This is a genomic window from Mesorhizobium sp. CA7, assembly GCF_020165015.1.
Taxonomy (GTDB): Bacteria; Pseudomonadota; Alphaproteobacteria; order Rhizobiales; family Rhizobiaceae; genus Mesorhizobium.
The window spans coordinates 1-56,726 of sequence record NZ_JAIUHH010000011.1; the positions used below are offsets into that span (position 1 = coordinate 1).

Genomic DNA, 56,726 nt, shown 5'->3' on the forward strand with positions numbered 1-56,726 from the left:
TGCTTCACAGCCATCGCGATTCCCTCCGAGCTTCCTCTCAGAGAATCACAACCAGCCAATTACGCAACAGGCCCCCTGTGGGAGAAGGTGGCCGCGCAGCGGCCGGATGAGGGGTGTTCCAGCGGAGTGAGACGTTCGCATTCCCTGGAACACCCCTCATCCGTCTCGGCGCTGCGCGCCGATCCACCGCCCTGGGCGAGCCACGCGTCTCGCCCGTCCTTCGGACCCCACAAGGGGAGAAGGGGAAGCTCTTGGCATTTGCACCGCCCGGTCATCTTGCCTAAGTTGACGGTTCGCCCGGACGAAACCTGTCGTCCCGCCCATCTCCGATTTGAATGGCTTCCCTGATGACCGATACCGACCTGATCCCCGTTTTCGACGGACATAACGACACGCTGCTTCGGCTCTACCAGTCGAAGGAAGCCGACGTCGAAAAGCTGTTCATCGAGGGGACGCCGGGCGGGCATATCGACCTGCCGCGCGCCAGGAAGGGCGGCTTTGCCGGCGGCATGTTCGCGATCTTTCCGCCTCCGGTCGAAAAGTCGAAACGCAGCGCCGTGCCGCCGGCACCGAGCGACAATGAACCGCTGCCGCCGGAACTGCCGCAGGCCGAGGCGATCACCTCGACCATCGGCATGGCTTCGATCCTGTTCCGGCTGGAGCGCGCCGGCGCATTGACCGTCTGCCGCAGCGCCGGCGATGTGCGGGACGCGATGGCCAAGGGCTCGATCGCGGCGGTGTTCCACATCGAAGGCGTCGAGGCGATCGATCCTGGGCTTGCCATGCTCGATGTGCTTCACGCCGCAGGGCTGCGCTCGCTGGGCATCGTCTGGAGCCGCCCCAACGCCTTCGGCAACGGCGTGCCGTTCCGCTTTCCGTCCTCGCCCGACACCGGGCCAGGTCTCACCGATGCCGGCAAGGCGCTGGTCAAGGCGTGCAACCAGCTCAGGATCATGATCGACCTCTCGCATCTCAACGAGAAGGGTTTTCGCGACGTGGCCGAGCTTAGCGATGCGCCGTTGGTCGCGACCCATTCCAATGTGCATGCGATCTGCGGCCATTCGCGCAACCTGACCGACTGGCAGCTCGGCGCGATCCGCGAATCCGGCGGCATGGTGGGCCTGAACTTCGCCACCGGCTTCCTGCGCGAGGACGGCCGCATGAACGCCGACACCAGCATTGATATCATGGTGCGCCACATCGATTCGCTGTTGCAGGCGCTGGGTGAAGACGGGGTCGGGCTGGGCTCGGATTTCGACGGCGCCATGATCCCGGCCCCCATCGGCGACGTCGCCGGTCTGCCGAAGCTCATCGACGCGCTCGCCGCGCGCGGTTTCGGGCGCGCGCTGATCGAGAAGATCGCTTACCGGAATTGGTTGAGCGTGCTTGAGCGCACCATAGGCTAAGGCGGGTCTATCCGTCGTAGCCGATACGCTTCAGCCATTCCTTGCCGACGCCACGGTCGCGGATGATCGCCGAGGGGTTTTCCGCGTCGAGCCGGGCGCAAATGCGGTAGACCTCGAGCGTCTCGGCGTTCATTTCGCCGCGCTTGAAGAAATACATCGCCGCCGCGTAGCGAGTGCGGCCGGACCACATCTCGCCGAGTGGCGTGTTGACCAGTTGCCACTGCTCGGCGGCTTCCGCCTCCAGGTCTTCCGCTTCGCTTGCCATGTCAAAAGTCCGCGGGCGGGTTGGCGGTGCGGCGGTCGAGCTTGATGAAGGGCCTCGGCACCACCTTCGCCTTCTTCTGGTACTGCAACTCGCGCATGGCGTAAATCTCGACCCAGAGGTCGTCGACGATTGTTTCGCCATAGGGCCGCCGCCGCGAGGCGAGCGCGATGTTGCGCTTGGCCATGGGCGACCATATCGCCGCGCTGACCAGCCCAACCTCCTGGCTTTTCTTGTAGTAGACGATCGCATGCTCGGCCGGGATGTTGCCTTCGATCTCCAGGCCGACCAGCACATGGCGCAGCTTCTTCTTCGTCCGGGCTTCGAGGATGGCGCGGCGGCCGTTGAAATGGCCTTTGTCCGGATCGATCATGAAGCCGAGGCCGATCTCGTCCGGCATGCGAAGGCGGTCGGCGCGGATGGCGTGCTCGGCAGCCGTGAAATCGGCATTGGCGACGATCAGTCCCGCCTCCAGCCGAGCGCGGTTCAGCGCCGTATAGCCGATGGCGCGGATGCCGCGCAGCTCGCCCGCCGTCATCAGCCGGTCCCACAGGCTCAGCGCCTTGTCGGCCGGCACGAACAATTCGTAGCCGAGATCGCCGGTGAAGCCGGTGCGCGAGATGGTCACGGCAGCGCCGTCATGCGCGAACTCGGCGAGGTCGAAGATTTTCAACCGCTCGACGCCGGCAAAGCCCGCCTCGCGCAGGATGGCGAAGGAGGTCGGGCCCTGCAGCGCAAGTCCGGCGACCGCTTCGGTCTCTTCCTCGACACTGATCTCATAGCCGATCGCGCTGTCGAGCAGCCAGGGCAGATGGCGCTCTTGCGAGCAGAGACGGAAGCGTGTCGGCGAGAGCCGGAACAAAGTGCCATCATCAAGGACAAAGCCATCGTCGTCGCACCAGGCGGTGTAGTGGACGCGGTCGGGTTTCAGTTTGGTCACGTCTCGCAGCGTGACGCGGTCGAGATAGGCTTCGGCGTCCGGGCCCTCGATGCGGTACTTGGTCATCGGCGAGATGTCGAAGAGCGCCGCCTGGCTGCGGATGGCGAAATATTCGAGCTCCTCGTCCCACAGCGAATGCGGCGCGCGGTAGCCGGCCCAGTTGTACCAGTCGTTCGTCAGCGCCAGCGCGTCGATGCGCGGCTGGAAGGGGGTGCCGAGCCGCAGCGTGCGGAAGTGGGATTGGGCGAGGGTGCGGGCGGCGTCGGTTTTCACATGACGATTCATGACGGCGTTCCTTCGCGCCCCCCTCTGTCCTGCCGGACATCTCCCCCACAAGGGGGGAGATTGGACGTCACGCTGACTTTCGCCAATCTCCAACGTCGCAAGAAAGGCGCCGACAGATCGAGCTGCTGATCTCCCCCCAAGAGGGGGAGATGGCCGGCAGGCCAGAGGGGGGCGCCATGGAGCGCGACTTCAGCGATTTGCAAAAACATATTCACCCCCTCATCGCGATGATGCGGCGCGCGGCGTTGAGGCCGGGCGCGCCGGAGATGCCGCCGCCCGGATGCGAGCCGGCGCCGGCAAGGAACAGGCCTTCGAGCGGCGTGTCGTAGCCCGACCAGCCGGAGACCGGCCGCGACATCAGCATCTGGTCGGCCTGCAACTCGCCATGGTGCCAGTGGCCGCCAGGCATGCGATAGCGCGCCTCGATGTCGGCGGGAGTCAGAAGCTCGGCGTGGTGGACCGTTGCGCCGATCCCCGGCGCATAGATTTCGAGCTGCGCCATGATCGCCTTGAGGAAGCGCGGCTTGCCGGCGGCCCAACCCTCTCTCAACGCATAGGGCGCGTATTGCACCACAGCCGAAATCACGCAGGCGCCGGACGGTGCGAGCGATGGGTCGGCCAGGCTGGGCAGCGTGATCTCCATCACCGGCTCGGGCGAGAACTCGCCATATTTCGACGGATTGAAGGCGCGCTCGACATGGTCGGGCGAAGGCGCGACGACAAGGCGGCCCTTGTGGCCGGCGGCGTCGACGCCTGCAAATTGCGGCGGCCGGTCGAGCGCCAGATGGAGCTTGGCCGCATCGCCCTTCATGCGGATGTTCTTCACCTTGCGCATGAAGCCGGTGTCAACCTCGCGCGGGCCGACAAGATCGAGGATCGTCGTCGTCGGGTTGACGGCGGAAACGACGGTCTTGGCCTGCAGCGTTTCGCCGCCCTGCGTGACGACGCCGACGGCGCGGCCCTTCTCGACGATCACCTTGGCGACTGGCGAAGCCGGGCGGATCGAAACGCCCGCCTTTTCCGCCGCCGCGCGGATGACGGCGACGACGGCGCCCATGCCGCCTTTCGGCTGGACCTGCGCGCCGGCAAGGCCGCCAATTTCGCTGGCCAGCCTGTAGTAGAGGCCGAGCAGCGAAGTCGGCGAGCGCGGCCCAAGATGCGAGCCGAGCGTCGCGTCGAAAGCAAGCAGGCCCTTCAGACGGTCGTCGGAAAGCTGCTCGTCGAGCAGGTCGTAGACATTCATCAGGAGCACGCGCAGGAAGTCGCGCATGTCTTCCTTGCCGAGCCGCTTCAGCGCCAGCGCAGTCTGGCCGAGCCCGGCCATCTCAGCGAGCGACATGCCGCCAAAATCAGGCGGTCGGCGCGACAGGAAACGCTTCAGCACGCCGGCATAGCGCAGCAATTGCGCGCGCAGATCTTTCCAGGCGGACTGTTCCGAAGCGCTGGCGCCCGTCAGCACCTCGCCATAGGCGCCGTGCAGCACCAGCGGGCCGTCCTTCGACAGCGCAACCGACGGCACGAAGTCGCCGCGCTCTACCGTCAGTCCGTGGCGTTCCAGCTCCAGCGTCTTCACGACATCGGGATGCAGGCGATTGAGCAGATGCGCGACCGTGGAGACGCGGAAGCCCGGCGCAAATTCCTCAGTGCGCGCGGCGCCGCCGAGCTCGTTGCCGGCCTCGAGCAGCAGCACCTTGCGGCCGGATTTCGCCAGCGTGGCGGCGGCGACCAGGCCGTTATGGCCGCCGCCGATGACGATGGCGTCCCAGTTCAAATCAGATGACGTCATGGGCCGGGCTCATATGCAGGGTTGGCTTGGCCAGATCACGCAGGATCTCGGCGGCGGCATTGCGCCCGGGCGCACCCATGACGCCGCCGCCCGGATGGGTGGAAGAGCCGCACATATAGAGCCCACCGACCGGCGAGCGGTATTGCGCGTAGCCCGGCACCGGGCGATTGAAGAGCAGCTGATCGAAGGTGAGCTCGCCCTGAAAGATGTTGCCTTCGGTGAGGCCGACCTCGGCCTCGATCTCGCGTGGCGTGCGCACCTCCATATGGACGATACGGTCGCGGAAGCCGGGCGAATATTGCGCGATCTGCGCAATCACGCTTTCGGCGAAGCCGTCGCGGTCGGCATCGGTCCAGTCCGCCCCCCTTATCTTCGGCGGCGCGTATTGCACGAAGCAGCTCATGAAATGCTTGCCCGGCGGCGCCATGGTCGGGTCGAGCGTGGTCGGGATCATCATGTCGAGGAAGGGATCGGCCGACCATCGTCCGGCCTTCCAGTCGTCATAGGCGCGCTCCATGCGCTCGATGGAATCGGTGAAATGCAAGTCGGCGCGGTAGACCGGCGAATCCTTCGGCAAAGCCGGGAACTCGGGCAGGGAATCGAGCGCGATGTTGACCTTGCCGGACGAACCGCGGATTTTGAAATTGCGGACGCGGCGCAGGAAGATGTCGGGCAGCTCCTTCTCCTCGACCAGCTTCAGGAAGGTGCGCTTGACATCGGCATTGGAGATGACGAGCTTGCCGTAAATCTCCTCGCCGCCGGCAAGCACCACGCCCTTGGCCTTGCCTTTCCTGATCAGCACATGATCGACCTCGGCGCCGGTGCGGATGGTGCCGCCTGAAGCCTTGAAGGAAGCGGCCAGGGCCCTGGTGACGGCACCCATGCCGCCGCGCGCGTAGCCCCAGGCGCCGACCGAGCCGTCGACCTCGCCCATATAATGATGAAGCAGCACATAAGCCGTGCCGGGCGACATCGGGCCCAGCGCCGTGCCGATGATGCCGGACAGCGCGAAGTTCGCCTTGATGACGTCGGTCTCGAAATACTCGTCGAGGAAGTCCGAGATCGACATCGTCCAGAAGCGCAAGGTCAGCGCCATCTCCTCGGTCGAGAGGCCGGCGAATTTCTTGCCGAGATAAAGCAGCTCGCCAAGGTCGCGCGGCCTGAAGCTCGTCGGGTCGGGCGCGGTGCGCATCAACAGCGGCTGGATGAAGCGGCACTGCCTCGTGACGTCGCGCGAATAGCGGTCATAGCCCTCGGCGTCGCGCTTCGAAAAGCGGGCGAACTCGCGGCGATGCGCGTCGTGGTCGCGGTAGTTGGCGAGGTAGTCGCCGTCGCGCGTGAATACCGCGCCACCCTCGTAGGAGATAACCTGCAGGCCGAAGCGCGGCAACTCCAGGTCGCGCATGATCTCGGGCCGAAACAGTGAGCAGACATAGGAACAGTTGGAATAGAGGAAGCCCGGCGTCAGCTCGCGGCTGGTGGCGGCGCCGCCGACCCAGTCGTTCTTCTCGACCACCAGCACGTCCAGCCCGGCGCGCTGCAGATAGCAGGCGGTGACCAGCCCGTTATGGCCGCCGCCGATGACGATCGCGTCCCATGCCTTCATGCGCGCTCACCCTCCATCCGGCAGCCCTTCTTTTCGGCGCGCTTTGTTCCCCGATTGCCCGAATTTGACACGGATCACAGTTTTTTGTCCAGCCATTTTGAATGAATGTTCAACAAATGATGTTGCGTTTTCCTGTTGATGCGCTAGGCTTTGGCAGCATTCTGGACTGATCCACATCGGCATTTGGGCTAAGGATCCGATGATCGAAACGGCTGACGCCGAGCCGGAATATGACGACACCGCCATCCGCTTCCTCGAAGCGCTGTGGGGCGAGGGTTACCTGTCGCCGGGCGGCCCGGACGAGGTCGACCGTGTGGTCGAAGGTCTTTCCCTCAAGGATAAGACGGTCCTCGATATCGGCTGCGGCGCCGGCGGCATCACGCTGCATCTGGTTGCGACGCACGGCGCGGCTCAAGCCACCGGCTTCGATGTCGAGAAGCCGGTGATCGAGACGGCGAGGCGAGGGGCGATCAGTCAGGGCCTCGAAGACCGTGTCAGCTTCGTCCAGGCGCCGCCGGGGCCGCTGCCTTTCACGGACGCCTCCTTCGACGTCGTCTTCTCCAAGGATGCGCTTTTGCATGTGCCGGACAAGTACGCGCTGTTCGCCGAGATCTTTCGCGTGCTGAAGCCCGGCGGGGTGTTTGCGGCGTCGAACTGGATGATTTCGCATGACGGCGAGCCGTCGCCTCAGATGAAGGCCTATATCGCGGCCGAAGGGCTCTCCTTCGCCATGGCCTCGCCGGCGCGCTATGCCGAGGCGATGCGGCGCGCCGGCTTTACCGACATTACGGTCCGCGACCGCAATCCATGGTACCGCGAGGTCGCGCGCGAAGAGCTTTCGCGGCTCAAGGGACCGCTCTACGCGCGGCCGCGGCAGCGGTCGGCGCGGCCTATGTCGACAAGAACATCAAGACCTGGGAGGCGATGCAGAAGGTGCTTGACAGTGGCGAGCACCGCCCCACTCATCTGCGCGGTTGGAAGCCGGTCGGATAGCCGGCAATGCTGGAGACCGTCACACCCATGAAGACTGCAGAGGCGAGCGATGCTCTCCCCGAAACGGCGCGGAAAGGCGATGCCGAAAAGCGTGGCCGCAAGGCCTCGAAAGAGGTCCGGAGGCTGCAGCTGATCGAGGCGACGATCGATTCCCTGGCCAAGCGCGGCTATGCCGAAACGACGATGGCGGACGTGGCCGACGGCGCGGGCCTGTCGCGCGGCATCGTCAACTTCCATTTCGAGAGCAAGGAGAAGCTGCTGATCGCCACGCTGCAGCACATGTATGACGAATATTCGGCGCATTGGCGCACTTCGCTGCAGAAGGCAGGCGACGATCCGGCGAGACAGCTGCAGCATCTGGTATGGGCCGATTTCGACCGCTCGATCTGCAACAAGCGCAAGCTTGCCGCATGGCTCGCCTTCTGGGGCGAAGCCAAGTCACGGCCGACCTACCAGGCGCTGAGCAGTTCGCGCGACGCCTATTACCAGCAGGTCTTCATCGATCTCTGCACGACGCTCAAAGAGAGCGGCAACTACACCTATGACCCGCAGGTCATCGCCCTGGCGCTTAGCGCCATGCTCGAGGGCCTGTGGCTGCGGCTGATGATGGGGACTGAGGACACCACGCGCGAGACCGCATTGCAGGCGGCGAATGCGTTTTTGGCCGCCGCCTTCCCGAAACACTATGGCTAGCGAGAACTGGGGCTAGCGAGAACTGGGGCTAGCAAAAGCCGGGGTCAGCAACAGCCGGCCAGTAAGACCGGCAAACCAAAAGAGGATGGAACAGCATGAAGAAACTCAGCCGACGCCTGGCATTGACCCTGGCGCTTGGGAGCGCGCTCGCCGCTTCGGCGGCGGCATTCGCGGTCGCCGCCGACAAGGATCTGATCGTCTTCGACTGGTCCGGCTATGAGGATCCGAGCTTCCACGGCAAGTATGTCCAGAAGAACGGCGATTCGCCGACCTTCGCCTTCTTCGGCGACGAGGACGAGGCGTTCGAAAAAATCCGCTCCGGCTTCAAGTCCGATCTCGGCCACCCGTGCTCGCAGAGCGTGGTGAAGTGGCGCGAGGCGGGGCTGCTGCAGCCGCTCGACACGTCCAAGATCGCAGGCTGGAAGGATCTCAACCCCGGCATCATGGCGATGAAGGACCTTGCCACGACGTCCGACGGCAAGGCCTGGTTCATGCCGTGGGACTGGGGCAATACCCGACTCACCTACAATTCCGACAAGATCGCCGAAAAGGACGTGCAGTCGCTGAAGGCGTTCGCCGATCCGAAATACAAGGGCAGGGTTTCGATCGGCGATAATGTCGACGACGCCTACGCGCTGGCCAGCCTCGCCATCGGGCTCAAGGACTGGACCAAGATGACGGACGACCAGTTCAAGCAGGCATCCGATTTCCTGCGCCAGGTGCACAAGAATGTGCGCTCCTACTGGACCGACACCACCGACATCGTGCAGCTGCTTTCCGGCGGCGAGGTCGACCTCGCCTGGGCCTGGAATGATGCGACCGTGCAGTCGGTCAAGGCCGGCGTGCCGATCAAATCCAAGAAGGACACCGACGAGGGCATCTCGACCTGGGTCTGCGGCTACGTGCTGTTCAAGGACGCGCCCGGCAACGTCGACAAAGCCTATGACTACCTCAACGCCGTCAACGATCCGGAAGTCGCCAAGGTGCTGGTCAAGGATTGGGGCTACGGCCAAGCCAATGCCAAGGGCATGGCCGGCGTCGATCCGGCGGTTCTGAAGGAAAAGGGCTACGACGACGTGGAAAAATGGGTCGACAAGACGCTGTTCCAGCAGCCGCTGCCCTCGGAGCTCAAGCTCAAGATGATCGCCGAATTCGAGAAAATCAAGGCCGGCTATTGAGTTTGGCCCAAGGGCCGCCTGCTTCCCTTCGAACCGAAGCAGGCGGGCTCGCCAAAGCTTTTGAATTCTCCTAACTTCCCCCAAACGCATCCGCGATGGGGGAGTTTCGCGCCATGACATCCATGCTTCGCCGTCTTGCCCTTGCCGCCGTCGTCGCTGTCGGCGCGGGCACCGCCTATGCGTTTGCCGAAGGCGGCGGCGACCTCGTCATCAAGGCCGGCTATTGAAGAGCAGCATCGAAAGGACCGACGTTGTCATCGTCGGTGCCGGCTTCACCGGCCTGTCCGCCGCGCTCGAATTGAAGCGCGCCGGCATCGATTTCCTTGTGCTCGAGGCGCGCGACCGCGTCGGCGGCAGGGTAGAGGCTGTGCGCAATGGGCTCGGCGAATTGGTCGACAGCGGCGGCCAGTTCTTGTGCGTGGACATGCCCGAAGTGATGGCGTTGGCGAGGGCCTACGGCAAGAGCTTCGTCGAGACCTATGTCGAGGGCGAATTCATCACCTACCCGTCGATGACGCCGGCGCGGGCGGAGCGGACCTATCATGTCGCGATGGCAATCCGCGAGCGCATGAACGGGATCGAGCCGGACGATCCGTCGATCGCCGGGTTGACCGTGGCGACATGGCTCGAGCACCAGGCCGACACGGCCGACGCCAAGGCAGCCTTCCGTTCGATGATCGAGGGCCTGTGGTGCCTGCCGCTGGACAAGGTGCCGTTGTGGTACCTGATCGACAATGATCGCCGCATCACCAACGAAGTCTTCGAGCTGCAGTATTTCCTGCGCGAGACGATGCAGTCGCTGGCCGATGATCTGGCAGCAGATCTCGGCAACCGCCTGCGGCTGGGAGAAGCCGCAACGCGGATCGAGCGCGGGCGGCAAGGCATTCGCGTCGTCTCGACCGGCGGCGTTGTCGAAGCGGGCGCAGCGCTGGTCGCCTTGCCGCCGGCGACGGCCGCGAAGCTCGACTTCGCGCCGCCTTTGCCGACTGAACTGGCCAGCGCGCTCGGCGTCTGGGAAAGCGGCGCGGTGATCAAGATCCTGGTGCGTTACGCAAAGCCGTTTTGGCGCGAGCGCGACCTGTGCGGCATGGTCATGTGGCGCGACCAGCCGGGGCTGTTTGCCTGCGACGCCAGCAAGGATACCGATCACGCCGCGCTTGTCGTCTTTGTCGGCGGGCCGCTGGCGCTGCGCTGGCACCCGCTCGGCGAGGCGGCCTTGCAGGCGGAAATCACCGCGAGGCTTGTCCAGGCGCTCGGCCCGCGGGCCGCCGACATCGTCGATTTCAGCTCGCGCGACTGGACGCATGACCGCTGGAGCGGCGGCGCTTATAGCGATCTCATCACCGATGTGACTGCACGCGATGCCGAGCGCGTGATCCTTGCCGGCGCGCCGCTGGTCCATTTCGCATGTTCGGAACTGTCGCCGTCATTTCCGGGCTATGTCGAGGGTGCGATCGTGGCGGGACGCATCGCTGCTGCAAAGATTCAGTCCGCCATCGCCACCAGCGCCTCGGGGTCGTAGGCGAGACGGATCGGCGCGCCGACCGGAATGTCGTCGGCGCCGAAATCGTTGGTCTCGGTCACCGAGAGCGGCTTTTCCAGTCCGGGGATCTCGACGATCAGATGCGTGATCTCGCCGAAATAGTGGCGCTCGACGACCTTGCCTGAGACCTCGAACTTCGCCGTTGCGTTGTCCCACAAAACACGCAGCCGCTCGGGCCGGATGCCAAGCGTCGCCGCGCCGCCATTGCGCACGAAAGCCCTTGGCTTGTCGGTCCTGACGCGGCCGAAGCCCAGCGTGTCGAGCACCAGCGAAGCGCCGTTTTCCTCGACGATCTCGGCCTTGACGAAATTCATGCCGCCGAGGAAGTCGGCGACCTGGCGGTTGACCGGGCGCTGGTAGATTTCCTTCGGCGAAGCGACCTGCGCGATCTTGCCGCCGAACATCACGGCGATGCGGTCGGACATTGCCAGGGCCTCGTACTGGTCGTGCGTGACCAGCACGAAAGTGATGCCGACCGCCTGCTGCAAGCGGCGCAGTTCGACCTGCATCTGCTCGCGCAGCTTCTTGTCCAACGCCGAGAGCGGCTCATCGAGCAGCAGCACCTTGGGCCGCATGACCAGCGCGCGGGCCAAAGCGACGCGCTGGCGCTGGCCGCCGGAAAGCTCGGTGGCGCGGCGCTTGCCGAGACCGGTAAGCGAGACCTGCGCCAGCGCTTCCTCGACGCGGCGCTTCTCCGCGCCGGCGTCGAGCTTCAGCCGCTTCAGGCCGTAGGCGACATTCTGCTCGACATTGAGATGCGGGAAGATCGCATAGCTCTGGAAGACCATGTTGGTCGGCCGGCGGTTGGCGGGAATGCCGTCCATCGGCTGGCCGTCGACGGCGATGGAGCCGCTGGTCGGCGTGTCGAAACCGGCGATCATGCGCAACAGCGTGGTCTTGCCGCAGCCGGAAGGCCCGAGCAGCGAGAAGAACTCGCCCTCCCTGATCGCCAGCGAGGCGTTGTCCAGCGCCTTGAACGATCCGTAGCTGCGGGTAACGTCGCGGATCTCGATCATGGTGCGATCGGTTTGGGTGCGCTCGGACTGGACCCGCTCAAGCATAGAGGCCTCCCTCGTTCTGGGTGCGTCTCGCCGCACGGCGGCGCAGGATTTCGGCAATCGTCATCAGCAGGAAGGACGCGAAGAGCAGCAAGCTGCCGAGCGCCAGCACGCCGGGAAGCTTGGCCGCAAACCGCAACTGGCCCCAGATGTAGATCGGCAGCGTCGCCTCGGTGCCGGTGAGGAAGAAGGCGATGATGAATTCGTCGAGCGAGATGGTGAAGCAGACGAGCAGGCTGGAGATGATCGCCGGTGCGACCATCGGCAACGTCACGCGCCGGAAGGTGCCGAACGCGCTCTCGCCTAGATCGGCGGAAGCTTCTTCCAGGCTGCGATCGAAACCCTCGAAACCGGAGGTCAGCACGGTCATGAATGCAGACCAGCACATGGCCAAGCACCACGGTGAACAGCGACAGGCTCAGGCCGAGCTGCAGCATGACCAGCAGCATCGAGATGGCGACGATCACTTCGGGAAGCACCAGCGGCGCCATGATCAGTCCGTTGATGGCGCGGCGGCCGGGATAGCGGTAACGGGTGATCGAACGCGCCGCGAGGATGCCGAGCACGGTGGAGAGGATCGAAGCGGAGACTCCGACGATGAGGCTGTTCCAGGTGGCGTCGATCAGCGCCGGCGTGCGCGGCAGGTCTTCGTACCAGTGCAGGGTGACGCCCGAGAGCGGGAATTTTGGCGTCGCTGCCGTGTTGATGGAGAAGATCGGCAGGAAGATCACCGGCAGGTAAAGGAACAGCAGATAGAGGACGGCATAGCTCGACAGCCAGCCGGGCAGGTAACGTCTGATCGCCGTCATCGTGCCAGCCTCTGCAGGGCGCGGAAGACCAGCACAGTGGCGCCGGCCATCAGCGAGACGATAATCATCGTGGTGACGGAAAGTGCTGCACCCAGCGGCCAGTTCGACGCCTTGCCGAATTGCGCCTGGATGGCGTTGGCGATCATGACGCCGTCCTTGCCGCCGACGAGCTTCGGCGTGACGTAGTCGCCGACTGTCGGGATCATGACGATCAGCACCGCCGAGATGACGCCGGGCGCCGACAGCGGCAGGGTGACGCGCAGGAAGGAGCGCAGCGGCCCGTCGCCGAGGTCGGTCGCCGCTTCGACCAGGGTCCGGTCGACCTTCTCCAGCGAAACGAAGATCGGCAGGATCGCGAAGGTCGCCCAGGCATGGGTCAGCGTGATGATGACGGCGGTGGAATTATAGAGCAGCGCCGTCGACGGCTCGTCGATGATGCCGAGGCCCATAAGGCCGGAGTTGAGCACGCCGTTATAGCCGAGGATCACCTTCCACGACATCACGCGCAGCAAGTAGCTGGTCCAGAACGGGATGGTGATGAGGAACAGCCACAGGCTCTTGTGGCGGCCGCCATGGAAGGAAATGAAATAGGCAATCGGATAGGCCAGAGCCACGGTCAACAGGCTGACGGTCAGCGAGATGTAGAGCGAGCGCCAGAGCAGGTCGCGGTAGATCGGCTCGGTCAGTGCGATCCGGTAATTCTCCAGCGTGAATGTGTGATCGATGGTGAGATAGTTCTGCGTCCAGAAAGAATGGGCGATGACCACCAGGATCGGCAGGACGAGGAGAATGAGGGCATAGACGAAGGTAGGACTGATCAGGGCAAAGCCCTGGATGGCTTCCGATTGCAGCAGGGGACGTCGTCTCGATCCCGCCATGCGCAACGGGGACGACCCTTCCGCGGCAACCGTCATTGCAACGCTCCGGGCGTGATTTCGGTAGCTGGCTCGGACTGTCCCGCCATGCGCCTTCCCATTCGTGGCGCCGGCTGCCTGTTCCCGAATTTTGATTGGAGCGCGATCGCTTCCTGGCTTGCCGGCTTTCTTTCATCATGTGCGCATCCGCCGATTGAAATCAAGCGCTATTTCTGCGATATTGATTGAACGGATATTCAAAATGAAGTGATGAAAAGCTGAATTTCCATGGTTTTCCGCGCAATTTGATATCCGGTGGAAATTCAAAAACCTGACAGTGCGAGGCGAAAATGGCGGCTCAAAGCAAGATCAAGGCAAGCGAACTCATCGATGCCGGCGATGACGACGCGGTCGAGCTCGCCAAGCGCCATCTCTTGCAGCCCTGGCCCTACGCCGGCTCGGTCGGCAACGAGGCGCGCGCGCTGATCGGCGAGGGTGACGGCATCTATATCACCGACGCTTCCGGCAAGCGCCTCATCGACGGCCCGGCCGGCATGTGGTGCATCAATGTCGGCCATCGCCGCGAGGAGCTGGCCAAGATCATGTACGACCAGGCGATGGCGCTCTCCTACAACACGCCTTGGTATACGATGAACGCGCCCTCGGCCGAGCTTGCCCGCCGCATCGCCGATGCGGCACCTGGCGATCTCAGCCACACCTTCTTCACCACCGGCGGCTCTTCGGCGGTGGAGACGGCGCTGCGCTTCATGCAGTTCTACAACAATGTGCGCGGACGGCCGGAGAAGAAGCTGATCCTCAGCCGTGGCGGCGCCTATCACGGCTCGACCTATCTGTCGGCCTCGCTCAACGGCCGGCCGCGTGACCGCGACTGGATGGACGGCGCCGACGATCTGGTGGTCAAATTGTCCTCGCCCGACTCGTTCCGGCGGCCGAAGGAGACGAGCATCGCCGCCTTCACCGATTTCCTGGTCGACCAGTTCCGCGACACCGTCGCGCGCGTCGGCGCGGAGCGCATCGGCGCCTTTGTCGGCGAACCGGTGCAGGCTTCCGGAGGCGTCGTCGTGCCGCCGGACGGGTACCTGAAGCGTATCCGCGAGATCTGCCGCGAGAATGACATCCTCTATGTCTCGGACGAGGTGGTGACCGGCTTCGGACGGCTCGGCCATGTCTTTGCCTCAGGCGACGTGTTCGGCATCGATCCGGACATGATCACGTTCGCCAAGGGCGTCACATCGGGCTATTTCCCGCTCGGCGGCGTCATCATCTCCGAGCGCCTGCTCGAAGAGCTGCGCCGCTCCAACTATCCCGATGCGCTGTTCGGCCATGGGCTCACCTACACCAGCCATCCGATCGGCTGCGCCGTCGCGCTGAAGAATCTCGATCTTCTGGAAGAGGGCGTGCTCGCCCACACGCGCGAGATCGCGGCCTATTTCCAGGCGCGACTGAAGACGCTGGAAGAGCTGCCGCTGGTCGGCGAGGTGCGTGGCATCGGGCTGATGGCTTGCGTCGAATGCGTCGCCGACCGCGACAGCAAGGATCCGCTGCAGCTCGACAAGAATGTGGGCAAACGCATCGATGTGCATTGCCACGAGCTAGGGCTTCTGGTGCGGCCGCTGATCAACATGTGCGTGATGTCGCCGCCGCTGATCATCAGCCGCGAGCAGGTCGACGACATGGTGGCGATCCTGCGCGAAGGCATTTCACGCACCATGGATGATTTAAGGAAGGAAGGGGTCTGGCGGGGGTGACGGCCCTTCTCCTTCTCCCCGTGGAACGGGGAGAAGGAAAAGGCTCTACCCCCTCGACCGCAGCGCGTCGTTCAACCCCCACATGTCCTTTTCATCGGGCGCCGTCTCCAGGTTCAGGACCGGGATCTGCCTGCGCAAATGGTCGTGGTGGGTGCGCACGCCGTATTCGAGGTCGGAGAGGTAAAAGCCCTCGAAGGCTTCCGACAGCATGGATTCGTTCGACCACACCGAGAGCTGCACGTCTTCGTTCATGGTGTCGCGGTCGATGCGATAGGCGAGGTAGCGTGCCGCCGCCTGTTCGCGCGTCTCGTCCTTGTAGCGGTAGATGGCGCCGCGCAGCAGCGTCTCGCCGGTCGACAGCGGGAACTCCTGATAGAACTGGACGGATTCCGGCATGATCGACAGCGCGTTGTTGGGGAAGATGCCGTAATAGATCCAGGCCTTGCGCAGATGTTCCGGCAGATGCGTGGCCTCGGGCGCGAGCTTGATGTACTCGCGAACGCTCCAGCGCCGCCCGGCATGCGGATTGTAGGTGGCGAGGGACCGCGACACGCCGTTGATGAAGGGCTCGTCAAAATAGGTCGCGCCATAGAGGTCCTGCAACGCGGGATGCGCCATGGCGACGTGGTAGCCTTCATTGTCGACGTCGCGCACCGACTTCCAGTTGACCGGCGATTTCTGGGTCCAGATGCCCCAGGACGGAACCATGTCGGCGACATTGTAATTCGCCATCTCGGCCTCGATCGGCTTCAGCAGCTCGGCCACCGAAGGCTGCGGGCCGCCCTTGCGGAAGCGGATGAAAATGAAGCCCATCCAGATTTCGAGGTCGAGCGGCATCAGGCCGAACTCGGCCTTGTCGAGCTCGGGGAACGAGCCCGGACGGGCAGCACCGCGCAACGTGCCGTCGAGATTGTAAACCCAGCCATGGAACGGGCACACCAGCGCGTTCTTACAGGTGCCCTGGCTGTCGGCGACGACGCGGCTGCCGCGGTGGCGGCACATGTTGTTGAAGGCGCGCACGATGCCGTCGTTGCCGCGCACGATCAGGGCGCGCTCGCCGATGACATCCATGGTCAGATAGTCGCCGGAATTGGGCACGTCGGAAACATGGCCGGCAATCTGCCAGTGGTTGCGGAAGACGTACTCCTTCTCGAGCTCGAGAAGGGCGTTGGAATGGTAGCTCCACCCCGGCAAACCCCGCCGGTCCCAATCGTTGGGAATCGCCACGTCACGGAAGTGCGGGTTCATGGATATATTCTGTTTTTTTGTTGAATACTCATTCAATATGAGCATATTTTGCGTTGAAATGCAATAGCTTGTGGAAATGGAAAAATTCCATGGCGGCAAATCCGGCCCTGCCCGGGCTGGAAAAATCCCGGAAAATCCGGGTCTTAATTGAGGAAGCGGAACGGCAATTTAGAAGGCGGATACCCGTCTCGGAGAAGGCCTGTTTCGACGGTCACGGGCGTGCGTAGACAGCGGCGGAGCGCTCGATTCAGGCGTTGCTGTGTGAGGCTGTTTACAGTTGGGCCGGCACGGCGGGCGCATATCTGAGCTGACCATTTCGATGGCCGCTCGAATGGTTGCCTCGGATTGGGAAGGCTGGCGCGCCCGGCATCTGTTTCAATCCTGTTACACAGGCAATCATCGCCGACCATCCGGCAGTTACCTGGTGCGATTATGTTCGTTTCATAGCAAAAAAGAAAGACAACGAAGGGAACAACCGATGTTTGCGAAAGTTCGCACCACCGATGCCAATCGCCGCCTGAGTGGCCCGGAACGCAATGACCGCCGGCCGAAGCTTGCGCTGCGGCAGCGCGCCAGCGACCATCCGATGGCGATGTTCATGTTGATCGGCGCCTGCGCCTTTGTCGGCATGCTGGCCGCGCCTGCCTCAGGGCCGGCTTTCGCCTCGATCAATCCGCCGGCCAATGTCGTCGAGGGCGCGCAGACCACGCTCAAGACCGCCCGCCTGCCGGAATCCACGATCGACTTTGCCTGCAAGGGTCAGAACTGGGGCGCCGAGAGCCTTGAGTGCCTGCGCGCCATCGTCGAGCAATCCGGCCAGCACAGGGAGCGCGCGGTGCGCATGATCGCCAACGCCGCGCCGCTCACCAACACGCCGAACGTTTTTTAAGACCTTCCCTGAGCGCGCCCTCCTGCGCTCCAGTCAGGCTCCCGCCGTGGAAATCGGTCGGGAGCCTCTTTTTTGGGGCCTGTCGATATTCAGGTGAGGCCGACCTGCGAAGGGCAGCTTCCTGCGTTTCCGGTGCTCACGTACTGAAGTACGCTCCGCTCCGGTTCTCGGAAGTCACCATTTTCGACTCAGCCTGACCTGAATCTCGACGAAGCCGGCGACGGCGAGTTTAGGTTTAGATTCCGCCTACCTGGTGGTCCCAGGCTAACCTGCTCAGATATGGGCGCCGTTGTCGGCGGCGGCTTCGTCGGCAATGGTCGAGAGGATGCCGCGGACGTCGAGCGTCGAGAATGGCTTTTCCAGGATGTGCGGGCGCTGCTGCGGCGGCAGCGCTTCGATTTCCGCCTTGGCGCCGATCAGATCGCCGGTGACCAGCACGAAGCGCTGCGCCAGCGCGGGCCGCTGAGCAAGCAGTTCGCGGTAGATCGCAATGCCGCTGATGCCCGGCATGCGCAGATCGGAAAAAACGATGTCCGGCGGCATGTAGCCGTTCAACACGTCCGCCGCCGATGTCCAGCTTGCCACGACGCGCGACTTCACGCCCATCAGTTCGAGTATGTCGGACAACGAGCCGGCGACGTCCGGCTCGTCGTCGATCACCAGCGCGTGGCGCAGCCCGCTCGAACGCGCCGGACTTTCGCCGGGCGCGGCGCTGCCGCCCGCGATCGCCGGCAACTCCACGACGAAGCGCGCACCTTGCGGCTCGACCTCCTCGAACCAGATGTTGCCTTTGTGGCGCTCGACGATCGATTTCGAGATCGACAGGCCGATGCCGGTGCCGACGCCGACCGGCTTGGTGGTGAAATAAGATTCGAAGATGCGCGAGCGGATCGCCGCGGGGATGCCCGGGCCGTTGTCCTCGACGGAGAAGCCCGGATTGCCGTGCTCGTTGCGGAACGTCCGCACCTTGATGCGCCGCTCGCCGGCGATGCCGGCAAGCGCATGCTGGCTGTTGATGAGGAAGTTGGCCGCCACTTGGGTGATATGGTCGGCATCGGCCATGGCAAGCAGCGGCCCGTTGGCAAAGTCGGTGTCGATGATGATGCCGCTGGAGCGCGCCCCATAGGCGGTGACTTCGAGCGCCGAGCGCATCACCTGGTTGAGATCCGTCTCGGCCTGCTCGGTCGGATGCAGCCGCACCATCGACAGGAAGCTCTTGACGATGCGGCCGCATCGCTCGGCGGCGGCGCGCACTTTCTCGGCGCGGACCTTGGTCTGCGGATCGCCGGCGAATTCGTGCAGCAGCGTCGACTGCGCCACAACCACCGCAAGCGGGTTGTTGAGCTCATGCGAGACGCCGGCAAGCAGCGAGCCCATCGCCGCCATCTTTTCGTTCTGGTGCAGCTTCTCGCGCTGACGATTGATCTCTTCCTCGGCCTGCAGCTTTTCGCGCAAGTCGCGGATCGAGCCGAAGATCAGGCGGCGGTCGGCAACCCGCATCTCGGTCGCCGTCAGCTCGATCGGGAAAATCTCGCCGGCAGCGTTCTGCGTGACGGTCTCCAGCCGCTGGCCGACCATCGGCGCGCCGCGGCCAGCCATGTATTCGGCGCCAGAGGCATAGCCTTTGCGGTAGTATAGCGGAACGATGGTATCGAGCAGGTCCTTGCCGAGGATTGCGCTGCGCTGGAAGCCGAACATCTTCTCGGCGGCCGGATTGAATTCGATGATCGAACCCGTCTCGTCGATGACGATGATGGCGTCCAGTGAGGCCTGCAGCATGGTGCGGCGGATCACTTCACTGGCATGCGCTTCCGATGGCGAGCGCTCGATGGCGTCGCCGATCGCCAAAGCGATGATGTGCAGCGTCGCTTCTTCCTCATCCGTCCATTCGCGCTCAGCGATGCAGTCATTGATGGCCAGCGTGCCCCAAAGGTGGCCATGCGCGAACACGGAGACGGACAGGAACGACTTGATGTTCTGCTTCTCGAAATCGGCCCGCAGGAAACCCTCGAGGTCGCGCGTGTGGCCGGAGAAAATCTTGCCTTGCCGCTCGTCCTCCTGCAACTGCTCCAGCAGCGAGTCCGAGTTGATGATCGACTGCATGATCACCGTGGGCGAGGCCAGCTCGCCGCCGAAGTCAGGGTCGATCCAATAAGCGGCGACGGACTGGGCGAAGCCTTCGCCCGGCAATTCACGCAGGCGGAAAAGGATGCCGCGCTGGCAATCCATCTTGCGGCACATCGTCGCCAATATGTCGTCCATCTCGCGCTGCCAGTCGCCTGCCTCGCGCAGGCGGCGCACGACATGGACAGCCGCCATGGCGGCGCCGCCCGGACGCGAGCCATTCGTATCGGTGCGTGCTGCATCAGCAGTCATGGTCATCCAAGGCCCGGACGTCGGTCGTTCAGAGCGTCCCTCCGTTCCACGGAAACGGCGAACCGCTCTACCGCTTTGTTTTGACGCAATTCCGGACGGAAGGCTACGGCCAAGGCGCCGAGCCTAGCCGGTTCATGCCATTCCCGGAATGCTCTAGTTGGCGTCGCCGCTCGGCAGCGAGAAGATATAGCCTTCGCCGCGCACCGTGCGCAGGAATTTCGGATTGGCGGGGTCGGCCTCGATCTTCTTTCGCAACCGCATGATGCGGATGTCGACCGCGCGCGAGGATTCCGGATCCTCGACGAAGCCGATCGCTTCCGAAATCGCCGCTCGCGTCAGAAGCCGGTTGGCGCGGGTGAGAAAAACCTCGAGCACGTCGAACTCGCTTTTGGCCATCTCGATCACCGCGCCATTGGCGCCGATGACCAGACGGCCGTCGAAATCGGCCTGGAAGCCGCCGAAATTCACGAAACGGCGATTTGCGGTTTCGGCCTTCGCCGGCTGCGGCTCGGCCGGCTGCGGCACGCGGCGCAGCACGCTGCGCACCCGCGCCAGCACCTCGCGCAATTCGTACGGCTTAACGATATAATCGTCGGCGCCGAGCTCCAGCCCGACGATGCGGTCGAGCGCCGTGCCGGCGGCCGTGGCGTAGATGACGCCGATCTGCGTTTTCGAGCGCAGCCAGCGGCCGAGCGACAGCCCGTCCTCGCCAGGCATGGCGATGTCGAGGATGGCGAGGTGGAAGGACTGCGCCTCGAACAGTGCGCGAGCGGCGGCCGCATTCTCGGCCGTGACGACGTCATAGCCGCTGGCGCCGAGATATTCGGCCACAGCCTCCCTCAGATCCGGTTCGTCCTCGACGACGATGATACGTGCCTTCACGACGCGCTCGCTCCCGCTTTCAGGAGAAAGTAGATTGGGTATAAACATGATGTCCAGCACTCATCTCGAGTTGTCTGTGGCGGGGTGAAGAAAATGGCCGCACGATCCGTCATTGCGCTTGTGTCCGTCGCCGAGGTGGTGGCCAAAAATCTCGCCGACCATCTCGAACGGCGCGGGCACGATGTGCGCCAGGCGCGCCAGCCCTGGGAGGCGGAGACGCTGCTTTCGGCCGGCGGCATCGATGTCGTGGTCGTCGGCGACGACGTCACCCAGGCCGAGGGCCGCGAACTGCTCAGGCGTTACAGCAGCCAGGGCGGGGGTGGCGAGGGCGGTCCCGACTTCATCCTGATCTGCCGGCCGCGCGACCTCGTCGACAAGGTGCTGGCGCTTGAGCTGGGTGCCGCCGACGTCATCGAAAGCCCGCTCAACGTGCGCGAGCTTGCCGCGCGCATCGGCGGTCTGCTGATGAGACGCGGCAGGGCCGGCGGCGAGCTGATCGTGCTGGAAAACGCCACCGTCGACCTGCGGTCGGCCATGGTGATGCATCGCTCGGGCGCGGAGGAGCAGCTTTCCCCGGGCCAGGTCGCGCTGCTCAAGCTGTTCCTGGCCAGCCCGCGCAAGGTGCTGACGCGCGACGATATCATTGCCGCGGCGCCGGCGGAGAATGCAGATGCTTTCGACCGTTCGATCGATTCGCGCATCGTGCGGCTGCGCCGCAAGCTCGACACCGAGACCATCACCACCATCAGGGGTGCCGGCTATCGTTTCGATCCGCCGGTTCCACGCAACGAGTAAGCTTTGATCAGCGAGGCTTTTGAGCATCGGATTCCCCAAAGCGGTGGTCATTTTGGGTCCGACAACGCCTGGCGTTCAGCGCACGACGATGACAGAGGGTCCAGTTGGAACGTTCGCGCTGACGGTTATCCCGGCCTGGGCGCGCTCCTTTAGCAACACCGTCGCAAGAGCGGCAAAGCCCAGCAAACCCTGCGCGTAAAGCAGCGCTGAAAGCACCGAGGCGGCAAGTTTCGTCTTCATCTCTTCAAATCCTCGATCTCGAAATCGGGCTTCAGGAAACTCCCGAAGCGCCCGCGCCGCTGACGGAGCCCCCCGCTGCGGCGCGGGCCTTCGGTCCTCTCGGCAGCAAGTAGCCGGAGGGGCCGCGCGTCCTCATCAACCGGAGGCCGACCCGCCAGAAGGCCTTCAGCCGGTGGACGCGCAGGCTGGACAAAATCCAGACCGTGGCGATGAACAGAGCCATGTGCAGCGTCGAAACCTCGCCGGAAGTCATCGCCGCCAGCGTCGTCGCCGGCTTGCCGGCTACCGAGCCGGCGTCGCCGAGCACGATCGCCGCGACGCTGATCCTGGGAAACCAGGAGCGGAGTTTCGATTTCCTGCCCATTTTCGTTTGTGGATGTCTGTTCCCGTTGCGTCAAATTTGATGCCGGCCTGTATCCAAATCATGCCGCCGGAGACGCACTTTGTTGCAGATCGGTTTCGAAAGTGGGTCCTAGTCTTTCATATACATATGAAATGAACTTTCGTTTCTGGCCGAAGCCGATTGTGCGACGCCTGACCGCCACCTCTCGCAAAGGTCCGCGGTACTGCTCAACCGGCCTCGCTGTTAATTTGCAGAAACGAATTCGAAACAGAAACGAGTATTAAGCGAAATAGGTCTGAAACGGACGAGCACGATAAGGCCCCATCGAAATTGAAGCCGGACACAACGGCAAAAAACAGAGGGATCGTCATGCACACCGCCATTTCGGCCAAGCTTATCCATATCACCGCCGCCGCGCTCACCGGCGCGGCGCTTCTGTTCGGCGCCGGCAATGCCGCCCACGCCAACCAGCTCGTCGCCAAGGTTTCGCTGTCGCAGCAGATCATGGAAGTCACGGTCGATGGCCGCCCGACCTACATCTGGAAGGTCTCGACCGGCAGCAGAGGGCACATCACGCCGACTGGCTCGTTCAAGCCGACCCGCTTGCACGAGATGTGGTATTCGAAAAAATACGACAACGCGCCGATGCCGCATTCGGTCTTCTTCAGCGGCGGCTATGCCGTCCACGCCACCTATGCCGTCAGCCATCTCGGCCGTCCCGCTTCCCATGGCTGCGTGCGGCTGCATCCCGATGCGGCGGCCGATTTCTATCAATTGGTCGAGGCCTTCGGCCCCGGCAACACCAGCATCGTCATTGTCAAGTAACGCCCTGGCCAAGTAACCGGCTGGGTAAGAGTAGCAGGCAGGTTGCCGCCTTCCACCCATCGCGAAGCCGTGAGGCAGCCGCCAAAAAAAGAGGCCGGAATTTTCCGGCCTCTTTTTTTTTCGCTTCGGTTGCCGTCTCAGCTCGGCAGCGCCGGCATCAGATTCGGATCGGGCTTCTCGGCGAGATGCGGCAGGTCCTTGCTGGCGATGAAGGTGTAGAACATCGGCACGACGAAGAGCGTGAACATGGTGCCGACCAGTATGCCGGTGAAGATGACCAGGCCCATCGAATAGCGCGCGGCTGCACCGGCGCCGCTGGAGACGATCAGCGGCACGACACCGAGCGCCATGGCCGCCGTGGTCATCAGGATCGGCCGCAGGCGCACCTTGGCCGAAGCGATGATGGCGTCGCGGCGCCGCATGCCATGGATTTCACGCTGCTGGTTGGCGAATTCCACCAGCAGAATGCCGTGCTTGGTAATCAGGCCGATCAGCGTGATCAGGCCGACCTGGGTGTAGATGTTCAGCGTCCCCAGGCCGATGTTGAGCGGCACGATCGCGCCGAAGATCGACAGCGGCACCGCCATCATGATGATAAGCGGATCGCGGAAGCTCTCGAACTGGGCCGCCAGTACCAGGTAGATGACGATCACCGCCGCCGCGAAGGCGATCAGGATGGTGTTGCCCTGCTCCTTCTCCTGCCGCGACTGGCCGGAATAGTCGACGAAGAAGGTGTCGGGCAGGGTCTCCTTAGCGAGGTCCTCCAGCACCTTCAGCCCGTCGCCGGTGGTCACGCCAGGCAGAGGCAAGGCCGAGATCGTTGAGGAGTTCAGCTGGTTGAACTGCTCGATGGCCGCCGGCGAGGCATTGGTCGAGATCTTCACGACCGCCGACAGCGGCACCATCTTGCCGTCGACACTGCGCACGAAATACTCGCCGAGCTTGTCGGGATTGTCGCGGAATTCTTGCGGCACCTGCGGGATGATGTCGTAGCTGTTGGAGTCGCGGTCGAACTGCGCCACTTCGGAGCCGCCCACAAGCAGCGTCAGCGTATTGCCGATATCGGCGATCGGCAGGTTCAATGCTGCCGCGCGCTCACGGTCGATGGTCACGGTCACCTGCGGCGCGTCGTAAGACATCGAGTTCTGCACGACGATGAAGCGGCCGGAAGCCTGCGCCTTGCTCTTGATCTTCTCCGCCTGCTCGAAGACCTCCGAGGGAGCTCCGGTGGAGCGCACCACCATGGAAATCGGCAGGCCGCCGCCGGAGCCGGGCAGCGTCGGCGGCGCGAAGACGAAGGCTTCGACGCCGGCGACCTTGGCGAGGCGGCCCTGAATGTCGGCCTGGAGCTCCTTCGAACTGCGCTTGCGCTCTGCCCAATCCTTGAAGGCGAAGCCGACGAAGGCACCGTTGGTCGCGCCGCCGAAGGCGACGGCAGAGAATTGCGCCCTGGTCTCGGGAATGTCCTTCACAAGGCCAAGCATCTGATTGACGTAGGCCTCGGTGTAATCCGATGTCGCATAGCGCGGCGCGGTGACGATCGAGAGCAGGAAACCTTGATCTTCTTCCGGCGCCAGCTCCGTCGAGGTCTTGGTGAACATGAAGCCGGTCAGCGCCACGAGAGCGACAACGATGATCAGCGTCACCGGGCGGTTCCTGAGCGAAGCGGTGACCGCCCGTTCGTAGACGCGCTCGACGCGGCTGAAGGTTCCGTCGACGATCCGCTGGAAGCGGCCGTGCTGGCCCGGCTTCAGCAGGCGAGCGGACATCATCGGCGTGATGGTCATGGCGATCACGCCCGACAACACCACCGAGCCGGCCAGCGTCACCGCGAATTCGCGGAACAGCGCGCCGGTGAGGCCGCCGGTGAAGGCAAGCGGGGCGAACACGGCGGCCAGCGTGATGGTCATCGCCACGATGGCCGTCGCGATCTCGCGCATGCCGTTGAAGGCCGCCTGCATCGGCGACATGCCGTCTTCCTCCATGTGGCGGTGGATGTTCTCCACCACCACGATGGCGTCGTCGACGACAAGGCCGATCGCCAGCACCATGGCCAGCAGCGACAGAAGGTTGATCGAATAACCGACCGCAAACAGGATGAAGCAGACGCCGATCAGCGATAGCGGGATCGTCACGATCGGCATCATCACCGAGCGGAACGAGCCCAGGAACAGGAGGATGACCACGATGACGATGGCGACGGCTTCGCCGATGGTCTTGAACACTTCCTCGATCGAGGCGCTGATCTGGCCAGTGGCGTCGTAGACGACCTCGATCGTCATGCCTTTCGGCAGCGTCTCCTGGATCTGCGGCACGAGCCGGGTCACCGCGGCGGCGGTCGTCAGCGGGTTGGCCGCAGGCGTCGGGAAGATGGCCAGGAAGGTTCCCGGCTTGCCGTTGAAGCTCACCCTGGTGTCGGTGTTTTTCGCGCCGAGCTCGACATGCGCGACGTCGCGCAGGCGCACCACCTGGCCATCCGTCGAGCGTATCGGGAGCTGGGCGAAGGCCTCAGGCGTCTGCAGGGTCGAATGAACGGTGATCGAGGAGACCACATATTCGTTCTCGGTGTTGCCGGGCGCCGACAGGAAGTTCGAGTTGTTGATCGCGGTCAGCACGTCCACGGCGGTGGCGCCGCGGGCGGCAAGCCTGATCGGGTCGATCCAGACGCGCATGGAATATTCCTGGGCGCCGAAGATCTGGACGTCGGCGACACCTTCCACGGTCGAGATGCGAGGCCGGATGACGCGCTCGATATATTCGGTGAGCTGCTCCTTCGTCATGTTCGGGTTCTGCATCGAGATGTACATCATCGCAAACTGCTGGCCGGTGCCCTTGACGATGACCGGATCCTTGGAGGCGTCCGGCAAGGTGCCGCGCACGCCCTGGACCTTGGACAGCACCTCTGCCAGCGCGACGTCCGGATTGGAGCCGAGCTTCATCTGCACCGTGACCGTGCTCGAGGACGGACGGCTGGACGAGGTGACGTAATCGATGTTTTCGGTCGAGGCGACGGCGCGCGCGATCGGGGCCGATATGAAGCCCTGGATCAGGTCGGCGCTGGCGCCGGGATAGGCCGTGGTGATGGTGATCGCCGTCTCGTCAACCTTAGGATATTGACGGATCGACAGGCCGAAGATGCCCTGGAAACCGAGCAGCAGGATCAGGCAGGCCAGCACCGTCGACAGCACGGGCCGGCGGATGAAAAGGTCGGAAAAGCTCATTGCTGAACCTGTTTGTTCGCCGATTTGCTGGGATCGATGGTGTTGTCGACGGCAACCGACATGCCGTTGAAGAGCCGGTTCTGGCCGGCCGTGACGACCTGGTCGCCGTCCTTGAGGCCCTCGACGATCTCAACCATGCCGTTGTTGCGGCGGCCGAGCTTCACGAAGACCTGGGAGATGGTGAGCGCCGGCTGCTGCGCGGCCTCGGCCGGCTTGGCGGCGTCGCCGGCCGCTTTGTCGGCCGGCTTCGCGTCAGCCGGTTTTGCCGTGGTGTCGGCTGGCTTGGTGGCGTCCGCCTGCGGCTTGGCGGCATCGCCGGCCGCCTTATCGGCGCTAACCTTCTGCTCATCCGGCTTCGCCGGCGCGGCAGCGGCTGCGGGCTTCGCCGGCTCGACCACGAAGACATAATCGCCATAGAGGCTGGTCGTCACCGCCGTCTGCGGCACGGAAATGACATTGTTTTCCTGCGGCAGCTCGACACGGATCTGGACGAACTGGCCAGGCGTCAGCTTGCCTTCCGGATTGGCGACCTCGCCGCGAATCGAGACCAGCCGGCTGGCGGGATCGATCTTGGGGTCGATGCCGCGAATGGAGCCGGCAAATGACATATCGGCGAGATTGGTGCCGAGCTTGATGGTCTGGCCGATCTTAAGCAGCGGCAGCTGCTGTTCGGGTACCGTGAAGTCGACCCGCATCGTGTCCAGGTCCTGGATCGTCACCACCGCGTTGCCTGGCGCCAGATACTGGCCGATGTCGATCTTCGGGATACCGACCGTGCCGCCGAATGGCGCGGATAATTGCTTCTGGTCGAGCACTGCCTGCAGCTTGTTGACCTGCGCGGCCGAGGCGTCCGCCGCAGCACGCGCGGCGTCAAGCGTCGCGTCGGTGCCGACGCCGCGCCGCTGCAATTCGATCGCGCGGGTCAGCGCCGCCTGGTCCGAGGCGGCCTGCGCCTTCTGCGCCACCAGATCGGCTTTCTCGACGGCATCGTCGAGCTGCACCAGCACCGCGTCGGCGGCAACCTTCTGGTTTGCGTGGAAAAGGATGTCCCTGACGATGCCGCTCGTCTCGAGGGTGAGATCGACGCCTCGCACGGCGTTGACGGTGCCGATGGCCTCGATGCCGGGGGTCCATACCGAAGGCTTGACCGTCACTGTCGAGACCGTCGCGGCCGGCGGCTTCATGGTAGCGAAATACTGCTTGATGCCGGCGTCGCGCATGAAGTTGAAACCAACGATGCCGACGCACACCAAGGCAAGCAGCAGCAAAAATCCGGCGATGATGAAAAAGCGCTTCACGGATGGTCCCCTCGAGCCGGCAACCGGCAAATCAATCGATGCCGGGGCACATATCGACGATAAGTCCCGATTTCAAATCGGCGCGCTTTACTGTACCGGCTGGACGGTCTTGTCAATTCTGCCTAAGCTAATGTACGGGGAGGCGCGATGAGAGTACCCAGGGCGAACTCGCGCGAAAAGATACTTGCCGCCGCTGCCGACGTGGCGCGCGAGGCTGGTCCGGGAAGCCTGTCGCTCGAGGCGGTCGCAAGCCGCGCCGGCGTGTCGAAGGGCGGCCTGCTCTATAATTTTCCGACCAAAGCCAAGCTGATGCAGGGGCTCGTCGAAAGCTATCTCAACGACTTCCAGAAGGCGCTGGAAACACGCGCCACCGAGGCCGGCCACGAGAGCGTCCTCTCAGCCTATATCAAGCTGTCTGCCGACGACTGCGAGCGGCCGAAACCATCGGCGTCCTGGATGTTCTCCGCGATTGCGGAGGATCCCGATTTTCTGACACCGATCAAGGCCTTCAAGCGCCAGCTGTTCGAAAGGCTGAAGGGGGAGACGGACGACCTCGGCTCGCTGCTGGTCTGCTTTCTCGCCATCGAAGGGATGCGCAGCATGAATCTGTTTGATTCAGACGTGCTCTCAGAAGACGAGCGCAAGCTTCTGGTGTCCTCGCTCCTGAAGATAGCCGGATAGGTCACCAACGGTTTGGTGGTGACCAAACGGCTTGGTAGTGGTGGTGACCAAACGGTTAACAGCGTCACACCAGCTTCATCCTAGGGACATACCGTCCTCCCCGGTTCTTTGCTGCAATGCAAAAGGAGTGGGACAATGGTGGACGTAGTTTCGAGTGAAGCGGGGATCCCGAGACCGGATCATCCCCTGGATCAATCGGGCGGTGCCAAATGGTTCCTGCCGACTTTCGGCGTGCTGGTGCTCGTCGGCATCGTCTATGTCGGCTATGCGCTCAGCCAGGATCTGGCCATCGCCAAGACGGTGCCCTGGATCCTGCTTGGGATCGCGCTTCTGATCGCGCTGGGCTTCGAATTCGTCAACGGCTTCCACGATACCGCCAACGCGGTCGCCACCGTCATCTACACGCGCTCGCTGCCGGCCGAATTCGCCGTCATGTGGTCGGGCGTCTTCAATTTCCTCGGGGTGCTGACCTCGAGCGGCGCGGTGGCCTTCGGCATCCTGTCGCTGCTGCCGGTCGAGCTCATCCTGCAGGTCGGCTCGTCATCCGGCTTCGCCATGGTGTTCGCCCTTCTGGTCGCCGCCATCCTGTGGAACCTCGGCACCTGGTTCCTCGGCCTGCCGGCCTCGAGCTCGCATACGATGGTCGGCTCGATCATCGGCGTCGGCCTCGCCAACCAGTTCATGGCCCCGGCCGGAAGCGCCACCAGCGGCGTCGACTGGGGGCAGGCGACCAATGTCGGCATCACCTTGCTGGTCTCGCCGATCGTCGGCTTCTTCGCCGCCGCCATCCTGCTCTATGCCATGAAGCTCCTGGTGCGCAATCCGGCGCTCTATGAAGCGCCGAAGGGCAATGCGCCGCCGCCATGGTGGATCCGCGCGCTGCTGATCTTCACCTGCACCGGCGTCAGCTTCGCGCACGGCTCCAATGACGGTCAGAAGGGCATGGGGCTGATCATGCTTATCCTGATCGGCGTGGTGCCGACAGCTTACGCGCTCAACCGCACGCCCGACATCAACTATCTCGACGCCTACAAGGCGGCCTCGGTGTCTGTCGAGCAGGCTCTGGGCAAGTACCTCAAGCCTGGCGTTGCTGTCGCCGATGCCAATGCTGCCAAGGCTGCCGTGCAGGAGGCCGTGCGCAGCAAGAGCTGGAACGATCAGACCACGATCGCGCTGCAGACCTATATCCACAACACCACCGCCGGGCTGCAGCCTTACGCCTCGGTCGATAACGTGCCGACCGACCTTGTCAGCAACGCGCGCAACGACATCTACCTGATCGGCGAAGCGCTGAAGCTGATCGACAAGAAGAAGCTGCTGCCGATGCAGGACGCCGATCTCAAGGCGGTGACCGACTACCACAAGGCGGTCGACAACGCGACGAAGTTCATTCCGCTCTGGGTGAAGATCGCCGTGGCGCTGGCGCTCGGCCTCGGCACCATGGTCGGCTGGAAGCGCATCGTCGTCACCGTCGGCGAGAAGATCGGCAAGAGCCACCTGACTTATGGTCAGGGCGCCGCCGCCGAGCTTGTCGCGATGATCACCATCGGCATGGCCGACCGTTTCGGCCTGCCGGTGTCGACGACGCACGTGCTGTCGTCCGGCGTCGCCGGCACCATGGCAGCCAACGGTTCCGGCCTGCAATGGTCGACCGTGCGCAACCTGCTGCTGGCCTGGGTGCTCACGCTGCCCTGCTCGATCGCGCTGGCCTTTGTGCTGTTCGTGATCCTCCGCCACGTGTTCTGAGCAGGAAGGTCCTCAAAGAAACGGCGTGGCTGGCGGCGCCGTTTTTTTCTATCGCCGTGCAATTTCCGCCCTGCTAGAGCGGTTCACCGTTTCACGGAAACGGCGAACCGCTCTATCTCTTTGTTTTACGCAAAGCCGGACGGAAAACCGCTCACACTTTTCCTGGAATTGCTCTAAGGCGGCGCAGCTGGCGCAGCGACAGAAGATGCAGCAGGATTGAGCTTGGCACCACGAAAGCAGGGGTCAGCACACCCGGATAATCGCCAGCGCCGATGCTCAGCACATCCGGAACGATCAACTGCCACGGGCCGGGCGAGGTGATTATGCCCATGGTGATCGCGACAGCGAAATCGGCAAGGCCGAGGATATTCCAGAGAATTGCTGCCCTCCGGCCCCCGGCTGTGCCGGTAGCCACCGCAATCGCTGCAGGCAATGCGAACAGCCCTGTCAGCACGTCGCCGACGCCTGCCGGCACCGCGAATACGCCTGGCAGCGCACCATGCAGCCACGCCGCGAGCGCCCAACTGCCGAATACGCGGTAGAGCTGAACCGCGACGAGCCAGCTCGCCGGCATTGCATCGAGCACCTGCCCGACCCGCCTGGAGAACAGCAACAGCGGCGCACCGATGATCACCGGCAGGAAGATAGCCGATGGCAACGCCGGTAAAGCCGTGGCATCCGGATGGAAGATGCCATTGATCGCGGCGCTCCAAGCGACGGCGAACCACAGCGTATCCGGGATCATGATTGCCAGCCAAGTCGCGCGACGTTGACCCGGTGTCAGGCTCGTATGTTCGAGGCCGAGCCACAATCCCAGGGCGATGAGCCCGTGGGCCGCGAGCTGGTGGAACGTGGTCGGAACGCCGCTCTCCGGGATCGCCGGCCAACGATAGATCAAGAGTAGCCACAGCGTTGTGAGCGGCACAAACCACAGCAGGCCTCGCCAGGCGTCACGCAATGGAACGACGGCAGGGGAAACAGCTTCGGCGGTCATCGGCGGTACTCCATTGAGCCCAGCGCATTTTGCTGACGCCCAGATGTAAGCCCGCTCTCCGCGAGGCGGCTATCCGCGACAATGTTGATGGCCTGTGAAGCAGAGCTTCACAGTTTGCGGGCTCCCAGGCGAGCGGCCGCTGTGACTTTTTCCCGAGATTGCTCCGCTTGTGGCGGATGCAAATATCAGATCGGATCTTCGCGATGCAGGTCGTGGATGGTCACGCCGTCGGCGTTGTCGGGCAGCATCAGCCACTTCTTGTGACGCAGCGTGCGCTCGGTGTCTTCCAGGCCCATTTCCCAGTGCTCGCGCATCGAGGTACCGGAAAACTCGTAGTCCTTGGCGTGGCCTTCGTAGCCTTTGTGCTGATAGATCAGGTGGACGATGTTGACCACGCCGGCGTCGGAATAATCGGCCATCAGTTCCCTCTCGCCGTCCTTGAGCTGGTCCGGCGGCACGCGCTTCAGCGCGTCGAGCAGCTTCATCTTGAGCGCATGGATGCGCTGGAAATTGTCCGTATTCTGGCGCGTGCGGCTGGAATACATGATGTCCTTGTGGCGCGACAGGACATCGGCCAAGCCGCGCGGCAACACGCCGCGGGCGCTGAACAGATCGACCTGGAACACCAGCGAGGAGCGGTCCTCCTCCTGGTCGAGCAGATATTGCAGCGGCGTGTTGGAGACGATGCCGCCGTCCCAGTAATACTCGCCTTCGATGCGGATCGAGGGGAAGGCCGGCGGCAGCGCGCCGCTCGCCATGATGTGCTCCGGCCCGATGCGCACCTTGTCGGTGTCGAAATAGACGAAGTTGCCGGTCCTGACATTGACCGCGCCGACGCTCAAGCGCTTCTTGCCGTCGTTCAGCACGTCGAAGTCGATCAGGCTTTCCAGCGTGTCCTTGAGCTCGGCGGTGTCGTAGAAGCTGGTGGCGCCTTCGGCTCCCGCCAGCTGGAACCAGGGGTTCGGGCTGCGCGGCTTGAAGAAGCCCGGCTGGCCCATCGTCATGGTCATCAATGACGAGGTCTGGTTGCGGATATCGCGATAGATGTCGCCCTCGGGCGTATAGGCCCATATCTTGCGGCCCGAGATCGTCTGCCAGAACTGCTCCAGCCGCTGCAGGCGGCGGCTAGGCTCGTTGCCGGCGATGATCGAGGCGTTGATGGCGCCAATCGAGACGCCGGACAGCCAGGTCGGCTCGCAGCCGGCGTCGGCAAGCGCCTGATAGACCCCCGCCTGGTAGGCGCCGAGTGCGCCGCCGCCCTGAAAGACCAGGGCAATGCGGTCATATTGCGCCGTGATTTCCGCGATGGTGGCGGCGGCCGCCTTGTTGCGGGTACGCTCAAGCACCGGCTTTCTCCAGTTCCTTCGCGCCGGCAGCCGATCGGCCGCGGTCTGCGAGATAATCATGCACGACTTCGCCGAGACCCAGCGTCAGGTCGGCGGTGAAGTGAACGGCCGAGACGATGTCGAGCACAGGCAGCTTGGCGACATCGGCCATGACATGCGGCCGAAGGTCGAGCGCGGCGGGCGCCGTCCAGGCCTCCTTCAGCGTGATGTCGGTGAGGTAGTAGCGGACCAGCTCGCAGATGCGTGGGCTGCCGTCGACATGCGGGATGATCTTGATGAGGAAATTGGGCGCGGCGAGCGAGGCGAGCACCTGGTCGTGGTCGGCTTCGCTGTGCTTGTAGCCCATGGTGCCGGTGGCGCAGAGCACGCTGCCATAATGCAATGTGCCGACCACCACCTCGCCCTCATGCACGATCTTGGGGTTGGCGAGCTTTTTTGGAAAACCCCAGAGCTCGCGGCCGCCGGCGATCGGCGCGTCATCGTCGAGATACATGGAATGCACGTAGCCGCCGTGCTGGCCCTTGTAGCGCACCGGAATGACCTGGCCGGTCTCGGTGTAGTCGCCGAAACCGGTCGAGTCCGGCATGCGGATGAATTCGTATTTGACCAGCGGCTCGTCGATCTCGAGCGGCGCCGGCACGACGGCTTCCAGCGCCTCGCGCGTCGTGCGGTAGGTGATGATGATGTATTCGCGGTCGAAGAAACGATAAGGGCCGGGCGGGAAGGAGGGGTTGGTGAGCGGCATGGCATAGGCTCGCTTCACGACATCGGCGATTTCCATGGCTGGTGCCCCAGTAAGGTTTGAAATGACCCGCGCGAATGCGCTGGCAAATATGTTGCATGGCAGCATGACAGTGCCGTGTCAGCCCGGCGACACGCCGCCACGGAGCCGGCAAAATGGCGCTGCCGCGGTGTAATCGAGCCGACACATGGCCGTGCCATTGTCGTGCTGCACTGCACCAACTATCTGCTCTCCCAACTCGTTGCGTTGATAAGTCCCTCCCACCTCTTGCGAGATCTCCCATGGGTTCCCTGTCTTCGAAGAATGCGCTCGTCACCGGCTCGACCAGCGGCATCGGCCTTGCAATCGCCCGTGCCTTCGCCGCAGAGGGCGCCAACGTCACCATCAACGGCCTGGGCGACGCGGCGGCGATCGAGCAGGAGCGGGCCGGCATCGAAAAGGATTTCGGCGTCAAGTGCCGTTACTCGGGCGCCAACATGATGGACGGCGCCGCCGTCACCGCCATGATCCACGAGGCCGAGGCGGCATTCGGCAGCCTCGACATCCTGGTCAACAATGCCGGCATCCAGCATGTCGCGCCGATCGAGGAATTTCCCGACGACAAATGGGAAGCCATCATCCGCATCAATCTTCTCGCCGCCTTCTACGCCATCAAGGCGGCGGTGCCCGGCATGAAGAGCCGCAAATGGGGCCGCATCATCAACACGGCTTCGGCGCATGCGCTGGTCGCCTCGCCGTTCAAGTCGGCCTATGTCTCGGCCAAGCACGGCATCGCCGGCCTGACCAAGACGGTGGCGCTGGAAGTGGCGCAGGACGGCATCACCGTAAATGCGATCGCGCCCGGCTATGTCTGGACGCCGCTGGTCGAGAAGCAGATTCCCGACACGATGAAGGCGCGCGGCATGACCGAGGAACAGGTCAAGCACGACGTGCTGCTTGCGGCGCAGCCGACCAAGGAATTCGTCACCGTCGAGGAACTGGCGGCGCTGACTTTGTTCCTGTGCTCGGACGCCGCTAGGCAGATCACCGGCACGACCCTGCCGATGGATGGCGGCTGGACGGCGCAGTAAGCGCAACGGCGATCGCAAAACGAAGGCGGTCGGAGGCAACGCCTTCCTTGACAATCGGCGGTGATCGTTCCAGCATTCCGGCAAGGGGTTCCCCGCGACGACCCCGTGAGGCGTCAGCCCAACGATCGCGTCCAAACTCTCTTTGCTCAGGAGGTGGACGCTATGCCGTCAACAACCGCAATCACCGTTCCGCAGCTTTCCCGTCTCGTCGGCTTGCCCGATGCGCCTTGCCTGGTCGATGTGCGCATCGACGAGGACTATGAAGCCGATCCGCGCCTGTTGCCGGCGTCATGCCGGCGCGATTTCAGGACTGTCTCAAGCTGGGCGTCGGAATTTTCGGGGCGCAAAGTCGTCGTGATCTGCCAGAGGGGACAGAAACTCTCGCAAGGCGTTGCCGCGTGGCTGCGCCACGAAGGCATTCCGGCGGAATCGCTTGAAGGCGGCTTCGAGGCCTGGGTCGCCGCCAGGGCGCCGTTGGTCAGCGCCGGCGCGATCCCGCCCCGCGACGAGAAGGGCCGCACCGTATGGGTCACGCGTTCGCGGCCGAAGGTCGACCGCATCGCCTGCCCCTGGCTGATCCGCCGCTTCGTCGATCCCGAGGCGGTTTTCCTGTTCGTCGATCCAGCCGAGGTGCCTCTTGTGGCCGATCGCTTCGCAGCGGTTCCCTTCGACATAGAAGGCGTGTTCTGGAGCCATCGTGGCGATCGCTGCACTTTCGACACGATGATCGAGGAATTCGGTCTGCGCGTCGAAGCGCTCGATCGCCTGGCGCTGATCGTGCGCGGCGCCGATACGGCGCGCCTCGACCTCGTGCCGCAGGCGGCCGGGTTCCTCGCCGCCTCGCTCGGCCTGTCGCGCATGTTCCGCGACGACCTCGAGCAGCTCCAAGCCGGCATGCTCCTCTATGACGCCTTCTTCCGCTGGTGCCGCGACGCCACCGACGAGACGCATAACTGGCCGGTCGGAGGCAAGGCGTAATGACAGCACTCGCCAAGAACGACGCCGCGCCGCTGGTCGATGTCCCGACCGTGCCGAGCTTTCGCGAGGCGACGCGGCTGTGGGCCAAGATCGGCCTGCTGTCCTTCGGCGGGCCGGCCGGGCAGATCGCGCTGATGCACAAGGAACTGGTCGAGGAGCGCCGCTGGATCGGCGAGGAGCGGTTCCTGCACGCGCTCAACTACTGCATGCTCCTGCCCGGGCCCGAGGCGCAGCAGCTTGCCGTCTATATCGGCTGGCTCCTGCATCGGACGGCAGGCGGTCTCGTCGCCGGCAGCCTGTTCGTGCTGCCGGGCGCGCTGGTCATGCTGGGCTTGAGCAGCTTCTACATGCTCTACAACGATGCACCGGTCGTCGAGGCGCTGTTCTTCGGCGTCAAGGCGGCGGTGCTTGCCGTCGTCGTCGAAGCCGTGATCCGCATCGGCAAGCGGGCGCTGAAGAACCGGGCCATGATCGTGATCGCGGTGGCGGCCTTCCTCGCCATCTACGTCGCCAGAGTGCCGTTCCCGCTGATCGTGCTCGCGGCAGGCCTCATCGGCTGGATCGGCAATCGGTTTGCGCCACGGCTGTTTTCCGGCTCGGCACATGGCAAGGGCAGCGTCGCCGACATCAAAGGCGTGGTCGACCTGATGTTCGAGCGCGGTGAGCTCGGCCACACCGTGCCGACCAGATGGCATGCGGCCCGCACCATCGCCATCTGGCTGCCGCTCTGGCTGGGGCCTGTAGCACTGGTCGCCGTGCTGGCGGGGCCGGGCAGCGTGTGGACGCAGATCGGCGGTTTCTTCAGCCTGATGGCCGTGGTCACATTCGGCGGCGCCTATGCGGTTCTCGCCTATGTGGCACAGGCGGCGGTGACCTCGTTCGGCTGGCTTTCGCCTGGACAGATGGTCGACGGGCTGGGGCTTGCCGAAACGACGCCCGGGCCGCTGATCCTGGTGCTGCAATTCGTCGGCTTCGCCGCCGCCTATCGCCATGCCGGTGCAATCAATCCTTTGCTTGCCGGATCGCTCGGGTCGGCGCTGACGCTCTGGGCTACTTTCGTCCCGTGCTTCTTCTGGATATTTTTAGGCGCGCCCTACATCGAGCAGCTGCGGCAGAACCGGGCGCTGGCGGGGGCGCTCGGCGCGATCACCGCGGCGGTGGTGGGCGTCATCATGAACCTTGCGCTGTGGTTCGCGCTGCATGTCGTCTTCGGCAAGGTCGCAAGCGTCGGCTGGGGCGTGGAGGTTCCGGTCCTGTCCTCGCTCGACTGGCGCGCCGCGCTTCTGTCGGCGGCGGCGATGGTCGCCATGTTCAGGCTGAAACTCGGCATGCTGCCGACGCTGGCGGGATCCGCGCTGGCGGGGCTTGCGCTGCAGGCGCTGTAGGCCCGCACGCCGTTCGATCAAGTTGGCGTTAACGAAAAAGCCGACCGGCCGGGAATAAACCGCCCGGTCTGCGGGTCTCCAGAGCATGCGCCATTTGTGCGCAACAGCAGGAGACCGACCATGAAGCGGCGCGAAGACGAATACGCATGTGAACAAGGCGAAGGCGTCAGCCGCCGGCGTCCTATGGAGCGGATGAGCCGGGCGCATCCGGTCCGGGCGATACCGCCTCGCCGCCGGCCCTGATCCGTGCCGATCGCAACCATCGAGATCCACGACCATGACGGCGACCGCCCCTTTGCAGCCAGCGATGCGCCGTCCTCTTCCGAGGCACGCCTTGCTTCCGAGACACTTGACTCCGGTGACACCAATGCCTTCTCCTCCCTCGAAGCAGGCGCCATCGCCTGCGGTCGCGATCTTCGCCCACACGAGCAGGGACAGATCGTCGCCTCCCGCTGAGGGCGGCAAACCCATTGCGGGAGCGCCCGACGGCGGAACGGTGTTGAGCGAAAAGATGCTGGCAGCGCGTTTTGCCGAAGTGGTGCTGCCGCATCTTGGCGATGCGCTGTCGCTTGCCCGCTGGCTCACGGGCAATCAAGCCGACGCCGAGGATGTGGTGCAGGAGGCCTGCCTCAAGGCGCATGCGGGCATTGCAGGGTTCGCTGGGGGAAATCCCCGCGCATGGCTGCTCACCATCGTGCGCAACGCTTCCTACACATGGATGGCGCGCAACCGCCCGCGCAGCGTGGTCGCCGTCGGCGACCTCGCCGATCTCGACGACGTGTCGCCGCCGCCCGACACTGACACCGACAGCCCGGAGGCGGCGCTGATCGCCAAGGCCAATTCGGCGGCGGTGGAAGCGGCGATCGCCAGGCTCCCGCAAGCGTTCCGCGAAACACTTGTGCTGCGCGACATCAACGGTCTCAGCTACCGCGAGATCGCCGCCATGCTCGGAGTGCCGCAGGGCACGGTGATGTCGCGGCTGGCGAGAGCCCGCGGCCTCTTGATGACGGAACTTGGAGGGCGACATGAGCCCGCATGAAAATCGCCCGCGTGAGGATGGATTGCCGCAAGACCCGCAGGATATGAAGCTGATGATCCACGCCCTTGTCGATGGCGAGCTCGATGCCGCGGCCGCTTTGGCGGTCGAGCGGCGCATGGCCGCCGATCCGGCGCTGGCCGCCGAACACGCGCGCCTGGTGGCGCTGCGCGGCGCTGTCGCCAATGTGCCGCGTCAGACGGTCCGCGACGATTTTCTGGCCCGCATTGCGGCCATCGCCGAGGTGAGTGGGGCCGACGAAGCCGTCCAATCTACAGCCGTGAAGGCGCAGTCACAGCCGCAACAGCAGCAAGGCAATGTCGTCGAGATGCGGCCGCGCGCGGCACGCTGGTTCGACTCCTTCGACTGGCGCCAGATGGCGGCCTCGATCGCGCTGACGGCGTTTCTGGCCAGCGGCGCGACGCAGTGGCTGGCGACGGCGGACAATGGGTCCGACAGCTTTGCCGTGGCCGTCGCCAACGGCCATCGCCGCAGCCTGCTCGCGGCGACCCCGGTCGACATCGTCTCGTCCGACCGCCACACGGTGAAGCCATGGCTCGACGGCCGCATCGGCGTCTCGCCGGCGGCGCCCGACATGGCCAAGGATGGTTACGCCCTGCTTGGCGGACGCGTCGAGGTGATCGGCGACAGGCCGATGCCGGCTCTGGTCTACCGCCATCATGAGCATCTGATCACGCTGGTGGCGGCGCCACGGCAGAACGAGGCCAAATCGGTGCCGGTGGCGGACGATCTGTCGGCAGGCGGTTTCCTGCTGGTCCACTGGACAGACGACGCCTTCTCCTACTGGGCGATCTCGGATGCCGAACGCCCCGCGCTCGACGATTTCGTCGCCCGCTTCCGGGCCGCAATCATCGCCAATCCGGCGGCCGGCAGCCCGGGTTAAAGATACGAAATGTTTTTCGCCGCTATTTCTGAGCCGATAACCCGTTTGGCGGGATGAGCGAAGGCAGATGCCTGTCCGTGCGAGATAATCGCGCCAAAGCACTTGCCCAGTTGCCGCCGGCCCTTTTGGCGCGCCCATGGATAAGTCAAAGTCGGCCTTGGTATGTTATATACGCTTCGTTCTCGGGGCGGACACGAGTCGATGGATCAGGAAAGAGTTCTAGCCGCGGTCCTCTTGGCTGACGTCGTGGGCAGCACGCCGCTCTATGAGCGCATCGGCGACGATGCCGCTTTGCGGCAGGTCTCGGATTGCCTCGACGCGATACGCGAGATCGTCGCCCAACACGGCGGCGACTTCATTTACTCGAAGGGCGATGATGTGCTCAGCCTGTTCGAGAGCTCGGAGGCGGCGCTGATGGCGGTCTGCCAAATCAGCCATCAACTGTCGAAAAAGCCCTTGATCGCCCGGATCGGATTGCATTTCGGAGCGGTCATTCGCGCGCGGGACGCGGTATTCGGCGACGTTGTCAATGTCACCGCAAGGTTGTCCGCCACGGCCAACCCCGGGGAGGTCCTGATCAGCCAGAGCTTCTTCGAAGCCCTTTCCGCGGGCAGCCGCAGTACCTTGCGGCTCCTCGACAAGATGGCCTTCAAGGGCAAGCAAGAACTCTTCGATGTCTATACGCTGCGAAGCGACAATGAGGCCCTCAGCACGCACATCGCCAACCGAGGTACCTTTGTCGATAGGCGCTCTGCCCCGCCGCCGCAGGTCAATCTGATCATCCATTATGGAGATCAGTCGCGATCCTGCCGAAACAACGAACTGGTGACGATCGGCCGATCTCCGGAATGCGATATCGTCGTCCAGCGGCCCTGGGTTTCAAGGCACCACGCGACTTTCACCATTTCGAATGGTAAAGCGCGCCTTATCGAGCGAAGCTCGTCGGGCACATTTGTGTCGATGGGACCCGGTCATGAAGTGTTCATACGCCGCGAAGATATTCTTCTCTTCGGCTCCGGCGTCATCTCGCCCGGACGCAGATCGTCCCTCGGCGACGCCCAGATCCTTCACTACGAAATTATCTCAGGCTGACCCGGCCGGCGCCGACAGGTTCTAGCTTCCTGAAGGCAGATTTCTCGGTTGCGACCCGGATATGCCGCTTCGCGTCGGTCTATCGGATGACGGATTGGAGTAGCTGGAGGGAGCTGCAGGGAAACCACGCTCCATGACATCAGCCAATATTCTGATTTGCGATTTTGTCGGGCTGCGCTTTGGCGCGGACGGCAATCCCGACCACAGCGAGGTCAAGGCCTATATCGAAGCCAAGGGTGGGGTATTCCACCAGACAGGCATCGCCGAGGCCGGCCCACTTGATCCCGACAGGCTGCATTTCTTCTACCTGCCGCAATTGAGCACGCGTGACGAATTGCTGGCAGAGGCCGGTGACGGCCGCTACGACGCCGTCATCGCCGCCGCGACCTTCATTCCGGCGGAGACCAGGTTCCGCCTTGGCGGCGTGCGTATCGGCGCCGGCACCGGCAATATGGGCTCGGCATCCTGGGGCGGAGGCAGCGGGGAAGGCGGCGAAGCGCCGTTGATGAACACGCCCGGCATCAACAGCCGCGCCACCGCGCAAATGGCCATGAAGGCGCTGCTGAAAGTCAGGCCGGATCTCCCCGTGGACAAGCTCAACACCCTGGTCGCCGGCGGGCAGTTCGATACCGGAAAAGATCTGCGGCATTATCCGACCGAGAAGCTCGAAGGCAAAAGGCTGGCGGTGATCGGCTACGGCAATATCGGCCGGGAATTCGCCAGGCTCGGCCAGGCCTTCGGCATGCGGGTCACCATCCATGCGCGGTCCCGTCACCATAAATGGATCGAGGCGGAAGGCTTCGACTATGCCGAGACCATGGAAGACGCCGCGCGCGGCGCCGACGCGCTTTCGGTCCACCTAGGCCTCGGTCCCTACGATGCCGGCCAGCAGCGATACGCCAATGCCGGACTGATCGGAGATGAAGTCCTCTCCCTCCTCAACCACGGCGCGGTGCTCATCAACTACGATCGCGGCGAGCTGGTCGATGTGGCAGCACTGGAGCGCGCGCTGGCGTCAGGGCGCGTTTCCCATGCGGCGATCGATGCGGACCTGTTCAAGGACGGCAGCACGCTTTCGGGACCAATGCTGCCCTATCTCAGACTGGTCGAAGCCTATGGCCAGCGTCTGGAACTCCTCCCTCACGCCGCGGCCGATACCGACCACCCCTCCCGTGTCGCCGGCGCCAAGCAGGCCGTCGACCAGATCTACGCCGCCATCGTCGAGCATCGCGTCCACAATCTAAAAGGATCGCTGCCTCCGGGCTTTCTCGACATGGGAGCGAAAGTGCCGCCCGGCATCGGCGGCATTACATCTCGGCATTTGGCGGCGCTGGCCGCCGATCAGGCCGTGGCCGCCGACCTCGCGCGGTCGAGCGCACTCATAGCCGCATTCTGGGAACGCGTTCTGGCAGCGCCCGAGCTCGAACGACCGGCGCTGATCGCTTCTGGAGGCGAAGCATTCGCCGAAGCGGCGAACCGCCTCTCCACGCTTATGCGCAGGCACCATCTTTCGGGGCCGTTCGCTTCGCTCTGATACCCACCGTCGTATACGGCCGGCACGCTTGCCTTCGGCAATTCCTGGTGGCGGAGCGATCCGGGCCACGCCGTGGTGGAAACCGGCGCGTCGGATCAAATGGCCCCCCGAAAGCTCTCGACCAGCCCGCAGGCTTGGCCGATTTCAGGTCGCGTGCGCTCATGCCTTAGGGCGCTGGATCAGAAGCCCTACCACCAGTGAGCCGATCCAGCCAACGAACAGCGACACGTAGAGCGAGAATCCGCCGCCACCCCAATAGATCAGCAGCGCAATAGCTGCGGCCATCATGGTTGGGACGATTAACCCGATCACTCGTTCTCGAACCGAAACAGGTCCCGTGCGCTTGGCGAGCCACTTATCCAAGTACGCAGCCTCTGCGGATGTCAGTCCTTCGGCTTCGCCAGCCGTCGGTTTTCTATGTCGCATAGGTTGCCACCAACATGGCGCGACATGAAATTGCGCCGATCTGATCCCAACCCCTTGATTTCGTTGGTGATCCCGACAGGAATCGAACCTGTGACCTACAGATTAGGAATCTGCCGCTCTATCCTACTGAGCTACGGGACCACGCGGCCCGACACATAAACGCTTCGGGCCGGTTCGCCAAGAGGCATGCTGTCCTCCCCTTGGGCTGTAACTCATCTCGGCGGGCCGGGCGGGCCAAGCCGTTTTGGCAGGACGCTCGCCGCCTTCGCCTGGGTGCGCTCAGGTGGCGAGCGCGGTCTCGGCCAGCTTCACCCAATAGCTCATGCCGTGCGGGATGACCTCGTCGTTGAAGTCGTAGGCCGGGTGATGCAGGCCGGCGGAGTCGCCGTTGCCGATGAAGATGAAGGCGCCGGGGCGGGCTTCCAGCATATAGGAAAAATCCTCGCCGCCCATCACCGGCTGGATGGCGCGGTGAACGTGGCTGTCGCCGGCGATGTCGGCGGCAATGTCGCCCGCAAACACGGTTTCCTCGGCATGGTTGAAGGTGACAGGGTAATTGGCGTCGTAATCGACCTCGATGGTAGCGCCGAAGGCGGAGGCGAGGCCGGCGCAGAGTGCGCGAATGCGCTCCTCCGATTTCTTGGCCACTTCTTTCTTCAGCGTGCGCACGGTGCCGGCGATCTCGGCGCTTTCGGGGATGACATTATAGGCGTCGCCGGCGTGGAACTTCGTCACCGACACCACCACGGACTCGACCGGATCGGTGCTGCGCGAGGCAATGGTTTGCAGCGCGCCGACCAACTGGCTGGCGATGACGATCGGGTCGATCGTGCCGTGCGGCATCGCGGCATGGCCGCCGCGGCCCTTGACGGTGATGGTGAATTCGGCGGTCGCGGCCATGATCGGGCCCGGCTTGATGGCGAACTGGCCGACCGGCAGGCCCGGCATATTGTGCATGCCGAACACTTTTTCGATGTCGAAGCGCTCCATCATGCCGTCCTTGACCATTTCGTTGCCGCCGCCGCCGCCTTCCTCTGCTGGCTGGAAGATCACCGCCACGGTGCCAGCGAAATTGCGCGTCTCGGCCAGATATTTGGCGGCGCCCAAGAGCATGGCGGTGTGGCCGTCATGGCCGCAGGCATGCATCTTGCCGCGCACGGTCGAGGCCCACGGCTTGCCGGTGATCTCGTCGATCGGCAGCGCGTCCATGTCGGCGCGCAGCCCGATGGTCGGGCCATCGCCCTTGCGGCCGCGGATGATGCCGACGACGCCGGTCTTGCCCAGTCCCGTCACCACTTCGTCGCAGCCGAAGGCCGTCAGCTTCTCGGTGACGAAACCGGCAGTCTGGAAAACGTCGAAATTCAGCTCCGGTGTCTGGTGCAGATGTCGTCGCCAGCCGGCAACTTCTTCCTGCATTTGCGCGGCGCGGTTCAGAATCGGCATGGTCGGTCCATCTCTTGGTTGACTGGCGGCAGTCGGGTTCAGAGCCACTGCTCAGCAATTGTGAATATATGGCACTTTGCCATTTTGGCGTCACATAGGGTAAATAGCACCGCAACAATGCGGCCCGGGGTCGAGGGCCGGGTCGCATTATGCTGGCGATGGGTAACGAAATCTTACGGAGCCAGCGGCAATCACGGCAAGAGGCGATTTCGGATTTGATCATGCGGCAAAGGCATTTCCTCAACCTGTTGCTGGCAGGCGCGCTGGCGCTTCCGGGGCTTGCCGGCACGGCGCGCGCCAATCCGGTCGTGCTTTTCGACCTCAAAAGCGGCTCTGTGCTGGAGCATCAGGACGCGTTCAAGCGCTGGTATCCGGCCTCGCTCAGCAAACTGATGACGGCCTATGTCGCCTTCCGCGCGATCCAGGCCGGCGAGGTGGCGCTCGATTCGCCGATCAAGGTGACGAAGCATTCGGCCGGCGAGCCGCCGAGCAAGATGGGCTTCAAGCCGGGTTCGGTGATGCGGCTCGACAATGCGCTGAAGATGATGCTGGTCAAGTCGGCCAACGACATAGCCATGGCAGTCGGCGAGAATATCGGCGGGTCGCAGGCCGCGTTCGCCGAGCGCATGAACGCCGAGGCGGCCCGGCTCGGCATGGTGGGCACGCATTTCGTCAACCCGAACGGGCTCTACTCGCCGGAACAGTATACGACCGCGCGCGACCTTGCCGTGCTGGTGACGGCGTTGCGCAATGATTTTCCGCAATATGCCCCGTGGTTCTCGATCGAAGGCCTTGCGGTCGGCAAGAAGGCGCTCCCGAACTACAATCTCCTGATCGGCCGCTATCCGGGCGCCGACGGTATGAAGACCGGCTTCGTCTGCCCGTCCGGCTTCAACATGATCGGCTCGGCGACGCGCAACGGGCGCACGCTGGTCGCCGTGGTGCTTGGCGAGAAATCGGCGATCAGCCGCGCCGAAGCGGCGGCAAAGCTGCTCGACCAGGGTTTTGATAAACCGGCGGCGGGTTCGACCACGCTGGCCTCTCTCAAGCCCTATGGCGACACGCTGTCACCCAACGACATGCATGACGAGATCTGCGCGAAAAAGCCGAAGGCGGAGCAGTCTGAGGCGGCGCCCGAGGTTGCCGCCAAGAATAAACCGAAATCGCCCTATCAGGTGAAGCTCGCCCATCCTACGCTCATCGCAGTCGGCCTGGGCGGCGCCACGGGGCCTGCGCCCAAGGCGTTCGTCGACCAGACCGACCAGAACTATGCCGACGTGCCGCTGCCGGTCTGGCGGCCGGACAGGCCGGCGCCGCCGGGCGCCGAGCCGCTGGCGACCGCCGCTGCCGGAGCGCAGGGCGACCAGCCCGTCAAAGCTGCCAATTAGCTAACCCATGAGCGGCTTTCCCATCCCCGTTTCGGTGCTCACCGGCTTTCTCGGCGCCGGCAAGACGACGCTGCTCAATCGGCTGCTCAAGGATCCGGCGCTTGCCGATACGGCGGTGATCATCAACGAGTTCGGCGAGGTGGCGATCGACCATCTGCTGGTGGAGCAGGCTTCGGACGGCATCATCCAGCTTTCCGACGGCTGCCTCTGCTGCACGGTGCGCGGCGACCTGGTCGATACGCTCGCCGATCTGGTCGACCGGCTGCAGACCGGCCGTATCGCGAAATTGGCCCGTGTCGTCGTCGAGACGACGGGCCTGGCCGATCCGGCACCGGTGCTGCAGTCGATCATGGCGCATCCGGCGCTGGTGCAGGCGTTCCGGCTCGACGGCGTCATCACGCTGGTCGACGCTGTCAACGGCGAGGCGACGCTGGACGCCCATGTCGAGGCGGTGAAACAGGCCGCGGTGGCCGACCGCGTCGTGCTGACCAAGACCGACCTTGCGGACGCGGCCGCAGTCGAGGCGTTGCGGGCAAGGCTCAAGCAGATCAATCCGGGCGCCGTCGTGCTCGAGGTCGAGGAGGCCGGCGCGGCGGCGCTGTTCAATTGCGGGCTCTATGATCCTGAAACCAAGTCCGCCGACGTGCGGCGCTGGCTTGGCGAAGAGGCGGCGCACGACCATGATCACGACCATCACCACCATGACGGCGACCATGATCCTCACCATCATGAGCATCGCCACGGCACGCGCGTGCGCTCGCACTCGCTTGTCCATGACGGCCCGGTGCCGTTCTCGGCGATCGAGATGTTCCTCGACCTCCTGCGCTCGACGCATGGCGAGAAACTCCTGCGCATGAAGGGCGTCATCGAACTCGCGGAGGATCCCTCGCGGCCGCTGGTCATCCACGGCGTGCAGAAGCTCCTGCATCCGCCGGCGAGACTGCCCGCCTGGCCCGACGGCCAGCGCGGAACCAGGCTGGTGCTGATCACGCTCGACATGCCTCAGGACTATATCCAGCGGCTGTTCGCGGCCTTCACCAACAAGCCGTCGATCGACACGCCGGACCGCGCGGCGCTGGAAGCCAATCCGCTCGCGATTGCCGGGCTTTAAGCTGAAGCAAGCAGGTCAGCCGCGTTGCCGCGCTCGACCAGGAAACGGTGGCCGCCAGTGACGGCCGTCGTCTCGAGCAGCTGGTGGCCGGCATCGGCGCAGAAGGCCGGGATGTCGATCACCGCCAGCGGATCGGTGGTTTCGAGCCACAGCCGGGCGCCGGGTCGCATCGCAGCCAGCCGCTTGCGAGCCTTCAGCACCGGCAACGGACAGTTCAGTCCCTTGAGATCGTAGATGGCGGGCGGCTTTGCCAAGCGGAAGTCTCAGCCGCCGAACATGCCGAGAAGCTTCTTCTTCAGCTTCGACACGGTGCCCTGGTCGGCGTCGGCGGCGGCCTGCGTTTCCTGCGCCGGCTGGGCGGGCGCGGCCTCGACGCCAGCGGTGACGACCGGCTGCTGCGCCGCCTGCTTGGCGGCCTCCTTCTCGGCCAGCGCCTGCGCCCTTGCCTCTGCCTTGGCGGCCTTGGCCGCCTCGATCGCGGCCAGGCGCTGCTCTTCGGCCTTGCGCTTGGCTTCCTTTTCCGCGTCGGCTGCCGCCATCTTGCGGCCGAGCGGGGAATCGATGCGGCCCATGCGGGTCGTTTCGGTCACCGAGCCGTCGGAATTCAGCGACGGCGGGTCGATCGGCACGCGCTCGCCGCGGGCGCGGCGCTTCGACCAGTCGGAAACGATGCTCGCTTCCTTGATGCCGGCAATCGTCGGCTTCGGCGGCGGCGTGCTGGAATTGACGGCTGCTTTGAAGGCCGCGTCATAACGCTTCTCGTAGTCGGCGTAGGCCGTTTTCAACGAGTCAGGCTGCATGGTCGCGGGGCAGGGACCGGTCGGGTCGAAGGTCGTGCCTTCCGGCGCCACCTGGTTGAAGACGTAGCGCTTCTCGCAAACGTCGACCTTCGGCGGCACCTTGGTGATCTCGAAATTGTCGTAGCCGACCTTCAGCATCTTCCAGAACTCGTAGTTCGGGTCGTTGCGGTAGCGCGCCATGTTGGCGGCGGTCATGCGGAACGGAAAGGCCTGGATTTGGAACTCGGTCTGGCCGCCCTGGAAGGCGTCGCGGCCGAAGGCATAGATCTGCTCGATCTGGGCATCGGTCATCGAATAGCAGCCGGACGACGAACAAGCGCCATGAACCATCAGGTTCTGGCCGGTGCGGCCATTGGCGCGGTCATAGGCGTTGGGAAAGCCGATGTTGAAGGACAGATGGTAGCTCGAGCGCGGATTCATCTGCGACGGACGCACCGTATAGAAGCCTTCCGGCGCCTGGCGGTCGCCCTCGGTGTATTTGGGGCCGAGCTTTCCCGACCATTTGCAGATGTCGTAGGTGGCGACGAGATCGTAGCGGCCATTGGTCTTGGCCTTCCAGATCTCCAGCTTGCCTTCCTCCTTGAAGATGCGCGCCATCACCGAAGAGGTGCGCACCATGCCCTTGGCCTTCATGTCGGCAAGGATCTTGTCCGGCAGCGGCTTGTTGGCCTCCGGCGCAAAATCCTTCATCGACGAATCATTGCAGCCGGCGATGCCGATGGCGGCGATCAGGACTCCGGTGCGGGCAAGTTTGGCAAACATCGATACGGCTACGTCTCTTCATCTCGGGCCAACGGCTGTCGGCATGGCCGGGCCCATAGGCTGAACACCAGTGGACCGTAAGCCCGTTAACCTTGAAAATTCCTTACCGCAAGCCTTGGCAAACCCCTCACGGCGATTTCCATTGAGCCGAATCCGGCGGCATTTTTGTGGCGGAATTGCTTATTCCGGCCACAGTTGAACGTCTTGTCGTGACTTGAGAGGTCAGAGGCTGCGGCCCATCGCCAGGTATTTCTCGCGGCGCTGCTCGCGGAAATCGGTGTTGGCGCCGGCGAAATCCTTCATCGTCCTGGCGATGAGGTCGCCGGTGGACGCAATCACCGTTTCCGGCGCGCGCTGGGCGCCGCCCATCGGCTCGGGAATGATGGCGTCGATGATCTTCATCTCGAGAAGGTCCTGCGCGGTGATCTTCATGTTGGTCGCCGCGTCCTTCGAGCGCGTGGTGTCGCGCCACAGGATCGAGGCGGCGCCTTCGGGCGAGATCACCGAGTAGATGGCATGCTCCAGCATGTAGACGCGATTGGCGGTGGCGATCGCGATGGCGCCGCCGGAGCCGCCTTCGCCGATGACCACCGAGATCGACGGCACCTTCAGCGAAAGACAGGCCGAGGTCGAACGCGCGATCGCTTCGGCCTGGCCGCGCTCCTCGGCGCCGACGCCGGGATAGGCGCCGGCCGTGTCGACCAGCGTCAGGAGCGGGATCTGGAAGCGGTCGGCCAATTCCATCAGGCGCACCGCCTTGCGGTAGCCCTCCGGCCGCACCGAGCCGAAATTGTGCTTGATGCGGCTTGCGGTGTCCGAGCCCTTTTCCTGGCCGATGATCGCCACCGGCTCGCCGCGGAAGCGGGCGAAGCCGCCGACAATCGCCTGGTCGTCACCGAAATTGCGGTCGCCGGCCAAAGGCGTGAAATCGGTGAACAGCCCTTTGATGTAGTCGACACAATGCGGGCGGTCGGGATGACGCGCGACCTGCACCTTCTGCCAAGGCGTGAGCGCCTTGTAGAGGTCGCGCAAAGCGTCGCGCGAGCGCTTTTCCAGCCTGCTGATCTCTTCGCCGACATCGACCGCCTCGCCGTTCTCGGCAAGCTTCTTCAGCTCAAGGATCTTGAGCTCCAGATCCTGCACCGGCTTTTCAAAGTCGAGGTAGTTGTACATGCTTGAGCGGACCGATCCGTCGGAAGGCAAATGGCTGGCGGAACCGCTGAAATGCCGGCTCCGGGCGGTGGAACGTCGCCCTCACATAGCGATATGAGGCCTAGTCGGCAAGCGGGTGATGATCGTTGACCAGCCGTACCAGCCGCTCCTCCAGCACATGGGTGTAGATCTGCGTGGTCGAGATGTCGGCATGGCCAAGAAGTTGCTGAACGGCTCTGAGATCGGCGCCGTTCTGCAGGAGATGGCTGGCAAAAGCATGGCGAAGCACATGCGGCGAGATCTTCGCCGACGCTATGCCGGACCGCGCGGCCAAGCCCTTGAGATCGCGGGCGAAGACTTGCCGGGAGAGATGGCCGCTGTCGGAGGAGGCGGGGAACAGGAAGGGGCTCTCGGCAAAGGCCGGCCGTTCGGCCCTCGCGGCAAGCCAGGCGCGCATGGCGGCGCGCGCCTTGGCCGACAGCGGCACCATGCGTTCCTTGTCGCCCTTGCCTCGCACCATGAAGAAGCGATCGTCGCGCAACGCCACCGTGACCGGCAGGCCGACCAGTTCCGACACGCGCAAGCCCGTTGCGTAGAGCACTTCGACCAGCGCGTGCAGGCGCAACGCGGCCAGCCTGTCGCCGTCCGGCCCGGATTCTCCGGCTTCCTGCGCTGCCCGGTCGAGCAGGCGCCCGGTCTCGGCTTCGCTCATCGTCTTCGGCAGCGGCCGGCCCTTGCGCGGGCTGTCCAGCGTGCCGGTCGGGTCGTCGCCGCGCAGCCCTTCGGCATAGAGGAATTTGAAGAACTGGCGGATCGCCGACAATTTGCGCGCCTGCGAGGTCGGCGCGAAGCCGCGCGCGGCGATGTCGCCGAGATAGGCGCGGATGTCGGGCGATCCCGCGCCCGCCAGTCCGCCCTTGATCGCCTCGGAAGCATCCTCCAGGTCGCGACGATAGGACGAAAGCGTGTTCTCGGCCGCGCCTCGCTCGGCGCTCATCATCTCGAGGAAGGCTTCGATGCGGGCGGCGCTGTTCATCGGGCCGGGATCAGCTCTTTGTCGGTGTTCGTGGGTCAGTTTTTCTTCGGGTTGAGCTTTTCAGCCGGAATGCGGATGCTCATTTCTGCTTTTTTCGGCTCCACGAACATCGCCAGCGCGAACATCGCGCCATAGGCAATGCCTGCAAGAACCGCCAGCGTCACGACGAAGCGAAACAAAGTCGGCATTCAATTTTCGCCCGTCTTGTTGTTCTGCTTTTCCAAAGCCCTGTGCCCTTATGGGACGCCGATCCGGCCAATTCAAGCAGGAAGGATTCTGGTGAACAGGAGGTTTTGCCGGGGAAGCTTCGCGGCCGTTTGTCCGGCCGTGCTTGACGCAAACAGGCTTTTGATGTCGATACGGCGCAAAGAGGCCCCGATGAACGCTCTGCCACCAAATCCGACGGACGAAGGCCGCGCCGCGCTGATCGAACGGCTCGGAAGCCGGTCGATCGTCTTCGTCGGACTGATGGGCGCCGGCAAGACCGCGATCGGCCGCAAGGTGGCGGCGATGCTGTCGTTGCCCTTCATGGACAGCGACCAGGAGATCGAAAGCGTCTCGCGCATGACGGTGCCGGAGTTGTTCGAGCGCTATGGCGAGCCGGAATTCCGCGCGCTGGAGCAGCGGGTGATCCTGCGTCTGCTGGAGAACGGACCGCAGGTGCTGTCGACCGGCGGCGGCGCCTTCATGAATGCGCAGACGCGCGAGGCGATTTCCGCGCATGGCATATCGGTCTGGCTGAAGGCCGATCTGGACCTGTTGATGGAGCGCGTTTCGAAGAAGCAGAACCGGCCGCTCTTGAAGAATCCTGACCCGCGTGGCGTGCTGGAGAAGCTGATGGGCGAGCGCTATCCGGTCTATGCCATCGCCGACCTGACTGTGCCGACGCGCGACGACCGCAAGGAGATCATCGCCGGCGAAGTCGTCGCCGCGCTCTGCGCCCATCTTGGCATCGACGCGATCGCAACCGGCGCTACAAGCGCCACAACTGGCGAGATTCAATCGTGAGCAATGCCGAACCGGTGAAGGTCGAGGTCGGGCTCGGCGACCGCGCCTATGACATTCTGATCGGCTCAGGGCTGTTGACGCGCTCCGGCGAGGAGATCGCGCGCCGGCTTCCCGGTACCCGCGCGGCCATCGTCACCGACGAAAATGTCGCCGCCGCGCATCTCGACTTGCTGAAGGCTGGGTTGGACAAAGGCGGCATCCAGTCCGCCGTCATCACGCTGCCTGCGGGCGAAAAGACCAAGAGTTTCGTCCATCTGGAGGAAGTGGTCGACGGCGTGCTCGCGGCAAGGCTCGAACGCCGCGACGTGGTGATCGCGCTCGGCGGCGGCGTCATCGGCGATCTTGCCGGCTTTGCTTCCGGCATTGTCCGCCGCGGCATGAATTTCGTGCAGATACCGACCTCGCTGCTGGCGCAGGTCGATTCTTCCGTTGGCGGCAAGACCGGCATCAACAGCGCGCGCGGCAAGAACCTCGTCGGCGTCTTCCACCAGCCCAGGCTGGTGCTTGCCGACACCCAGGCGCTCGACACCCTTCCGATCCGCGAGTTCCGCGCCGGCTATGCCGAGCTTGCCAAATACGGGCTGATCGACCGCCCGGCCTTCTTCGCCTGGCTCGAACAGAACTGGGGGCAAGTCTTTGCCGGCGGTCCGGCACGAGTCGAGGCGATCGCCGAGGCCTGTCGCGCCAAGGCCGACGTCGTTGCCCGCGACGAGTTCGAGACCGGCGACCGCGCCTTGCTCAATCTCGGCCACACTTTCGGTCATGCGCTCGAAGCTGCCACGCAGTATGACGGGAGCCGGCTCGTCCATGGCGAGGGCGTCGCCATCGGCATGGCGCTGGCGCACCGCTTCTCGGCGCGTCTCAACCTGGCGAGTCCGGACGACGCGGAGCGCGTCGAAGCGCATCTGCGCGCCGTCGGCCTGCCCTGTCGAATGGCCGACATTCCGGGCGAGCTGCCGGACGCCGAGGCGCTGCTCGGCTTCATCACCCAGGACAAGAAGGTCTCGCGCGGCGCGCTGACCTTCATCCTGACGCGCGGCATCGGCCAGGCTTTCATCGCCAAGGACGTGCCGTCGTCGGAAGTGCTCTCCTTCCTCAAATCGAGCCATCCTGGGTGGCTCGAGGTGAGCCATCCCGGATGAACGGCGCCGGCTGGATCGTCGCCGCCGTCCTTGCCGCCATCGTGCTTTTGGCGCTTTTCTTCCGCGCCCGATTGCTTGCCGCTTGCGGCTATGCGCTGCGGCCGATCGAGCCGCCGCAGCGGTCCGAGCGCAACGGCAAGGATGAAGACGGCGACGAACCCCGGCGCGAGGGCACGGCTGCCGAGGAGCGCAATCGGCTTGAGGGGCTGTTCGATCTCGACGAGCTCGAAGTGTCGGATGTCATGGTCCACCGCACCAATATGCGCTCGGTCAATGCCGACAATGCGCCGGAGGCGGTGGTGCGCGAGATCCTGCAGAGCCCGCACACCCGCATGCCGCTGTGGAAGGGCTCGCTCGACAACATCGTCGGCGTCCTGCACGCGAAGGATCTGCTGAGGGCCCTCAATGAGGTCGGCAACGATTTTTCGCGGATCGACGTCATGAAGATCGCGGCCAAGCCGTGGTTCGTGCCGGACACCACCACCTTGCAGGAACAGCTCAACGCTTTCCTGCGGCGCAAGGCGCATTTCGCCATCGTCGTCGACGAGTATGGCGAGGTCGAAGGGCTGGTGACGCTGGAAGACATCATCGAGGAGATCGTCGGCGAGATCGCCGACGAGCACGACATCGACATGCAGGGCGTCAAGAAAGAGGCCGACGGCTCGGTCGTGGTCGACGGCACGGTGCCAATCCGCGATTTGAACCGCGCGCTCGACTGGGACCTGCCCGACGAGGAAGCCACGACGATCGCCGGCCTCGTCATTCATGAGACGCAGTCGATCCCTGAGGAGAAGCAGGCCTTCACCTTCCACGGCAAGCGTTTCGTGGTGATGAAGCGCGAGAAGAACCGCATCGCCAGATTGAGGATACGTCCCGCCAGCGAGGGCTAAGGCGTGCCGATGTCCGGCGATGCCCTCAAAGTTCCTTGGTCCAACGCTCGCTGAGTATCGCGCCGGTACCGGCATCGATTGCCGCCAGGCTGACATCATAGCCCCAGAGGTTGCGGATATGGCGCAGCGTCGCGTCGCGGCTCTGGCCCTCGAGCATGACGCCGTCCTTGACCACGTGCTGGAGCCGCAGATGCCGGTCGCCGAGCAGGTCGACGTCAACCACCTGGATGTCGGGACGGTTGGCGCCGATATCGTAGCTTTGCGCCAACGCCGACCTTATCTTGCCATAGCCGCGCTCATTATGAATTGAGGCCACCTCATAGTGCGGCTCGTCGGCACCGTCGGCCAGCACGAAGAGCCGCCATTTGCGGATCAGCCTTGGGCTCAGATACTGCCGGATGAAGGATTCGTCGCGATGGTTGGCCCAGGCGTCGAGCAAGGTGTCGCGCCAGTCGCCGCGGCCGGCGATGTCGGGAAACCAGTCGCGGTCCTCGGCGGTCGGCGCGGTCGAGATGCGCTGGATGTCCTGCATCATGTCGAGACCCAGCGCATAAGGATTGATGCCGGAAAAGCGGGGGTCGTCATAGGCCGGCTGGAAGACCACGTTCGAGTGGTTGCGCAGGATTTCGAGCATGGCGCCTTCGCTGATGCGGCCACGGTCGAACAGCATGTTCATGAGCGTGTAATGCACGAAGGTCGCGCAACCTTCGTTCATCACCTGGGTTTGCCGCTGCGGATAAAAATATTGCGCGATGACGCGCACGATCCTGACGATCTCGCGCTGCCAAGGCTCGAGGACGAGACTGTTCTTCTCGAGGAAGTAGAGCAGGTTCTCTTCCGGTAGATTGAGCGATTTCTTCCGCTCGGCCGCGTCGTCGTCACCGGCTGTTTTGGTATCGCCACTCTCTTGCGAAGGCGGCAGTGTCCGCCAGAGATCGTTGAACGAACGCTCCTCGTATTCCAGGCGCTCGCGCAGCCCTTCGCGCTGCTGCTCGGACGACAGTCTCGGCGGCCGATGATAGCGAAACACACCCTGCTCCATCAGCGCGTGGGCCGAATCCAGGATCGCCTCCACGGCCGCCATGCCATGCCGCTCCTCGCATCGGGCTATGTAGCTCTTGGCAAAATCCAGATAGCTCAGGATGCCGCCGGCGTCCGTCCATTGCCGGAAAAGGTGATTGTTCTTGAAGAAATGATTGTGTCCCAGCGCGGCATGCGCCGTCACCAAAGCCTGCAGGGCCATGGTGTTTTCTTCCATGAGGTAGACGATGCAGGGATTGGAGTTGATGACCAATTCATAGGCCAGACCGCGTGCGCCCTTACGGTAGAGCAGTTCGTTGTAGAGGAAGTGCTTGCCGAATGACCAATGCCGGTACATCAGCGGCATGCCCACCGACGAATAGGCGTCGAGCATCTGCTCGGAAGAGATGATCTCCATCTGCACCGGGTAGATGTCGAGGCGAAGCTCTTCGAAGCCGATCGCTTCGATCTCGTCATAGACCCGGGACAGCTTGTTGAAATCCCAGTCCGACCCGGAAAACAGCAATTCGGATTTGCGCGCTTGGCTGACCATCGGCCTATGTCCCTTCGAGCCTCAGTCCTCAAGCGCTCTTGCGCAGATCAGGTTGTCTGGCGAAGAGCTCGCGGAAGACCGGGTATATATCGGCCGGCGCGGCGATGCGCCTCATCTGGAAATTCGGCCATTTTCCGTCGACCGCGTTGTAAGCGCGCCAGAGCGATGTGCCGTTCTCGGTCGAGCCGAAAATGTGGCTTTCCCGCTCGTCGATGATCTCCACATAGGCGAAATACTGGCAAAGCCGCATCAGCTTGCGGTCGAGCAGTTCTATGCAGCGCTCGGAATCGGTGGCGAAATTGTCGCCGTCGGAGGCCTGTGCGGCGTAGATGTTCCATTCGGCGACCGGATAACGTTCCTCGATGATGCGGTGCATTTCCTCGAGCGCGGTGGAGACGACCGTGCCGCCGCTTTCGGTGTGGTAGAAGAACGTATGCTCGTCCACCTCCTTGGCTTCGTGGGTGTGGCGGATGAAGACGACCTCGGTGCGTTCGTAGCGCCGTGTCAGAAACAGATGCAGCAGCACGAAGAAGCGTTTGGCCAGATCCTTCTCGCGCTCTCCCATCGAGCCGGAGACGTCCATCAAACAGAACATCACCGCGCTGGCGTTCGGCACCGGCTGGGGATCGAAGCGATTGAACCGGATATCGACCGGATCGACATAGGCAATTCGCCTGCGCCTGCGCTCGATCCGGTCGAACTCCTCGCGCAGGGCAGCGATGCGTTCGCTCATGGCCGTGCTTGCCGGCTTCGCTTCAAGCTCGGCAATCTGCAGGGCGATTGCGTCCAACTCCGCCTGCTTGGGGCGTCTGAGCGCGATGCGGCGCCCATGGCTGTTGCGCATCGTGCGCCCGACATTGATGTTGGTCGGCGCTCCGCTTGCCGTGAAGCCTGCCCGTCTCGGCTTGAAGCTCAGTATCTGCTTGAGATTGAGCTTGACCAAATCCGGCAGTTCGAGGTCCTCGAAGAAAAGGTCGAGCACTTCCTCGCGTGACAGCACAAAGCGGAAGTCGTCTTCGGATTCCGTGGTCCCTGGAGCCGATCCGTAGCCTCCGCCGCCGCCCGGTTTGGAGATAAGATCGCCAGGGCTGAATGTCCTGTTGCCGGGCAGGATGTGCTGGCGCCTGCCGCTTTCCTTGTCGTCGCCGAAGGTCGGTTCGCTGGTGCCCTTGCGAGGCATCGGCACGGCATGCTCGCGGTCAATGTCGGCGATACGACCTGTCCGGACGTGGTCGCGGATGCTGCGCTTGAGCTCATCACGGGCGCGCCGGAGGAAGCGCTGGCGATTGCCCAGGCTCTTGTCCTTCGGGTTCAGGCGGCGGTCGATGAAGATCGGCATGGAACCGTCCCGGCTTTGCTCAACCCGCCTTGTTCACGCGCATGTACCAGTCGACCAGCCGGCGAACCTGCCGCTGGGTATAGCCGCGTTCCACCATACGCTGCACGAATTCGTTGTGCCGCTTCTCCGTGACGCTGTCCTGCTTGGAGCCGAAGCTGATCACCGGCAGCAGGTCCTCGACCTGGCCGAACATGCGCTTCTCGATGACCTCGCGAAGCTTTTCATAGCTCGTCCAGGAGGGATTGCGGCCATGGTTGCGCGCCCGGGCACGCAAGGTGAATTTGACCACTTCGTTGCGGAAGTCCTTCGGGTTGGCGATGCCGGCCGGTTTTTCGACCTGCGACAATTCCTTGTCCAGCACCTCGCGGTTGAGGATCTGGCCGGTGTCGGGGTCCTTGTAGTCCTGATCCTCGATCCAGGCGTCGGCATAGGCGATGTAGCGGTCGAAGAGGTTCTGACCGTACTCGCTGTAGGATTCCAGATAGGCCTTCTGGATCTCATGGCCGATGAACTCGGCATAACGCGTCGCGAGTTCCGACTTGATGAATTCGAGGAAGGCGGCTTCCGTTTCTTTCGGGAATTGCTCGCGCTTGATGGCCTCCTCGAGGATGTACATCAGGTGCACGGGATCGGCCGCCACCTCCTTGGTGTCGTAGTTGAACGTCTGCGACAGGATCTTGAAGGCAAAGCGCGTGCTGACTCCGGTCATGCCCTCGTCAACGCCGGCGGCGTCGCGATACTCCTGGACCGACTTGGCCTTGGGGTCGATCTCCTTGAGGTTCTCGCCGTCATAGGCGCGCATCTTGGTGTAGAGCGGTGAGTTCTCGTGCTCGGCAAGGCGGGTCGAGACGGTGAAGCGGCTGAGAATGTCCAGCACTTCGGGCGCGCAGGGGCTGTTTGCCAGCTCGCTCTCGCGCAGCAGCTTCTCGTAAATGTGCCTCTCCTCGGTAACACGAAGGCAATAGGGAACCTTGACCACGAGGATGCGGTCGAGGAAGGCTTCGTTGTTCTTGTTGTTCTTGAACTGCTGCCATTCCGATTCGTTGGAATGGGCCACGACGATGCCCTGATAGGGGAAGGCACCGAAATTCTCGGTGCCGTTGTAGCTGCCTTCCTGGGTTGCCGTCAGCAATGGGTGCAGGACCTTGATGGGCGCCTTGAACATCTCGACGAATTCGAGCAGCCCTTGCGTGGTCCGGTTGAGGCCGCCGCTGTAGGAGTAGGCGTCCGGGTCGGACTGGCTGAAGTGCTCCAACTGCCTGATGTCGACCTTGCCGACCAGGGCCGAGACATCCTGATTGTTCTCGTCGCCGGGCTCGGTCTTGGCGATGGCGATCTGGCGCAGCCGCGACGGCATCAGCTTGACCACGCTGAATTTGGAGATGTCGCCCGACAGTTCGTCGAGGCGCTTGGCCGCCCAGGGCGAAATCAGTCCGTTCAGGCGGCGGCGGGCGATGCCGTATTTATCCTCCAGCAGATCGCCCATGCGATCGGGATGGAAAAGGCCGAGCGGCGATTCGAAGACCGGGCTGATCTTATTGCCGACCTTGAGCGTGTAGATCGGGCGCTCCTCCATCAACTTCTTCAGCCGTTCGGCCAGTGAGGATTTGCCGCCGCCGACCGGGCCGAGGAGATAGAGGATCTGCTTGCGCTCCTCGAGGCCCTGCGAGGCATAGCGGAAATATCCGGCGATGCGCTCGATCGTATCCTCCATTCCGTAGAAATCGGAGAAGGAGGGATAGATCTTGATGGTGCGGTTGGAGAAAATGCGGCCGAGCCGCTCGTCCTTGCTGGTGTCGACCAGGTTCGGCTCACCGATCGCCTCGACCATGCGTTCGGGCGCCGACGC

Annotated in this window: 51 protein-coding genes, 1 tRNA gene and 1 pseudogene (1 of these 53 running past the window's edge); 25 read left to right on the plus strand and 28 right to left on the minus strand. The window is 63.8% G+C overall.

Going from position 1 to position 56,726, the window contains the following annotated elements; all coding sequences use genetic code 11:
• The first annotated feature begins 347 nt into the window (after nt 1-347).
• The gene (locus LB552_RS18985) at nt 348-1,406 is read left to right on the plus strand and encodes a dipeptidase (protein WP_140692967.1); all 1,059 of its coding nucleotides are present in this window, start codon (nt 348-350) and stop codon (nt 1,404-1,406) included.
• Between the two features lie 7 nt (nt 1,407-1,413).
• Here the strand turns inward: LB552_RS18985 and LB552_RS18990 are convergent, their stop codons facing one another.
• The 4 genes from LB552_RS18990 to LB552_RS19005 form a co-directional block, all read right to left on the minus strand.
• A complete protein-coding gene (locus LB552_RS18990; RefSeq protein ID WP_224609300.1) occupies nt 1,414-1,671 on the minus strand; it encodes a hypothetical protein in 258 nt (85 codons plus the stop codon).
• A 1-nt stretch (nt 1,672) separates the two neighbouring features.
• The gene (locus LB552_RS18995) at nt 1,673-2,893 is read right to left on the minus strand and encodes an aminomethyltransferase family protein (protein WP_224609304.1); all 1,221 of its coding nucleotides are present in this window, start codon (nt 2,891-2,893) and stop codon (nt 1,673-1,675) included.
• Nucleotides 2,894-3,104: 211 nt separating this feature from the next.
• Nucleotides 3,105-4,679 carry a phytoene desaturase family protein gene (locus tag LB552_RS19000; RefSeq protein WP_224609307.1) on the minus strand — a complete coding sequence of 525 codons (1,575 nt, stop codon included), beginning with the start codon at nt 4,677-4,679 and terminating at the stop codon, nt 3,105-3,107.
• Nucleotides 4,666-6,285, minus strand: coding sequence for a phytoene desaturase family protein (locus LB552_RS19005; protein WP_224609308.1), 1,620 nt, complete (start codon nt 6,283-6,285; stop codon nt 4,666-4,668). The genes LB552_RS19000 and LB552_RS19005 overlap by 14 nt, the downstream gene beginning before the upstream one ends.
• A gap of 199 nt (nt 6,286-6,484) precedes the next feature.
• Between LB552_RS19005 and LB552_RS19010 the strand changes: the two genes are divergently transcribed.
• The 4 genes from LB552_RS19010 (at nt 6,485) to LB552_RS19025 (ending at nt 10,671) form a co-directional block, all read left to right on the plus strand.
• Nucleotides 6,485-7,309: a methyltransferase domain-containing protein gene (locus LB552_RS19010; protein ID WP_224609311.1), complete on the plus strand. Its 825-nt coding sequence runs from the start codon at nt 6,485-6,487 to the stop codon at nt 7,307-7,309.
• The gene (gene betI, locus LB552_RS19015; RefSeq protein WP_224609314.1) at nt 7,285-7,971 is read left to right on the plus strand and encodes a transcriptional regulator BetI; all 687 of its coding nucleotides are present in this window, start codon (nt 7,285-7,287) and stop codon (nt 7,969-7,971) included. Before LB552_RS19010 ends, betI begins: the two co-directional genes overlap by 25 nt.
• A gap of 95 nt (nt 7,972-8,066) precedes the next feature.
• Complete coding sequence (locus tag LB552_RS19020; RefSeq protein ID WP_224609316.1) at nt 8,067-9,149, plus strand: ABC transporter substrate-binding protein; 1,083 nt, start codon at nt 8,067-8,069, stop codon at nt 9,147-9,149.
• A 223-nt stretch (nt 9,150-9,372) separates the two neighbouring features.
• Nucleotides 9,373-10,671, plus strand: a complete 1,299-nt coding sequence (locus tag LB552_RS19025) for a flavin monoamine oxidase family protein (protein ID WP_224609319.1) — start codon at nt 9,373-9,375, stop codon at nt 10,669-10,671.
• Here LB552_RS19025 and LB552_RS19030 read toward each other — a convergent pair.
• The 3 genes and pseudogenes from LB552_RS19030 to LB552_RS19040 all read right to left on the minus strand — a co-directional run bounded on the left by LB552_RS19030 (nt 10,635) and on the right by LB552_RS19040 (nt 13,473).
• Nucleotides 10,635-11,708 (minus strand): ABC transporter ATP-binding protein, encoded by a 1,074-nt coding sequence (locus LB552_RS19030; RefSeq protein ID WP_224602416.1) that lies wholly within the window; start codon nt 11,706-11,708, stop codon nt 10,635-10,637. The two genes, LB552_RS19025 and LB552_RS19030, sit on opposite strands and share 37 nt — an antisense overlap.
• 37 nt (nt 11,709-11,745) lie before the next feature.
• Nucleotides 11,746-12,559, minus strand: a pseudogene (locus tag LB552_RS19035) (ABC transporter permease).
• A complete protein-coding gene (locus LB552_RS19040; RefSeq protein ID WP_224609322.1) occupies nt 12,556-13,473 on the minus strand; it encodes an ABC transporter permease in 918 nt (305 codons plus the stop codon). The pseudogene LB552_RS19035 and the gene LB552_RS19040 overlap by 4 nt, the downstream one beginning before the upstream one ends.
• Before the next feature lie 48 nt (nt 13,474-13,521).
• On the opposite strand from LB552_RS19040, the gene LB552_RS19045 reads away from it, so the two are divergent.
• Nucleotides 13,522-13,662: a hypothetical protein gene (locus LB552_RS19045; protein WP_224609325.1), complete on the plus strand. Its 141-nt coding sequence runs from the start codon at nt 13,522-13,524 to the stop codon at nt 13,660-13,662.
• Between the two features lie 101 nt (nt 13,663-13,763).
• Entirely contained in the window at nt 13,764-15,182 is a 1,419-nt protein-coding gene (locus tag LB552_RS19050; RefSeq protein ID WP_224609328.1) for an aminotransferase, read from the plus strand.
• 45 nt (nt 15,183-15,227) lie between these two features.
• Here LB552_RS19050 and LB552_RS19055 read toward each other — a convergent pair whose 3' ends face one another.
• Entirely contained in the window at nt 15,228-16,430 is a 1,203-nt protein-coding gene (locus tag LB552_RS19055) for an aromatic ring-hydroxylating oxygenase subunit alpha (RefSeq protein WP_224609330.1), read from the minus strand.
• Between the two features lie 478 nt (nt 16,431-16,908).
• On the opposite strand from LB552_RS19055, the gene LB552_RS19060 reads away from it, so the two are divergent.
• Complete coding sequence (locus tag LB552_RS19060; RefSeq protein WP_224609332.1) at nt 16,909-17,319, plus strand: hypothetical protein; 411 nt, start codon at nt 16,909-16,911, stop codon at nt 17,317-17,319.
• Between the two features lie 273 nt (nt 17,320-17,592).
• Here the strand turns inward: LB552_RS19060 and LB552_RS19065 are convergent, their stop codons facing one another.
• Entirely contained in the window at nt 17,593-19,695 is a 2,103-nt protein-coding gene (locus LB552_RS19065) for an ATP-binding protein (protein WP_224609588.1), read from the minus strand.
• A 153-nt stretch (nt 19,696-19,848) separates the two neighbouring features.
• Nucleotides 19,849-20,577, minus strand: coding sequence for a response regulator (locus LB552_RS19070; RefSeq protein ID WP_224545631.1), 729 nt, complete (start codon nt 20,575-20,577; stop codon nt 19,849-19,851).
• 93 nt (nt 20,578-20,670) lie between these two features.
• Between LB552_RS19070 and LB552_RS19075 the strand changes: the two genes are divergently transcribed.
• Entirely contained in the window at nt 20,671-21,372 is a 702-nt protein-coding gene (locus tag LB552_RS19075) for a response regulator transcription factor (RefSeq protein WP_140692892.1), read from the plus strand.
• Nucleotides 21,373-21,447: 75 nt separating this feature from the next.
• Here the strand turns inward: LB552_RS19075 and LB552_RS19080 are convergent, their stop codons facing one another.
• Both LB552_RS19080 and LB552_RS19085 read right to left on the minus strand, forming a co-directional pair.
• Nucleotides 21,448-21,612 (minus strand): hypothetical protein, encoded by a 165-nt coding sequence (locus tag LB552_RS19080; RefSeq protein WP_224545633.1) that lies wholly within the window; start codon nt 21,610-21,612, stop codon nt 21,448-21,450.
• Nucleotides 21,613-21,643: 31 nt separating this feature from the next.
• A complete protein-coding gene (locus LB552_RS19085; protein WP_224609335.1) occupies nt 21,644-21,976 on the minus strand; it encodes a hypothetical protein in 333 nt (110 codons plus the stop codon).
• Nucleotides 21,977-22,324: 348 nt separating this feature from the next.
• Between LB552_RS19085 and LB552_RS19090 the strand changes: the two genes are divergently transcribed.
• Nucleotides 22,325-22,780 carry a L,D-transpeptidase gene (locus LB552_RS19090; protein ID WP_224609338.1) on the plus strand — a complete coding sequence of 152 codons (456 nt, stop codon included), beginning with the start codon at nt 22,325-22,327 and terminating at the stop codon, nt 22,778-22,780.
• Between the two features lie 137 nt (nt 22,781-22,917).
• Here the strand turns inward: LB552_RS19090 and LB552_RS19095 are convergent, their stop codons facing one another.
• Both LB552_RS19095 and LB552_RS19100 read right to left on the minus strand, forming a co-directional pair.
• Nucleotides 22,918-26,001 (minus strand): efflux RND transporter permease subunit, encoded by a 3,084-nt coding sequence (locus tag LB552_RS19095; protein ID WP_095767407.1) that lies wholly within the window; start codon nt 25,999-26,001, stop codon nt 22,918-22,920.
• Complete coding sequence (locus tag LB552_RS19100; protein ID WP_224609341.1) at nt 25,998-27,299, minus strand: efflux RND transporter periplasmic adaptor subunit; 1,302 nt, start codon at nt 27,297-27,299, stop codon at nt 25,998-26,000. Before LB552_RS19100 ends, LB552_RS19095 begins: the two co-directional genes overlap by 4 nt.
• Before the next feature lie 147 nt (nt 27,300-27,446).
• Here LB552_RS19100 and LB552_RS19105 point away from each other — a divergent pair, with 147 nt between their 5' ends.
• Nucleotides 27,447-27,980 carry a TetR/AcrR family transcriptional regulator gene (locus LB552_RS19105; RefSeq protein ID WP_095767408.1) on the plus strand — a complete coding sequence of 178 codons (534 nt, stop codon included), beginning with the start codon at nt 27,447-27,449 and terminating at the stop codon, nt 27,978-27,980.
• Nucleotides 27,981-28,115: 135 nt separating this feature from the next.
• Entirely contained in the window at nt 28,116-29,726 is a 1,611-nt protein-coding gene (locus tag LB552_RS19110; RefSeq protein ID WP_224609343.1) for an inorganic phosphate transporter, read from the plus strand.
• A 151-nt stretch (nt 29,727-29,877) separates the two neighbouring features.
• Here LB552_RS19110 and LB552_RS19115 read toward each other — a convergent pair whose 3' ends face one another.
• The 3 genes from LB552_RS19115 to LB552_RS19125 form a co-directional block, all read right to left on the minus strand.
• Nucleotides 29,878-30,720, minus strand: coding sequence for an MFS transporter (locus tag LB552_RS19115; protein ID WP_224609346.1), 843 nt, complete (start codon nt 30,718-30,720; stop codon nt 29,878-29,880).
• 185 nt (nt 30,721-30,905) lie between these two features.
• Nucleotides 30,906-32,066, minus strand: a complete 1,161-nt coding sequence (locus LB552_RS19120; RefSeq protein ID WP_224609349.1) for a patatin-like phospholipase family protein — start codon at nt 32,064-32,066, stop codon at nt 30,906-30,908.
• Nucleotides 32,059-32,847 (minus strand): acetoacetate decarboxylase, encoded by a 789-nt coding sequence (locus tag LB552_RS19125; protein ID WP_095767412.1) that lies wholly within the window; start codon nt 32,845-32,847, stop codon nt 32,059-32,061. The genes LB552_RS19120 and LB552_RS19125 overlap by 8 nt, the downstream gene beginning before the upstream one ends.
• Before the next feature lie 242 nt (nt 32,848-33,089).
• Between LB552_RS19125 and LB552_RS19130 the strand changes: the two genes are divergently transcribed.
• The 8 genes from LB552_RS19130 (at nt 33,090) to LB552_RS19165 (ending at nt 40,807) form a co-directional block, all read left to right on the plus strand.
• The gene (locus LB552_RS19130) at nt 33,090-33,878 is read left to right on the plus strand and encodes a 3-hydroxybutyrate dehydrogenase (RefSeq protein ID WP_224609352.1); all 789 of its coding nucleotides are present in this window, start codon (nt 33,090-33,092) and stop codon (nt 33,876-33,878) included.
• A gap of 162 nt (nt 33,879-34,040) precedes the next feature.
• Complete coding sequence (locus tag LB552_RS19135; protein ID WP_224609354.1) at nt 34,041-34,856, plus strand: chromate resistance protein ChrB domain-containing protein; 816 nt, start codon at nt 34,041-34,043, stop codon at nt 34,854-34,856.
• Nucleotides 34,856-36,241, plus strand: a complete 1,386-nt coding sequence (gene chrA, locus LB552_RS19140) for a chromate efflux transporter (RefSeq protein WP_224609357.1) — start codon at nt 34,856-34,858, stop codon at nt 36,239-36,241. The genes LB552_RS19135 and chrA overlap by 1 nt, the downstream gene beginning before the upstream one ends.
• Nucleotides 36,242-36,487: 246 nt before the next feature.
• Nucleotides 36,488-36,697: a hypothetical protein gene (locus tag LB552_RS19145; RefSeq protein WP_224527262.1), complete on the plus strand. Its 210-nt coding sequence runs from the start codon at nt 36,488-36,490 to the stop codon at nt 36,695-36,697.
• Nucleotides 36,698-36,740: 43 nt separating this feature from the next.
• On the plus strand, nt 36,741-37,280 hold the full coding sequence (locus LB552_RS19150; protein ID WP_224609360.1) for a sigma-70 family RNA polymerase sigma factor: 540 nt from the start codon (nt 36,741-36,743) through the stop codon (nt 37,278-37,280).
• Nucleotides 37,267-38,181 carry an anti-sigma factor family protein gene (locus LB552_RS19155; protein WP_224609363.1) on the plus strand — a complete coding sequence of 305 codons (915 nt, stop codon included), beginning with the start codon at nt 37,267-37,269 and terminating at the stop codon, nt 38,179-38,181. The genes LB552_RS19150 and LB552_RS19155 overlap by 14 nt, the downstream gene beginning before the upstream one ends.
• Before the next feature lie 201 nt (nt 38,182-38,382).
• A complete protein-coding gene (locus LB552_RS19160) occupies nt 38,383-39,273 on the plus strand; it encodes an adenylate/guanylate cyclase domain-containing protein (RefSeq protein WP_224609366.1) in 891 nt (296 codons plus the stop codon).
• 133 nt (nt 39,274-39,406) lie between these two features.
• Nucleotides 39,407-40,807 (plus strand): NAD(P)-dependent oxidoreductase, encoded by a 1,401-nt coding sequence (locus LB552_RS19165; RefSeq protein ID WP_224609369.1) that lies wholly within the window; start codon nt 39,407-39,409, stop codon nt 40,805-40,807.
• 159 nt (nt 40,808-40,966) lie between these two features.
• Here the strand turns inward: LB552_RS19165 and LB552_RS19170 are convergent, their stop codons facing one another.
• The 3 genes from LB552_RS19170 to LB552_RS19180 all read right to left on the minus strand — a co-directional run bounded on the left by LB552_RS19170 (nt 40,967) and on the right by LB552_RS19180 (nt 42,676).
• Nucleotides 40,967-41,170: a hypothetical protein gene (locus LB552_RS19170; RefSeq protein ID WP_224609372.1), complete on the minus strand. Its 204-nt coding sequence runs from the start codon at nt 41,168-41,170 to the stop codon at nt 40,967-40,969.
• A 127-nt stretch (nt 41,171-41,297) separates the two neighbouring features.
• A tRNA-Arg gene (locus LB552_RS19175) sits at nt 41,298-41,374 on the minus strand.
• 138 nt (nt 41,375-41,512) lie between these two features.
• Nucleotides 41,513-42,676 carry a M20 aminoacylase family protein gene (locus LB552_RS19180; protein WP_224602368.1) on the minus strand — a complete coding sequence of 388 codons (1,164 nt, stop codon included), beginning with the start codon at nt 42,674-42,676 and terminating at the stop codon, nt 41,513-41,515.
• Between the two features lie 221 nt (nt 42,677-42,897).
• Here LB552_RS19180 and LB552_RS19185 point away from each other — a divergent pair, with 221 nt between their 5' ends.
• Together LB552_RS19185 and LB552_RS19190 are read left to right on the plus strand one after the other, a co-directional pair.
• Nucleotides 42,898-44,064, plus strand: coding sequence for a D-alanyl-D-alanine carboxypeptidase family protein (locus LB552_RS19185; protein ID WP_224609375.1), 1,167 nt, complete (start codon nt 42,898-42,900; stop codon nt 44,062-44,064).
• A gap of 7 nt (nt 44,065-44,071) precedes the next feature.
• On the plus strand, nt 44,072-45,175 hold the full coding sequence (locus LB552_RS19190) for a CobW family GTP-binding protein (protein ID WP_224609378.1): 1,104 nt from the start codon (nt 44,072-44,074) through the stop codon (nt 45,173-45,175).
• Here the strand turns inward: LB552_RS19190 and LB552_RS19195 are convergent.
• The 5 genes from LB552_RS19195 to LB552_RS19215 all read right to left on the minus strand — a co-directional run bounded on the left by LB552_RS19195 (nt 45,172) and on the right by LB552_RS19215 (nt 49,113).
• A complete protein-coding gene (locus LB552_RS19195) occupies nt 45,172-45,429 on the minus strand; it encodes a sulfurtransferase TusA family protein (RefSeq protein ID WP_140843167.1) in 258 nt (85 codons plus the stop codon). The two genes, LB552_RS19190 and LB552_RS19195, sit on opposite strands and share 4 nt — an antisense overlap.
• Nucleotides 45,430-45,438: 9 nt before the next feature.
• A complete protein-coding gene (locus LB552_RS19200) occupies nt 45,439-46,737 on the minus strand; it encodes a murein L,D-transpeptidase family protein (protein ID WP_224527320.1) in 1,299 nt (432 codons plus the stop codon).
• Nucleotides 46,738-46,959: 222 nt separating this feature from the next.
• Nucleotides 46,960-47,910 carry an acetyl-CoA carboxylase carboxyltransferase subunit alpha gene (locus LB552_RS19205; protein ID WP_140843171.1) on the minus strand — a complete coding sequence of 317 codons (951 nt, stop codon included), beginning with the start codon at nt 47,908-47,910 and terminating at the stop codon, nt 46,960-46,962.
• A gap of 100 nt (nt 47,911-48,010) precedes the next feature.
• The gene (locus LB552_RS19210) at nt 48,011-48,925 is read right to left on the minus strand and encodes a site-specific tyrosine recombinase XerD (RefSeq protein ID WP_224609381.1); all 915 of its coding nucleotides are present in this window, start codon (nt 48,923-48,925) and stop codon (nt 48,011-48,013) included.
• Between the two features lie 35 nt (nt 48,926-48,960).
• The gene (locus LB552_RS19215) at nt 48,961-49,113 is read right to left on the minus strand and encodes a hypothetical protein (RefSeq protein WP_042643428.1); all 153 of its coding nucleotides are present in this window, start codon (nt 49,111-49,113) and stop codon (nt 48,961-48,963) included.
• A gap of 190 nt (nt 49,114-49,303) precedes the next feature.
• Between LB552_RS19215 and LB552_RS19220 the strand changes: the two genes are divergently transcribed.
• The 3 genes from LB552_RS19220 to LB552_RS19230 are packed head-to-tail and all read left to right on the plus strand — an operon-like array spanning nt 49,304 to nt 51,965.
• Nucleotides 49,304-49,933 (plus strand): shikimate kinase, encoded by a 630-nt coding sequence (locus tag LB552_RS19220; RefSeq protein ID WP_224545650.1) that lies wholly within the window; start codon nt 49,304-49,306, stop codon nt 49,931-49,933.
• A complete protein-coding gene (aroB, locus tag LB552_RS19225; RefSeq protein ID WP_224609384.1) occupies nt 49,930-51,075 on the plus strand; it encodes a 3-dehydroquinate synthase in 1,146 nt (381 codons plus the stop codon). The genes LB552_RS19220 and aroB overlap by 4 nt, the downstream gene beginning before the upstream one ends.
• Entirely contained in the window at nt 51,072-51,965 is an 894-nt protein-coding gene (locus LB552_RS19230; RefSeq protein WP_224609388.1) for an HlyC/CorC family transporter, read from the plus strand. Before aroB ends, LB552_RS19230 begins: the two co-directional genes overlap by 4 nt.
• A gap of 25 nt (nt 51,966-51,990) precedes the next feature.
• On the opposite strand, the gene LB552_RS19235 is transcribed toward LB552_RS19230, so the two are convergent.
• The 3 genes in view from LB552_RS19235 to LB552_RS19245 are tightly spaced (at most 28 nt apart) and all read right to left on the minus strand, a layout consistent with a single transcriptional unit that may run on beyond the window.
• Nucleotides 51,991-53,538: a SpoVR family protein gene (locus LB552_RS19235; RefSeq protein WP_224609391.1), complete on the minus strand. Its 1,548-nt coding sequence runs from the start codon at nt 53,536-53,538 to the stop codon at nt 51,991-51,993.
• 28 nt (nt 53,539-53,566) lie between these two features.
• The gene (locus LB552_RS19240; RefSeq protein WP_095767434.1) at nt 53,567-54,877 is read right to left on the minus strand and encodes a YeaH/YhbH family protein; all 1,311 of its coding nucleotides are present in this window, start codon (nt 54,875-54,877) and stop codon (nt 53,567-53,569) included.
• Nucleotides 54,878-54,896: 19 nt separating this feature from the next.
• On the minus strand, nt 54,897-56,726 hold the 3' portion of the coding sequence (locus LB552_RS19245; protein WP_140845861.1) for a PrkA family serine protein kinase. Its footprint extends 120 nt past the window's final position; only the last 1,830 of its 1,950 coding nucleotides appear in the window; its start codon lies beyond the right edge, outside the window; it ends in the stop codon at nt 54,897-54,899.

Bases quoted from the DNA above. Each gene is read 5' to 3' on its own strand.
- LB552_RS18985 (WP_140692967.1), top strand. From the start codon at position 348: ATGACCGATACCGACCTGATCCCCGTTTTCGACGGACATAACGACACG.
- LB552_RS18990 (WP_224609300.1), bottom strand. From the start codon at position 1,671: ATGGCAAGCGAAGCGGAAGACCTGGAGGCGGAAGCCGCCGAGCAGTGG.
- LB552_RS18995 (WP_224609304.1), bottom strand. From the start codon at position 2,893: ATGAATCGTCATGTGAAAACCGACGCCGCCCGCACCCTCGCCCAATCC.
- LB552_RS19000 (WP_224609307.1), bottom strand. From the start codon at position 4,679: ATGACGTCATCTGATTTGAACTGGGACGCCATCGTCATCGGCGGCGGC.
- LB552_RS19005 (WP_224609308.1), bottom strand. From the start codon at position 6,285: ATGAAGGCATGGGACGCGATCGTCATCGGCGGCGGCCATAACGGGCTG.
- LB552_RS19010 (WP_224609311.1), top strand. From the start codon at position 6,485: ATGATCGAAACGGCTGACGCCGAGCCGGAATATGACGACACCGCCATC.
- betI (WP_224609314.1), top strand. From the start codon at position 7,285: ATGCTGGAGACCGTCACACCCATGAAGACTGCAGAGGCGAGCGATGCT.
- LB552_RS19020 (WP_224609316.1), top strand. From the start codon at position 8,067: ATGAAGAAACTCAGCCGACGCCTGGCATTGACCCTGGCGCTTGGGAGC.
- LB552_RS19030 (WP_224602416.1), bottom strand. From the start codon at position 11,708: ATGATCGAGATCCGCGACGTTACCCGCAGCTACGGATCGTTCAAGGCG.
- LB552_RS19040 (WP_224609322.1), bottom strand. From the start codon at position 13,473: ATGACGGTTGCCGCGGAAGGGTCGTCCCCGTTGCGCATGGCGGGATCG.
- LB552_RS19045 (WP_224609325.1), top strand. From the start codon at position 13,522: ATGCGCCTTCCCATTCGTGGCGCCGGCTGCCTGTTCCCGAATTTTGAT.
- LB552_RS19050 (WP_224609328.1), top strand. From the start codon at position 13,764: ATGGCGGCTCAAAGCAAGATCAAGGCAAGCGAACTCATCGATGCCGGC.
- LB552_RS19055 (WP_224609330.1), bottom strand. From the start codon at position 16,430: ATGAACCCGCACTTCCGTGACGTGGCGATTCCCAACGATTGGGACCGG.
- LB552_RS19060 (WP_224609332.1), top strand. From the start codon at position 16,909: ATGTTTGCGAAAGTTCGCACCACCGATGCCAATCGCCGCCTGAGTGGC.
- LB552_RS19065 (WP_224609588.1), bottom strand. From the start codon at position 19,695: ATGACTGCTGATGCAGCACGCACCGATACGAATGGCTCGCGTCCGGGC.
- LB552_RS19075 (WP_140692892.1), top strand. From the start codon at position 20,671: ATGGCCGCACGATCCGTCATTGCGCTTGTGTCCGTCGCCGAGGTGGTG.
- LB552_RS19080 (WP_224545633.1), bottom strand. From the start codon at position 21,612: ATGAAGACGAAACTTGCCGCCTCGGTGCTTTCAGCGCTGCTTTACGCG.
- LB552_RS19085 (WP_224609335.1), bottom strand. From the start codon at position 21,976: ATGGGCAGGAAATCGAAACTCCGCTCCTGGTTTCCCAGGATCAGCGTC.
- LB552_RS19090 (WP_224609338.1), top strand. From the start codon at position 22,325: ATGCACACCGCCATTTCGGCCAAGCTTATCCATATCACCGCCGCCGCG.
- LB552_RS19095 (WP_095767407.1), bottom strand. From the start codon at position 26,001: ATGAGCTTTTCCGACCTTTTCATCCGCCGGCCCGTGCTGTCGACGGTG.
- LB552_RS19105 (WP_095767408.1), top strand. From the start codon at position 27,447: ATGAGAGTACCCAGGGCGAACTCGCGCGAAAAGATACTTGCCGCCGCT.
- LB552_RS19110 (WP_224609343.1), top strand. From the start codon at position 28,116: ATGGTGGACGTAGTTTCGAGTGAAGCGGGGATCCCGAGACCGGATCAT.
- LB552_RS19115 (WP_224609346.1), bottom strand. From the start codon at position 30,720: ATGACCGCCGAAGCTGTTTCCCCTGCCGTCGTTCCATTGCGTGACGCC.
- LB552_RS19125 (WP_095767412.1), bottom strand. From the start codon at position 32,847: ATGGAAATCGCCGATGTCGTGAAGCGAGCCTATGCCATGCCGCTCACC.
- LB552_RS19130 (WP_224609352.1), top strand. From the start codon at position 33,090: ATGGGTTCCCTGTCTTCGAAGAATGCGCTCGTCACCGGCTCGACCAGC.
- LB552_RS19135 (WP_224609354.1), top strand. From the start codon at position 34,041: ATGCCGTCAACAACCGCAATCACCGTTCCGCAGCTTTCCCGTCTCGTC.
- chrA (WP_224609357.1), top strand. From the start codon at position 34,856: ATGACAGCACTCGCCAAGAACGACGCCGCGCCGCTGGTCGATGTCCCG.
- LB552_RS19155 (WP_224609363.1), top strand. From the start codon at position 37,267: ATGAGCCCGCATGAAAATCGCCCGCGTGAGGATGGATTGCCGCAAGAC.
- LB552_RS19160 (WP_224609366.1), top strand. From the start codon at position 38,383: ATGGATCAGGAAAGAGTTCTAGCCGCGGTCCTCTTGGCTGACGTCGTG.
- LB552_RS19165 (WP_224609369.1), top strand. From the start codon at position 39,407: ATGACATCAGCCAATATTCTGATTTGCGATTTTGTCGGGCTGCGCTTT.
- LB552_RS19180 (WP_224602368.1), bottom strand. From the start codon at position 42,676: ATGCCGATTCTGAACCGCGCCGCGCAAATGCAGGAAGAAGTTGCCGGC.
- LB552_RS19185 (WP_224609375.1), top strand. From the start codon at position 42,898: ATGCGGCAAAGGCATTTCCTCAACCTGTTGCTGGCAGGCGCGCTGGCG.
- LB552_RS19190 (WP_224609378.1), top strand. From the start codon at position 44,072: ATGAGCGGCTTTCCCATCCCCGTTTCGGTGCTCACCGGCTTTCTCGGC.
- LB552_RS19200 (WP_224527320.1), bottom strand. From the start codon at position 46,737: ATGTTTGCCAAACTTGCCCGCACCGGAGTCCTGATCGCCGCCATCGGC.
- LB552_RS19205 (WP_140843171.1), bottom strand. From the start codon at position 47,910: ATGTACAACTACCTCGACTTTGAAAAGCCGGTGCAGGATCTGGAGCTC.
- LB552_RS19210 (WP_224609381.1), bottom strand. From the start codon at position 48,925: ATGAACAGCGCCGCCCGCATCGAAGCCTTCCTCGAGATGATGAGCGCC.
- LB552_RS19215 (WP_042643428.1), bottom strand. From the start codon at position 49,113: ATGCCGACTTTGTTTCGCTTCGTCGTGACGCTGGCGGTTCTTGCAGGC.
- LB552_RS19220 (WP_224545650.1), top strand. From the start codon at position 49,304: ATGAACGCTCTGCCACCAAATCCGACGGACGAAGGCCGCGCCGCGCTG.
- LB552_RS19230 (WP_224609388.1), top strand. From the start codon at position 51,072: ATGAACGGCGCCGGCTGGATCGTCGCCGCCGTCCTTGCCGCCATCGTG.
- LB552_RS19235 (WP_224609391.1), bottom strand. From the start codon at position 53,538: ATGGTCAGCCAAGCGCGCAAATCCGAATTGCTGTTTTCCGGGTCGGAC.
- LB552_RS19240 (WP_095767434.1), bottom strand. From the start codon at position 54,877: ATGCCGATCTTCATCGACCGCCGCCTGAACCCGAAGGACAAGAGCCTG.